Annotated in this window: 46 protein-coding genes and 1 riboswitch; of the genes, 19 read left to right on the plus strand and 27 right to left on the minus strand. The window is 62.6% G+C overall.

What is annotated here, in order from left to right; genetic code table 11:
• From LRA87_RS18030 to LRA87_RS18060, 6 genes are all read right to left on the minus strand, one after another.
• Positions 1-262 (minus strand): hypothetical protein (locus LRA87_RS18030; RefSeq protein ID WP_230782460.1); only part of this gene is annotated, 262 nt, incomplete at its 3' end.
• A gap of 51 nt (positions 263-313) precedes the next feature.
• Positions 314-1,552, minus strand: a complete 1,239-nt coding sequence (locus LRA87_RS18035; protein ID WP_230782462.1) for a type II restriction endonuclease — start codon at positions 1,550-1,552, stop codon at positions 314-316.
• On the minus strand, positions 1,545-2,015 hold the full coding sequence (locus LRA87_RS18040) for a very short patch repair endonuclease (RefSeq protein ID WP_230782464.1): 471 nt from the start codon (positions 2,013-2,015) through the stop codon (positions 1,545-1,547). The genes LRA87_RS18035 and LRA87_RS18040 overlap by 8 nt, the downstream gene beginning before the upstream one ends.
• On the minus strand, positions 2,005-3,267 hold the full coding sequence (gene dcm / locus LRA87_RS18045) for a DNA (cytosine-5-)-methyltransferase (protein ID WP_329958613.1): 1,263 nt from the start codon (positions 3,265-3,267) through the stop codon (positions 2,005-2,007). Before dcm ends, LRA87_RS18040 begins: the two co-directional genes overlap by 11 nt.
• Before the next feature lie 279 nt (positions 3,268-3,546).
• On the minus strand, positions 3,547-4,092 hold the full coding sequence (locus tag LRA87_RS18055) for a hypothetical protein (RefSeq protein WP_230782472.1): 546 nt from the start codon (positions 4,090-4,092) through the stop codon (positions 3,547-3,549).
• Positions 4,093-4,094: 2 nt separating this feature from the next.
• Positions 4,095-4,598: a helix-turn-helix domain-containing protein gene (locus LRA87_RS18060; RefSeq protein WP_230782474.1), complete on the minus strand. Its 504-nt coding sequence runs from the start codon at positions 4,596-4,598 to the stop codon at positions 4,095-4,097.
• Positions 4,599-4,927: 329 nt separating this feature from the next.
• Here LRA87_RS18060 and LRA87_RS18065 point away from each other — a divergent pair, with 329 nt between their 5' ends.
• Positions 4,928-5,527 (plus strand): hypothetical protein, encoded by a 600-nt coding sequence (locus LRA87_RS18065; protein WP_230782476.1) that lies wholly within the window; start codon positions 4,928-4,930, stop codon positions 5,525-5,527.
• An 89-nt stretch (positions 5,528-5,616) separates the two neighbouring features.
• Here LRA87_RS18065 and LRA87_RS18070 read toward each other — a convergent pair whose 3' ends face one another.
• Both LRA87_RS18070 and LRA87_RS18075 read right to left on the minus strand, forming a co-directional pair.
• Positions 5,617-6,399, minus strand: a complete 783-nt coding sequence (locus LRA87_RS18070; protein WP_230782477.1) for a hypothetical protein — start codon at positions 6,397-6,399, stop codon at positions 5,617-5,619.
• 131 nt (positions 6,400-6,530) lie between these two features.
• Positions 6,531-7,937: an amidase gene (locus LRA87_RS18075; RefSeq protein WP_230782479.1), complete on the minus strand. Its 1,407-nt coding sequence runs from the start codon at positions 7,935-7,937 to the stop codon at positions 6,531-6,533.
• A gap of 127 nt (positions 7,938-8,064) precedes the next feature.
• Between LRA87_RS18075 and LRA87_RS18080 the strand changes: the two genes are divergently transcribed.
• The gene (locus tag LRA87_RS18080; RefSeq protein ID WP_230782481.1) at positions 8,065-8,610 is read left to right on the plus strand and encodes a TetR/AcrR family transcriptional regulator; all 546 of its coding nucleotides are present in this window, start codon (positions 8,065-8,067) and stop codon (positions 8,608-8,610) included.
• 111 nt (positions 8,611-8,721) lie between these two features.
• On the opposite strand, the gene LRA87_RS18085 is transcribed toward LRA87_RS18080, so the two are convergent.
• Both LRA87_RS18085 and LRA87_RS18090 read right to left on the minus strand, forming a co-directional pair.
• The gene (locus LRA87_RS18085) at positions 8,722-9,240 is read right to left on the minus strand and encodes a toll/interleukin-1 receptor domain-containing protein (RefSeq protein WP_230782483.1); all 519 of its coding nucleotides are present in this window, start codon (positions 9,238-9,240) and stop codon (positions 8,722-8,724) included.
• 271 nt (positions 9,241-9,511) lie between these two features.
• Positions 9,512-9,736 carry a DUF2188 domain-containing protein gene (locus tag LRA87_RS18090; RefSeq protein WP_163956676.1) on the minus strand — a complete coding sequence of 75 codons (225 nt, stop codon included), beginning with the start codon at positions 9,734-9,736 and terminating at the stop codon, positions 9,512-9,514.
• Positions 9,737-9,833: 97 nt separating this feature from the next.
• Here LRA87_RS18090 and LRA87_RS18095 point away from each other — a divergent pair, with 97 nt between their 5' ends.
• Both LRA87_RS18095 and LRA87_RS18100 read left to right on the plus strand, forming a co-directional pair.
• Complete coding sequence (locus tag LRA87_RS18095) at positions 9,834-10,184, plus strand: helix-turn-helix domain-containing protein (RefSeq protein ID WP_230782485.1); 351 nt, start codon at positions 9,834-9,836, stop codon at positions 10,182-10,184.
• Between the two features lies 1 nt (position 10,185).
• A complete protein-coding gene (locus tag LRA87_RS18100) occupies positions 10,186-10,743 on the plus strand; it encodes an ImmA/IrrE family metallo-endopeptidase (RefSeq protein ID WP_230782487.1) in 558 nt (185 codons plus the stop codon).
• 94 nt (positions 10,744-10,837) lie between these two features.
• Here LRA87_RS18100 and LRA87_RS18105 read toward each other — a convergent pair whose 3' ends face one another.
• The 8 genes from LRA87_RS18105 to LRA87_RS18135 form a co-directional block, all read right to left on the minus strand.
• Entirely contained in the window at positions 10,838-14,308 is a 3,471-nt protein-coding gene (locus LRA87_RS18105; protein WP_230782489.1) for a DEAD/DEAH box helicase, read from the minus strand.
• A 67-nt stretch (positions 14,309-14,375) separates the two neighbouring features.
• Positions 14,376-14,738, minus strand: coding sequence for a hypothetical protein (locus LRA87_RS18110; RefSeq protein ID WP_230782492.1), 363 nt, complete (start codon positions 14,736-14,738; stop codon positions 14,376-14,378).
• A 338-nt stretch (positions 14,739-15,076) separates the two neighbouring features.
• On the minus strand, positions 15,077-15,553 hold the full coding sequence (locus LRA87_RS18115; protein WP_230782494.1) for a hypothetical protein: 477 nt from the start codon (positions 15,551-15,553) through the stop codon (positions 15,077-15,079).
• Positions 15,554-15,655: 102 nt separating this feature from the next.
• Positions 15,656-15,859, minus strand: a complete 204-nt coding sequence (locus tag LRA87_RS18120) for a hypothetical protein (protein WP_230782502.1) — start codon at positions 15,857-15,859, stop codon at positions 15,656-15,658.
• Positions 15,860-16,077: 218 nt separating this feature from the next.
• Positions 16,078-16,887 (minus strand): hypothetical protein, encoded by an 810-nt coding sequence (locus tag LRA87_RS18125; protein ID WP_230782504.1) that lies wholly within the window; start codon positions 16,885-16,887, stop codon positions 16,078-16,080.
• Positions 16,888-17,752: 865 nt separating this feature from the next.
• The gene (locus LRA87_RS18130) at positions 17,753-18,706 is read right to left on the minus strand and encodes a replication initiator protein A (RefSeq protein WP_230782512.1); all 954 of its coding nucleotides are present in this window, start codon (positions 18,704-18,706) and stop codon (positions 17,753-17,755) included.
• Positions 18,707-18,752: 46 nt separating this feature from the next.
• Positions 18,753-19,046 (minus strand): ribbon-helix-helix domain-containing protein, encoded by a 294-nt coding sequence (locus tag LRA87_RS18530; protein WP_443024909.1) that lies wholly within the window; start codon positions 19,044-19,046, stop codon positions 18,753-18,755.
• Positions 19,047-19,048: 2 nt separating this feature from the next.
• A complete protein-coding gene (locus tag LRA87_RS18135) occupies positions 19,049-19,696 on the minus strand; it encodes a ParA family protein (RefSeq protein ID WP_230782514.1) in 648 nt (215 codons plus the stop codon).
• A gap of 268 nt (positions 19,697-19,964) precedes the next feature.
• Between LRA87_RS18135 and LRA87_RS18140 the strand changes: the two genes are divergently transcribed.
• The 5 genes from LRA87_RS18140 (at position 19,965) to LRA87_RS18160 (ending at position 23,432) form a co-directional block, all read left to right on the plus strand.
• Entirely contained in the window at positions 19,965-20,297 is a 333-nt protein-coding gene (locus LRA87_RS18140) for an ArsR/SmtB family transcription factor (protein WP_230782516.1), read from the plus strand.
• A 10-nt stretch (positions 20,298-20,307) separates the two neighbouring features.
• Positions 20,308-20,751 carry an arsenate reductase (glutaredoxin) gene (gene arsC, locus LRA87_RS18145; RefSeq protein ID WP_230782524.1) on the plus strand — a complete coding sequence of 148 codons (444 nt, stop codon included), beginning with the start codon at positions 20,308-20,310 and terminating at the stop codon, positions 20,749-20,751.
• Entirely contained in the window at positions 20,751-22,034 is a 1,284-nt protein-coding gene (locus LRA87_RS18150; RefSeq protein WP_230782526.1) for an arsenic transporter, read from the plus strand. The genes arsC and LRA87_RS18150 overlap by 1 nt, the downstream gene beginning before the upstream one ends.
• Positions 22,034-22,792, plus strand: coding sequence for an arsenical resistance protein ArsH (gene arsH, locus LRA87_RS18155; protein WP_230782528.1), 759 nt, complete (start codon positions 22,034-22,036; stop codon positions 22,790-22,792). The genes LRA87_RS18150 and arsH overlap by 1 nt, the downstream gene beginning before the upstream one ends.
• Before the next feature lie 451 nt (positions 22,793-23,243).
• Positions 23,244-23,432, plus strand: coding sequence for a hypothetical protein (locus LRA87_RS18160; RefSeq protein ID WP_041394287.1), 189 nt, complete (start codon positions 23,244-23,246; stop codon positions 23,430-23,432).
• A gap of 213 nt (positions 23,433-23,645) precedes the next feature.
• On the opposite strand, the gene LRA87_RS18165 is transcribed toward LRA87_RS18160, so the two are convergent.
• The gene (locus LRA87_RS18165; RefSeq protein ID WP_081974598.1) at positions 23,646-24,038 is read right to left on the minus strand and encodes a MerR family transcriptional regulator; all 393 of its coding nucleotides are present in this window, start codon (positions 24,036-24,038) and stop codon (positions 23,646-23,648) included.
• Positions 24,039-24,104: 66 nt separating this feature from the next.
• Between LRA87_RS18165 and LRA87_RS18170 the strand changes: the two genes are divergently transcribed.
• Genes LRA87_RS18170 through LRA87_RS18185 form a run of 4 tightly spaced genes read left to right on the plus strand, consistent with a single transcriptional unit; the run spans position 24,105 to position 30,418 of the window.
• Positions 24,105-24,749, plus strand: a complete 645-nt coding sequence (locus LRA87_RS18170) for a cation diffusion facilitator family transporter (protein ID WP_041394289.1) — start codon at positions 24,105-24,107, stop codon at positions 24,747-24,749.
• Between the two features lie 11 nt (positions 24,750-24,760).
• On the plus strand, positions 24,761-26,041 hold the full coding sequence (locus tag LRA87_RS18175; protein ID WP_041394291.1) for a TolC family protein: 1,281 nt from the start codon (positions 24,761-24,763) through the stop codon (positions 26,039-26,041).
• Positions 26,038-27,219: an efflux RND transporter periplasmic adaptor subunit gene (locus LRA87_RS18180; protein WP_156340141.1), complete on the plus strand. Its 1,182-nt coding sequence runs from the start codon at positions 26,038-26,040 to the stop codon at positions 27,217-27,219. Before LRA87_RS18175 ends, LRA87_RS18180 begins: the two co-directional genes overlap by 4 nt.
• Positions 27,220-27,223: 4 nt before the next feature.
• A complete protein-coding gene (locus LRA87_RS18185) occupies positions 27,224-30,418 on the plus strand; it encodes an efflux RND transporter permease subunit (RefSeq protein ID WP_230782530.1) in 3,195 nt (1,064 codons plus the stop codon).
• A gap of 79 nt (positions 30,419-30,497) precedes the next feature.
• Here LRA87_RS18185 and LRA87_RS18190 read toward each other — a convergent pair whose 3' ends face one another.
• From LRA87_RS18190 to LRA87_RS18205, 4 genes are all read right to left on the minus strand, one after another.
• A complete protein-coding gene (locus LRA87_RS18190) occupies positions 30,498-30,980 on the minus strand; it encodes a c-type cytochrome (RefSeq protein WP_041394294.1) in 483 nt (160 codons plus the stop codon).
• A gap of 12 nt (positions 30,981-30,992) precedes the next feature.
• Complete coding sequence (locus LRA87_RS18195) at positions 30,993-32,228, minus strand: molybdopterin-dependent oxidoreductase (protein WP_041394295.1); 1,236 nt, start codon at positions 32,226-32,228, stop codon at positions 30,993-30,995.
• Positions 32,229-32,317: 89 nt separating this feature from the next.
• Entirely contained in the window at positions 32,318-33,469 is a 1,152-nt protein-coding gene (locus LRA87_RS18200) for a TDT family transporter (protein ID WP_041394297.1), read from the minus strand.
• The gene (locus tag LRA87_RS18205; protein ID WP_041394299.1) at positions 33,466-34,338 is read right to left on the minus strand and encodes a LysR family transcriptional regulator; all 873 of its coding nucleotides are present in this window, start codon (positions 34,336-34,338) and stop codon (positions 33,466-33,468) included. Before LRA87_RS18205 ends, LRA87_RS18200 begins: the two co-directional genes overlap by 4 nt.
• Positions 34,339-34,484: 146 nt before the next feature.
• Here LRA87_RS18205 and LRA87_RS18210 point away from each other — a divergent pair, with 146 nt between their 5' ends.
• Together LRA87_RS18210 and LRA87_RS18215 are read left to right on the plus strand one after the other, a co-directional pair.
• A complete protein-coding gene (locus LRA87_RS18210; RefSeq protein WP_041394301.1) occupies positions 34,485-35,552 on the plus strand; it encodes a sulfite oxidase in 1,068 nt (355 codons plus the stop codon).
• Positions 35,549-36,061 (plus strand): MgtC/SapB family protein, encoded by a 513-nt coding sequence (locus LRA87_RS18215; RefSeq protein WP_052075880.1) that lies wholly within the window; start codon positions 35,549-35,551, stop codon positions 36,059-36,061. Before LRA87_RS18210 ends, LRA87_RS18215 begins: the two co-directional genes overlap by 4 nt.
• 50 nt (positions 36,062-36,111) lie before the next feature.
• On the opposite strand, the gene LRA87_RS18220 is transcribed toward LRA87_RS18215, so the two are convergent.
• The 4 genes from LRA87_RS18220 to LRA87_RS18235 are packed head-to-tail and all read right to left on the minus strand — an operon-like array spanning position 36,112 to position 39,196.
• Positions 36,112-36,882 carry an anti-sigma factor family protein gene (locus LRA87_RS18220; protein WP_052075881.1) on the minus strand — a complete coding sequence of 257 codons (771 nt, stop codon included), beginning with the start codon at positions 36,880-36,882 and terminating at the stop codon, positions 36,112-36,114.
• Positions 36,879-37,388: an RNA polymerase sigma factor gene (locus LRA87_RS18225; protein ID WP_041394245.1), complete on the minus strand. Its 510-nt coding sequence runs from the start codon at positions 37,386-37,388 to the stop codon at positions 36,879-36,881. Before LRA87_RS18225 ends, LRA87_RS18220 begins: the two co-directional genes overlap by 4 nt.
• Position 37,389: 1 nt before the next feature.
• A complete protein-coding gene (locus LRA87_RS18230; RefSeq protein WP_041394247.1) occupies positions 37,390-38,829 on the minus strand; it encodes a YncE family protein in 1,440 nt (479 codons plus the stop codon).
• Position 38,830: 1 nt separating this feature from the next.
• The gene (locus LRA87_RS18235; protein WP_229668351.1) at positions 38,831-39,196 is read right to left on the minus strand and encodes a DUF305 domain-containing protein; all 366 of its coding nucleotides are present in this window, start codon (positions 39,194-39,196) and stop codon (positions 38,831-38,833) included.
• A gap of 167 nt (positions 39,197-39,363) precedes the next feature.
• Positions 39,364-39,440, plus strand: a riboswitch (Fluoride riboswitch).
• Between the two features lie 23 nt (positions 39,441-39,463).
• On the opposite strand from LRA87_RS18235, the gene LRA87_RS18240 reads away from it, so the two are divergent.
• From LRA87_RS18240 to LRA87_RS18255, 4 genes are all read left to right on the plus strand, one after another.
• Positions 39,464-40,822 (plus strand): voltage-gated chloride channel family protein, encoded by a 1,359-nt coding sequence (locus tag LRA87_RS18240; RefSeq protein ID WP_041394249.1) that lies wholly within the window; start codon positions 39,464-39,466, stop codon positions 40,820-40,822.
• A gap of 25 nt (positions 40,823-40,847) precedes the next feature.
• The gene (locus LRA87_RS18245; RefSeq protein WP_055756328.1) at positions 40,848-41,231 is read left to right on the plus strand and encodes a DUF190 domain-containing protein; all 384 of its coding nucleotides are present in this window, start codon (positions 40,848-40,850) and stop codon (positions 41,229-41,231) included.
• A 142-nt stretch (positions 41,232-41,373) separates the two neighbouring features.
• Positions 41,374-41,952, plus strand: a complete 579-nt coding sequence (locus tag LRA87_RS18250) for a recombinase family protein (RefSeq protein WP_230782533.1) — start codon at positions 41,374-41,376, stop codon at positions 41,950-41,952.
• A gap of 275 nt (positions 41,953-42,227) precedes the next feature.
• Positions 42,228-43,133 carry a PIN domain-containing protein gene (locus LRA87_RS18255; protein WP_268934886.1) on the plus strand — a complete coding sequence of 302 codons (906 nt, stop codon included), beginning with the start codon at positions 42,228-42,230 and terminating at the stop codon, positions 43,131-43,133.
• The last annotated feature ends 242 nt before the right edge of the window (positions 43,134-43,375 follow it).

Consider the following 43,375-nt stretch of genomic DNA (forward strand, 5'->3'; position numbering starts at 1 on the left):
CTCGTTTGTGATCGAGGACCTGAAGGATCACGTCTCCACCCGCCGCGCCATCGCGCCCACCAGCTTCCAGAGCTGAGCGCTTGCCGCCCAACACGCCCCCTTTCCCACCAACGGGAAAGGGGGCTTTGAAAAAGGAGTTTTCATGGCGTCCAAGGTACAAGGTCAGCTCGCCCCCATCCCCAGCGGCGGTGCTTGGTCGAAGCATCTTCGTCCAGAATACAAGCGAGGATTCTGGAAGGCAGAGCGGAAGGCCCAGAAACACGCTTCGCAGGTAGAAGCACTGTGGTGAGACGCCACGTGCCTCAACAATAGGTCATCTTGCAATTGGCAACAGCCGCACATCACCGATGAAGCTCTCCAGCGTCTGGAGATGCGGTTGCACCGCCTTTGGAAACTTGTCGGTCAGGCCAGCGGGCACCACCAGCTGTACACCGGCCCGTACCATCTCGGCGAACTGCGGCTCTGATACGCCTTCCTGCAACGTCAGCAGGTGCTTCGCCGGCACGCGATCCGCCTCGTTGAGGATCTGCCGCCAGCGGTCGCGGCACGTGGTCTTCACCGCAAGCATCCGTAGCCGATCGGCCGGGAAGGTTGCATCGCGATACGACGCGATCGATGGGAACAAAAAATCGGGCGTCTTGCCGTCCTCCGAAACCGGCTGGTGCACGAAGTGCGTGCCCTCGACCAGCCGCTCCTCGATGAAGATCTCCCTCGCATGCAGCTCCAGCGAATGCCCGGACCTAGCCTTGCGGCGCTGAAGGATCGTCTGTGCTCGGGCGATGAAGCCGTCGATGTCCGTGAACCCCGCCATGATGTGCGGCAGCTCGATCGCCTGCTCGACGCTGCGGAAGATCTCGTATTCGCATTCGCGACGCCGCATCAGCCGGCGATCGGGATCGAGGCTGCTGTCGTCGCGCAGCTCGACCGCCTTGCGGATGATATCGGCCCCGGTGGGAAACTTCAGCCGCCACGCCGCCGGAATCTCGTCATCACCCAGCCAGCAGCTCGTCCGCACGACGGGCCGGGCATCGGCCGGGAACAGGCCACCCTGCGCCGGGGGCCACAGAAGCCACTTGCCAGGCTCGACCGGCCCGACGCGATCCTCGACAAGATCCTCTTCGGTCTCATGCCTGCATACCCAGACATGGCATTCGGGCACCGCTGCCGGATCGGCCGCGGCAAACGCGAACACCGTCAGGGCACCGGTGCTTTCCGGATCGAGAAGGGCGGAAGCACCGCCCCCGAAGTTCGTGACCCGCGTCTCGTCGCGACCGCGCTTCGCCGTCGTGTCGTGATAATGGTTGTTGTACCAGACCGCCCGGACCTGCCGGTGGTCGGCATGGGAATCCACGTAGAGGTCGAACCACACATCCGGGTTCTTCACGTCCTGCCGGTTGAGGGCAGGCAGCACCCGGAACAGGATTTCACGCGGAATATAGGGACCGGCCTGATGGCTCCCGTTCGCCAGCGTGTCGTTGCCCGACAGCCGTTTCACGTACCATGTGAAACTTGGCCCGCCATGCGCGTCCAGCCATTCGAGAAGATCACCCACCGGCACGCACCGTCCCCCTGATCTCACCGGCACGTTCGCCGGAGCGGAGCCAGTCGGCCGCCAGCGGCACCACGCGATCGATGCCGATCCGTCCGGTGCCCTTCAGCGAGCATTCCCAGATTTTCAGCACGCGCCAGCCCGCGTGGTCAAGCGCGGCCTCCACCTCGGCATCACGTTCCTGGTTGCGGCCGATCTTCTGCCGCCAGAAATCTTGGCGCGTGCCCGGCCAGCGGAACAGCGGGCAATCATGCCCGTGCCAGAAACAGCCGTGGACGAAGACCGCAGCGTGCCAGCGCGGCAGCACCATGTCGGGCTTGCCGGGCAGGCGACGATCGTGAAGCACGAACCGGAAACCGAGCGCATGAAGACCCCGGCGCACGACCAGCTCGGGCTTCGTGTCCTTGTCCCTGATCCCCGCCATCATGCGGCTGCGGGTGGCCGCATCGACTACATCACCCGGCAAGGGCCATGATCCGCTCCGGCTGCTCCGGCTCTGCATCGGCACCGTCGACCAGCCACGGCATCATATGCGCGGCGACCGCCTTCACCACCGGCACGACGACGGCGTTGCCGAACTGGCGATAGGCCTGGGTGTCGGACACGGGGATGATAAAGTCCCGGCCGCCGGGTTCGTCGAACCCCATCAGCCGGGCGCACTCGCGCGGGGTAAGCCGGCGGGGATTTTTTTCCTTCTGCTCGACGAGGATCTCCGATCCGTCCTTGTAGTAGCGCGCCGACAGCGTGCGGGCGACATCGCCCCGGCCGACCAGCCCGAACCCGAACCCGTTGCCGGCCGCCTTGTGCTTGGCCGCATATCCCTGGAGGTAGCGCCACAGGTGATCGGTCAGCGTGTACTTCTCCGACACCGACGCGATGTTGCCGCGGGTATAGGGCGCATCCAGCTCCTCGGTGCCGTCCTCCGGATGCAAGATGGTGCCGAGCCGCGGCCCGGCGAACGGATCGGGCAGCTCCAGATCGGCGAAGGTGAAATCGTTCGGATCGCGGAAGCCGACGATGAAGATACGCTCGCGCTGCTGGGGCACGAACGACTTCGAATTGATGACCTTCCAGTGGACCTGATAGCCCAGCTCCTCCCTCAGCGTACGGTGGATCACCTCGAACGTCCGGCCCTTGTCGTGGTTGACCAGATTCTTGACGTTCTCCAGCAGGAACGCCCGCGGCCGGTGATGCTGGATGATCTTCGCGACGTTGAAGAACAGCGTACCCTGCGTCTCGTCGAGAAAGCCGTGTGGCCGGTTCAGCGCGTTCTTCTTCGACACGCCCGCGATCGAGAAGGGCTGGCACGGAAAGCCCGCTAGCAACAGGTCGTGAGCCGGGATGCTCTCGACCGGCACCTTCGTGATGTCGCCGGCGACCTCATGGTCGCACTCGTAGTTGGCAAGATAGGTCTTCTGCGAATATTTGTCCCACTCGCTGGTGAAGACGCATTCGCCCATTTCATCGAACCCGCGGCGCAGGCCGCCGATGCCGGCGAACAAGTCGATGAACCGGAATTTCCCTGCACCCGCCGCGGCCTGCCGATGATCGGCGATCAGCGTGTCCAGCATCCGCACCGCCGCTTTGCGGGGAGGGGCCTCGCCGCGTTCCCAGCGATAGACGGTGCGCCGCGAGAAGCCCGAGCTGGCCGCAAAGGCATCGATGCTGACACCAGCGCTGGTGCGGAGGCGGGAAAATTCGGAAACGGATGGTCGCACGGGCACCTCTGGGACGATTTGTGCCACCTTGTCGCGAAGACTCCCCTTCCGCAAGAACAAAGCACGAATGAATGCGGCATCCAAGACCACGCCGACACATCCCCAGTTCTTGATTTCTTAAGCCCCTGGACCTATGTGACCTCCCGGAACGACAGATCGGTTGAGGCGCATTCAAACGCGCCGACAGCGTTCCCCCGCCCGCAAGGGCCTTCGCGTGACGCGGAGACAGGCTTCGGCCAAGCGGTTATCGAGTGACTTATGGGGTGCCTTCGGGCACCCCTACCTTCTGTACTGAAACCGCAGCTTTTCACCCCGAACCGTCTTGTCCACGAGCAGGGCGAACTTGACCTTGGTCATCTGTGTCGGTTTCAGAACCTGCTTGCGCTGATCGGGACGATAGGCGCTTTCCACGAATAGCGACACGTCTGCACTGACCGGACCGCCCCCCTGCCGCACATTGAAGTAGATGCGGTATTCCAGCGCCTCGTTGCCGGGTGCGACGATACGCACGAAATTGGCCTCAGGCGTGTGGTATACGTTCGACGCCGGCAATGCCTCGATCGCCGCCCGCAGCCCCAGCGACAGGTCGTAACGGCCCTGATCGAACGCGCGGCGCTGCCCGCGATCCCACACGTCGACGGGATCGGGATGACGTTCGGGATCATAGGCGTCGGAATAGCAGTGGTTGGAAAAACGCACATCGACCACCGCACCCTTCGGGCGTGCGGTGGTCGGCATCACGAACTGGAACGGCTCCAGATGCGTGAGGTCAGTCGGTTGCCCCGCCACGACCAGCGGAGGAAAGAAGGATTTCACCGGTGGCATGGTCAGGACGCCTTTTCGTCCTTCCGGCGCTGCTTCAGGCCAGGCCGCGAGGCGGCACGACGGGTTGCCGCAGCCTCTTCGCGTGCCTTGGTCATGTCGGCCGCGATCGGCTTCAGCTTTTCCACCAGCGGCGACAGGTCGTAGCGGTTGCTGGCCTGCCCCCCGCTCGAATGCGAACGGGCCTCGCGCCGGATTAGGCCTTCTTCCTCCAGCCGCTTCATGGCGCGCTGGATCGTCTTGTCGGACACCCCCAGCCGCTCGGCCAGACGCTTCTTCGACGGGAACGGCATGGTGTCGTCGTCCCACCAGTGATCGATCAGGTGCAGCAGCACCGTCAATTCCACGGCATCGATGTGCAACCGTGCCTGCGCGCGCAGGATCACGGACGGAACGAACGTGAAGCCCGGCTCCAGAACTTCCTTGCTCCAGCGCTTTTCCAGGCTGCGCTTGTCAGCCTCGGGCGGGGCGGGGTGCAGTGGCACCACATTATCGGCAGGTTTGACCATGATTGCGAACTCCTTCATAGGCGCTCAGATGCGCCGGGAATCCGCGGATTTCCAGACATGGGAGGCTCTTACCCCCCGGACATAGGTGTCCATACGGGTGGTCACAAGGGTCCGCCCGCCCGGGCCATCCACGTCCTCCGATGAAGTATGGTATAGCTATGTCAGTAAGCCGTTGCGCATCACGCTATCATAGTACCAGTGGAGCCCCGGTCGATTTTGTCCGGGGGGTTCGATGATTTTCAGATGGCATGGCGCGTCGAAGCTGGTGAAAATGGCGCGACAGACGATCCCGCCTACCATCCCGACCGGCCATCTTCTACGATCGGACGATGCTGTCGGACTTCTCCATCTGGTACACCGCGCAGGCCGAGCCAGTAAGGATCGCGGTGATCGGCGGGATCATTGCGCTCTGGGGTAGCTTCCTCGCCGGTGCGGTGTCGGTCATGGTCGCGTGGGTTCAAGGCCGCATCGCCCACCGGGCAGTCGAGGCACAGGAACGGACCATCTACCTTTCACTGATCGAACGAAGAGCCGCGTGGCTGGATTACGCGATCACGACATGGAGTGCGTGGATCGACCAGCAGGAACGCCGGATCGAAGCGATCGTGACCAATCAGCCGCTACCCACGGACGAACCGCTCCGGGCGATCGGCAACTGCCGTCGCGAAGCCCGTTGGCTGTTCGGACCCGAGGTCGATGCTTTCCTTGAACAGCTCGAAGTCGCCGTGCGTCATTATTCAGCCAACAGGATGCCGGTGCGGGAGCTGGGCCTGATGGACCCTGCCGAACGTCGGGCAGTCGATGGTCACGAACAGGAGCAGGCGTTCCAGCAGTCGCTCACGCGAATGACGACACTCCGTGCGGACATTACCGACAAGACCCGCCCATACCTGTACGTAGGCGACATTCGTGCAACCGGGCTGCCCTGACGCCTGGCTCCATCAATGGAAGAAAGGCAGACCTTTTTACCTCAGCTTGCACGTCCGTGCCGGGTGTCAGAACCGTCCGGTTATGACACCTATTGTACCAAAGCACTCCACGTCTGGATGATGTTCAAGTTACGTCCACGCTCGGCTAGGAAATTTACAGCAGCCTTGCGCATCGGTTCTTCCGCTTCTGCAAGAGGCATCGGCCGCTTGGGCGGCTTTGACGTTCCACCGTGGCGGCAGAATGGTCCAAGATACGCAGGATTGTTTGCGGTCGTAGTGAAGTCGGTGAACTTCGCATTTGACCACCCCGCCTCTTTCGCGATGCGTTTGTCATCCCATGCTGCGCCCCTCATCCAGTCAACGAATGCGTAGAGAGTGACGTAGGTTAGTTTCTGGACACCGACGAATTTCAGCAGGTCCTTAGTTATCTGATCGTAGCGTGCAAGAAATAGAAGTTGTGAAACCGTTTTGCCAAACGGGTCTTCAATCCTGTCTATTTTACTCGCTATCGCGACAGGTGAGAATGGCTCCGCCCTAACATCGGGCTCATAATTCCCACTGGGAGAAAAGTCCGCATGCCTATCGTCGCTATCGCTTAGACCGGTAAGCGCAGGTGCAAAATATGATGACCCGTAAGTCAGATACATAGCCCCGTCGAAAACCGCCTTCAGAGCGGCACTACGATCAGCCAACTCTTCTGGGGTTGTTGCGTCATTCAGATGCCGGGATGACCACGCATAATACTGTGGCTCACCTTCGGTGTCCTCCGGCCAGATAGCGATGTCCGGGCTAAGAAAGTTACGGGCAAAGGAGCCGAACCATGAGGTGTTCGGATGAATCCAGTAGTGCCACTTGAGATGCTGTGTCGCCATGCAAGCCAGATAGCGCCCCGCTCCGTCGCGACGCCATATTTTTTAGTCAGTAAGACGATCATTTTCGCCTTCCGAAGGGCCGTACAAAACTGGCTGCAACACGCCCCCGGTTTCCCGGGGGCATGTCACGGTCATAGACTCGGGTGAAGGTTCCGCACGGAGCTGACGCTTTCGAGCAGCGACGCAACATGCAGGATAGTCGACTCCGCCAGCCAGCTACCGACGATTTGCACGTTGATCGGCAGACCCTCGTTGCTGGTGCCGAAGCGCATCGAGATGCCCGGCAGACTCGTCACATTCAGCGGCACGGTCGCGCCCTGGAGGTAGGTCGCATCGACGGTGTGCCCGTCGATGACGAACTCTTCGACGCCATGCTTGTGCGCCGGGATCGGCAGGACGTGCGTGATGAGCGCATCGAAACCGCGGAAGTATTCGGCATAGCCGTCGCGGATGCGCTCGGCCGCCTGTTCGGCATCGATGAAGTCGGCCATCGACGTGTCAGGCAGTGACAACATGGTCTTGGCCATCTTGTACATCTGGTCCTCGTGACCTGCGGTCGCGTCGCGGAAGGCAGGCTTCATCTCCATGACGTGAAGACGGTTGAACACGTCGAGGGCGAAATCGCGTTCCAGCGCCGGGATGCCGACCTGCTCGACATGGATCCCGAGACCCTTGAGGGCCTCGGCGGCTGCCTTGACCGTAGCAGCCACTTCGGGATCGACCGGACCGAACCCCGGACCAACCATCCAACCAACGCGGAGCGGGCGATAGGGCTGACGGCCGATGCCCGCATGGAATTCCACGGTGCTGGTCGCGAACGCGTCATGGCCATCCGGGCCGATGAGCTGGGAGAATGCGAGCGCGATGTCGCGCACCGAGCGCGACATCGGCCCGACATGCCAGAAACGGCGCGGCGCGCGCGGCCAGATGCCGGTCATCGGCACGCGACCATGCGTTGCCTTCATGGAGGTGATGCCAGTCTGTGCGGCCGGACCGCGCACAGAGATCGCGAGGTCCGTTCCAAGCCCGATCGGGGACATGCCGGCTGCGATAGCTGCGGACTCGCCACCGCTCGACCCGCCTGGCGTGCGGGTGACATCCCATGGGTTGTTCGATCGGCCGGAGAGAAGATTGTCGCTCTCGATCCAGTAGGAGAACTCGGGAAGGTTGGTCTTGCCGAGCAGGATGCCGCCGGCCTTCTTCATGCGCGCCACGCTGGTCGCATCGGCCTCGGGCAACCGGCCCTTGAAGATCGGCGAGCCGCGCTGGGTCAACACGCCCGCGGTATCGATTGAGTCCTTTACGGTGAATGGGACGCCGTGCAGCGGCCCGACGTCATCACCCGCCAAAATTGCGGCTTCGGCGGCCTTCGCTGCCGCAATCGCGCCATCAGCGACGGTGACGATCGCGTTGATCGACGGGTTCACGGATTCGATCCGGTTAAGGTGCTGCTGCACCACCTCGACCGGCGATACCGCCTTGGTACGGATCAGTTCGGCGAGTTCGGTTGCGTCGGAAAAGATGATATCGGCACTCATAAGAATCTCCTACCTAACGTTCGTTAGGGCGGATACTTAGGTCTTCCATTTGGTTCCGTCAAAGACTAACTAACGATCGTTAGTCTAGTTGTGGGGGGCGGTGACGGTGGCAGTAAGCGCAAAGGAAATGATCCTCACGGAAGCCCGGCGGATCGCCCAGTCCCGTGGCTACAACGGCATGAACTTTCGCGAGCTGGCTGATCGCGTCGGCATCAAACCGGCCAGTATCTACCACCACTTTGCTAGCAAGGCGGACTTGGGAGCGGCCGTCGCCAAGCGCTATTGGGAGGACGCGGCAGCCAACCTGGAAGCGATCGGCGCTGAAGAAGATGACCCGAAGGCGGCATTGCGGCGGTACCCGGAGATGTTCCGCCGGTCGCTTGAGAACGAGAACCGGCTGTGTCTGGGCAGCTTCATGTCGGCAGAGCACGACGATCTGCCGGGATCGGTCATGGAAGAGGTGCAGGCGTTCACCGACGTCAACGTTGCCTGGCTCAATCAGATGATCGTGGATGCCGGAATGGCTGCATCGGGCCCTGCCGCCGAGGCTAGGGCACGCGCGATCTTCGCCTCGATCGCAGGCGCGCAGTTGATGGCCAGGAGCCGTTCTGACATCACATTATTCGATACGCTCGTCGAGGCTTACCAATTGACCGGACTGCTCCCAGCATAACAAAGGCGATCTGTGGTAGCCCGGCATACGACTGCATCAAAACCGAACGGTTCCGACACCAATGTTCTATTATCACGGCGATTGGCATAGAGCAGTATATCTGATTATAAATTAAGTGGTTTTGACAAGTTCGGCGAGTTTATCAGCAACTATCTCTAAGGAATCTTCTTCCGTACTGAGGCCGTTCCGCGACGCTAACAGCGGACTGACCATTCGAAGCGCGTCATAGGTCGTATTGTGGATGACCGGCACAAGCTGATCTGTCGCCAGAAGCGCTGAAAGCTCTCTATCAGCGATGCCTCCTGTCGGAAGCCGCGTTAATAGCGCGGGTGTGACCAACACGATCCCGACACGCGACTTGGCGAGTCCCTTATCAATTTCACGAAGAAACGACGATCCAAGAGGAATATCTTTCTCACTGAACCAGACGGATACATTACGAGCTTTGAGAAGGTTGTAGAGCTTTGTGGCATCATCCAATCGGTCAGCCCACGCATGACAAAGAAACAGCTCGCGTAGGTCAGGAAGCTCTGCTCTCTTCTCGACTGTCTCCCGGATTGGTTCGAGCGCCTTCGCTTCGACAGGCGTGTAATAGACGGTGGAACTTGCCTTCGACCACTTGGCTTTCACACGACTAGAGCCTCCACCACCCGATGACGATCGGTAGGACGGCGATGGGGAAGGAGTTGGTGTCGAGTAGGAGCCATAGCCTCCGCCGTAGCTGCCATAACCGCCGCCGTAACCGCGACCGCCGCCACCGCACCGAGGACACTCTGCTCTACCGCTCGCTGTGCGGTGGCCCCGTGCTGGAGCCGTACATCTAGCCATTTGAACACCGCCCTTTTCTTCGGTCAGAATCTAAAAAGCAGACCGCGCCGTCACCGAACGCGGCCTGCTCCACTTATCCCTTCGGCGGGAAGGGATCATTGCCGTAGCTATCACGCTCGCGGATTTGCCCGTTGCGACCGTGGATCAGCAGCTCGCTCTGCTGCCGCTGCGCGGTGCCGCGTGCCGCCTGCGCCGCTTCGGCCTGCGTGGAATGGATCGATGACACCCGGCTATTGCCAGCGCCGCGAACGGCCCAGCCTCCCGAGTGCGGTACGACATGCTGATTCTTACCTGCCATTGCCAAGCCTTTTTGTTCTGATAGTGACGTGACGTTGCGAGTCTGCAACGCACGAACGGAGATCGCGCATGTCGAATGGAATTGCAAGAGTCGAACGGTGACGATCGTTCAATTTGATGGGGAAAAGTTTGTGGCGGCTTTGGACAGCACACGGCGCGCGCGGAACATGACATGGCGTAAGGTCGCCGACGAAGCGCATGTGAGCGCATCGACGTTGACCCGTCTGTCGCAAGGCAAGCGTCCAGACGTCGATAGCCTCGGCGCTCTCACACATTGGGCGGGCCTCGATACCAACGCCTTCTATAAGAGCGACGTTCCTACCACGACGACTGAACCCCTCGCCAAGGTGACAGCCTACCTACGGGCCGATCCTAACCTCAGCGACGACGGAGCAAAGGCATTGGAAGCAATTCTTCACGCCACCTACGAACAGTTCCGGAAGAAGTAAGATGGCATTCCGGCGAGGTTTTAAGACCGAAGCGAACACCACTTCTCGCGAAATTCGCGCGGAACTCGGCCTCGCCGCCGATGCGCCTCTATGCCCGTTTCTGACCGCCAAGCATCTGGAGGTCCTAGTTATAAAACTGTCGGCGTTTGAGATCCAACATCCCAACGCCGTGCAATATCTGATCAGTGCAAAGGGTCAGAACGAATTTTCAGCGATTACAGTCTGTATCGGGACGCGACGCGTGATCGTTTATAACGACGGGCATTCACCCGCACGGTGCGCCGCAAATATCATGCACGAACTGAGTCATCTGCTGCTGATGCACCCGCCGCACCCCCTGTGCGGGGAGAACGGCAAGCGGCACTTCGATGCCACTCTTGAAGACGAAGCCAACTGGTTCGGCCCGGCATTGCTGGTTTCAGACGAGGCAGCAGTGGCGGTCGCGAAGCGTGGATTAGAGCTGCGTAGTGCAGCCAATGAATACGGGGTCAGCACGCAGCTCATGCAGATGCGGCTTAACGTCACTGGTGCGCAGAGGCGTGTTTCGAGGGCGGCATAAACCCACCGCCACTACGCCTGTGCGGTGCCATATGTGATCATCCACATCGGTGTCAGAACCGAGCGGTTTTGACACCGTGACAGCTCACGTTTGCCTACCTCAGACGTGGCAACTGCCGCAATTCAGCAGCATGGCCGACACCCGCCCACGCGCCGTATGACCCGACCACGTACAGGTTCTGCTTCGTCCGCGAGACAGCTACGTTGAGGATATTGGGTGTGCCTGCGGCCCACGACCGTGCCCCGCCCTGCTCGGCCGCCGGCGCGCCCAGCACCACGATCACCGTCTCTGCTTCACGCCCCTGCACCGTATGAACGGTGCCGACCCGGTCGTTCAGCCACCCACGTTCCAGACCCAGCGCGGATAGCAGATCACCCTCCCGCTCGATCCGCCGGCGCATCTCGTGCGCAACGATCCGGAACGGCGTGACGATGAACAGGTCGGGTCGGCGAACACCGGCACGGGTCAGCGCACGCAGCAGTTCGATGACGCATTCGCCCTCCGCAGGGCACCATTTGGTGGTGGCATCGCCGTCGACGTCAAACCAGGCCGATGGACCCAGGACGTCACCCACCTGCCCGGCTGCACGCGGCCCGGCGGCAAAGACCATCTGCCTGTCATAGGCGATCGCGTTGGAGATGCCGAACATCGGTTCCTGACAACGACGATGCACCAGCAACGGCACACCGACCTCACGCCGCCCACGATCGCCGTCGAACCCGCCGCGAAACTGCGACGCCCGGTCGGCAACGGTCTGGGCGCTGGCTTCAGGCGCCCCCCAAGCGTCAGTGCTGACGTTGAACCAGCTGCAGATCTCCTGGGTCAGCCGGTCCGGCAGGGAGACGACGGGCGGCACCTGCAGCGGGTCGCCCACGACGACCGTGCGGGTCGCGCGCATGACGGCACCCACCGCCGCCTGCGGCAGCGCCTGTCCCGCCTCGTCGATCAGCAGCCAGCCGAAGGCGTCCGAACCCAACTCGCCGAACATCGCATCAACCGAGGCGAAGGTCGTCGACAGCACCGGCACGACGAGAAACAGTGTCGACCACAGCTCACCCAGCAGCGCCAGCTTTGCCGGATCCTTCGGCGGACCTTTGGCCATCACGTCCATCAGGATGCTGAGATTGTGCAGCACCTTGCCGGCCGCGCCATCAATGAAGGCACGGTGCAGGTCGAGTGCTGCAAGGAACAGATCCTCGCGCTTTGCATGCAGGGCGTCAGGTACCCAGGGTGCCGCAAGGTTGGATGCCTCGTGCCCGCGCGCAAAGAACGCATCGTCGACGATCCGGTCACCCAATATCATCCGGTGGCCGTCCACCACGCTCGCAAGGCGCGCGACCTCCCCTGCCACGGCTTCACGTGCCTTGCGTGCCGATACCAGTGCGGCTGCGGCAGTATCGCGCGCTGCGACCGCAGCCGCATGCGTGCGTTCGGCTGCGGCAAAGACGGTCGACGCGCGTGCCGCATCGGCATCAAGCATGGCCGAGGCCGTGGACCATGCCTGCCACCGGGCGGTGCGAAAGAGACGCGCGAACAGGCCGGGTCGACTGTGCCGGTGCTCATTCACCGCGACGGTACTGCGATCCTGTTCCATAGCCGCATCGGCCAGCGGTATGCGCTCGTACTGCTCCTGCCCGTCCGCCAGATCGTGGGTCCGGATCAGCGGTGGCAACACTGCTTCCGCGTCGTGCAGCGCGCGGCGCCGGGTCACGAGCGTCAGGCAGGTCTGTCGTACCGTTTCCAGCGCGGCTAGTTCGGCAGTTACCTCCCGATGCAGGTCGTTGAAACGGGTCCGTGCGCGCTGCCAAGCCCGCAGCGCCGTGCCGGGGGCCGGCGGCCGTTCGGAGAGCACCACGGACGGCGTCTCGCGGCGAATGACGCGGTCCTCCTCGTCCTTCACCTCACGGACGACATCGTCACCCTTTGCTGCCTTCAGGTATACCCGAAAACCCCGATCCTGATCCCACCAGAAGCGCTGACCGAACCGGAAGCGATTACCGGCATTGCCGAGCACCGCCGCGATCAGGCCCCATGTTTCTGCTGCCCCCTCGCCTTCCCCTTTGCCCTCCTCCGCGACGGCATGAACATGATCGCTGACCGACCGGAAATAGCCACAGGCATCCGCCGGACGCCCGATCGCCTTGGCGGCCGGAAGTTCGCGGCTGACGTTCTCGACCGCCTTGTTGTTGCTGGACGCGACCAACACCTCATGACCGCGCAACCCGGGTGCCAGCTGGTAGATGTGGAAGAAGGCATTGGGGCCGAACTTCACCTTCTGCCCTGACGGCGTCATCGCATCGGCAGGATCGGCAAATCCGGCCATGGCCACCGCCCGATCGAGCACCGCACCGGCGACAATATCGCGCAGCAATGTCGTCTTGCCGGTGCCCGGCGGACCGTTGACCGCCAGCAGCCCACCGGTCGCCGGTTCGCGCCGCGCCAGATTGACTGCCGCCTGCTGGAGCAGCACCAGCGGATGGCCGCCCGGGCTGGGCCAGCGCGCAGCCGGGATGAGCTTCGGCGCGACCGCGGCTTCAAGCGCCGACCTTCGCAATTGCAGGTCGAAAACTGGTTCGGACGGCGTGCTGCCCAGATAGCGTTTCAGTCCGACCGGAACCGCGGCAGGATCCAGTGCCTGCGCCCGGCTCAGATCGGTCAGGAAGAACGAATTGAGCAGCGCGACCTCAGGCGGATCGGACGCTCGGTAATAGTGATAGATGCGCACCGCAAAGGCAGGCGGCTCGACCAGATCCTGAGGCAGCCTGAAGGTCTCGACCAGCCAGCGAAACGCCGTCTCGATCCGCCCGGCATCGAGCGGCATCGGCTGCCCCTGGTCGTTCTTCCGGCGCAGCATGTCGTGGAGTGTCTGGACCGTTCGCCGCTCGACTGCCGACCAGTCACCAAGCTCGCCCAGGCGCAGATCGAGCGCCAGCGGCAACGCCCATCCGAAGCTGGAAACAGCGATCGATCTATCGGTCAACAGACAGCCGTGCCGGTCGACCAGCACCGCTGCCAGGATCGCCTTTTCGCGTGCCCGATCGCGGCGTTCCTCATCGGCCCCGAACGCCCGGACGAGGCGCTGCGTGGCAGCGTCCATTCGCACCGAACCGAGCGCCAGCTGATAGTAAAGCTGCTTGTCCGGCCGCGACCGCTCACCGCGTGTCCAGGGTAGTCCGTCATCCAGAAACGCGACCCGGCTGCGATCGTCACCGGCACAGTTTTCAGGCGTCCGATAGGTCTGCGGCGACAGTGCCTCCAGCGCTGTCCAAGCGGACAGGATCGCGTCAGGTTCATCGGGCCTGGGTGGCCGCTTGCGGCACGGTCGAGGCGGCTCCGGCGGGGATGGTGTGACCGGAGCTGCGGGCCGCGTTACGGGTGCCCGCACAGGCGCTGGAGGGGCCGATGTACCGACCCGCGCGCGAAGCTTGCGCGCCCGCTCCGTCGAGCGGTGCGCCAGCTCTTCGCGCAGCATCCGCAGCACCTTTGGATCATTGCCGGAAGCAGCATGGAGAGCTTCCAGATCGGCGATACTTTTTGCCGCCAGGGAGCGCTGCCTAGCTGTCATGAACCATCTTGCAACAATCTCTGCCGGAGGAAGAAATATGAGGACCGCCAAACCTTTTCAGGCGTCGCTACAGCAGGTCAATCCGGTTGGCGTCCGAAACCTGTAGACGACGAAAACCAGCCAAAAACCGATCCCAACCGATCCCACCAAAAACCGCAGAAATCCGCCATTTTTCCCCCGATAGTCGGTTGGGATCAAAAACAACTCTGTTGGGATCACATCGGGAAGGCCTAAGAAACGGCGGAAAACCGCCGAAAACGGCAAGCGCAGCTTGCGTAAGGTGTGCGTCTTGAACGTCCGAAATCATAGGCGTGGTTTGGTCACCGGTTGCGAGGCCGGAAGGAGATGATCCAGACTTGTTTTCAGCAGGGTGGAAAGCCGCCGTGAGGCGGAATATTCTGGATCGTTGATTGCCGGTATGGGCGATCACATTCGTGCGGTGATCGCAGGGCAGTACAACACAGTGCTCCTTCAATCTGCGGCACGGATCGCGCACCCCATGGCGTCACATATTCTAAGCCGTAGGACACTCCGAAATCCTGCAAACAAAGCCCACGATCATCGTTGCGGTTTCAGCGTCTCAGGCTGCGGAAATTGTTCATTCGAACCTCGCTGGCCGTGGCCGAGTGGCAGGCCGCTCGAACACGATTTCGATGTCCCCGACATTCTCCATATCGAGCGCATCAAGGATGCTGTCGCCGCGTTCGCCAGACTGATCCGCGTCGTCGTTCGAGGATGCCCCCCCACACCCGTTTTCCGGATCGGACATCACGCGATCGGCGACGCGGATGAAGACCCGTTTAGGCGCCCGCCCGCGTCGCTCAACGGTACGCCCGCTGCCGCCTTCCGGGCATCTTCCCGAGCCCCATGCTCGGCACGGACTGCTTCGATCATTTCGATCCGGCCCACCACCCGGTCCTGACCGCGTGGTGCGGCATCGCGCAGACGGATCAGGGCACCATCGATCAGCTCGTTACCCAACACGTTCCTCGCCCCGTCCAGCCATCGCTGCGACAGATACGGATGGCGATCGCACCAGAGCCGGCGGACGACCATCAGCCCTTGGTACACGACCGCCAGCAGGATCGGAACCAGCAGCCATCCGCCGAGATCGGACCGGTCGGTAACCGTCGCGACGGGGACCGCCATGACGGCGCTGCCGATGCCTATTGCAGTCGGCCAGAGTGAGGGTAACGGCCAGTTGGCGACGCCACTGCGAACGACGATCCGATCGATCAATTTCATGGGTTCCACGCTCCCTGAAATGCATGGCCTGTCAGCCGTATCATCAACCATACCTGGCCGTCTGCAAATGGCGTAGGACCGGCTCCAGCGACAGTTACGAGGTCATAGGCGTGTCGTGCCGGCGATTTCACGCCGCTCGTCGAGCGTTGCAAATCGATCCGATCGGACGCCTGCGACATGGTCCGGCGTACCGTGACCAACCGCGACAAGCGCGGCCCGAACGATGTCGCCGATTTCCCCCGACTGTGCTGCCGCTTCGAGGCTGGCGAGCATCGCGTAGGGCAGATCGATGATGACCGGGATCATCCATTCTCCCGCGGCAGTGCGCACCGGAAAACCAGGGGATCCGGGCGCATTCCAACTGCTCCCGGCAAAGAGCTGGCGGAGGTCGGTGGCGGGGTTGGCCGACAGACAGGGTGATGAGGCACTCGGACTGTCGGAAACAGTTGGACGAGGGCGTGGATGCACGATCAAAGGGCTTCTCCTTTGGTGGTTGGAAGCGTCACGTTATCGGGATTGAGAGGTCAGAGACCGTAGGTGCAGGGGGCGATGCCAGGGCGAGCCAGGACGGTGCGTTTCGACCAGAAGGTCGACTGCCCATTGGGGGTCAGTCGGACCGGCGGCACCGCGATCTCGACCATGGGTCCACGGATCTGGATCACGGTGCCGCAGTTCGTCTCCGTGCCAACGGCAAGGGTTCGCCGGAACGCCTCATTCGCCTTCTGCTCGGCAGCATCGTCGGCGCGTAGTTCCGCTTCCCGTCTCTCGAACGAAGCCGCCGTCGGGATGCGATCGGGGCGGTAGGCGTAGACGGCGGTGCGAGTGGCCATGAGCGAGATCTTGCTGAACAGCCTGGCGCCGAAATCACCCTTGGTCGCCAGTTCGGTGTTATCGAAGGTGATCGCGACGAAGCCGCCCATGACCTCGGACGGGCTGCGAGCACACACCGCCGAGAGCCCCGACCAGAAATGCTTGAAGTTGCCACGCGGTGGCAGCCTGCGGCCCAACACGCGCTCCCTGAAGCTTTGCGCAACCTTGCCATCTTCGGGTTCGAGATGGCCGCCCTCGGCGGTGCATTCCTGTGCGAACGCTGCCTGTGCCCGTTCTGCCGTCGCGGAGCCGTTTGCAGCCAGCTTTTCGGCGAAGAAACGATAGCCGATGATCTCGCTGCCATTGCGCGCCAGTGGATAAAGCTGCGGTGACGGATCGGAGAGCATCGACCCACTGGTCTTCACCTCGGTGTCACCCCCGATGGTCGTCAGAAAGTCGGCGATACCGGATGCTGGAACCCCACTTCCGGGGACCACTGCCAGCAAGGCTGTGGCGATCACCAAGAGCGTTGCCGAAGAACCTGGAACCATACCGACCTCCCCTGTCGTCAGGAGGCGGTTCCCGGCCCGTGGAGCCGGGTGTTAGGAACCCTGCATTGCACAAGGCGCCGCCACCTTTAGGCGAGCCCTGGACATGCGTGACGGCCACCCGGCCGACACCTGTTGTCGACCGGCTGCAATGACCTGAGGTTCCTACGCCTCACCGCCCGGGACGGACCGGGTGGCGTAACCCGGCTAACACGCTTGCCGCCGCGTGAGAATGGCAGACGGGCATCCGCTCGTTGTCAGCAAACAAAGTCCGTTACTATGCGGAGCACAAGGTCACCGGCCTCTACGATCCGGCGTGATCGCACGCACTTGTGAACTCCGGCGATAGCTCCAGGGAATGCCCCCACCCCGCCCTCTCAACGAGCGTAACACCGACAGGTACACACCGCCGGATCGGCTTGGCTTTTCCCGGAAGCCTGCGGCCGTCAGGCCGCTTCTGTGACGGCGATAGCCGGCACGAAACAAAGGCGTATTGCCCAGAAGGGCAATTCCGCAACCCCTTCGCTATCGTTCGAGCCGTGCCGTGAGGTTAAGTGATTCTGTTAAATAAGAATCGTTAAGAAGGTTAAGTGCGAGAAACTCGTCAAAAAACCGCCTTTATACAACACGTTGAGAAGGTGCCCGGTGTGTGATCCCACGTGATTCGGTGTGTGATCCCACGATAGTGCGGTGTGTGATCCCACGACGCTCGGGTGTGTGATCCCACGATGATTGCTTGCCTCTTTGCGGGTCGCTTATTGCTCGATCCACACTCTCAACGCCCGCTGGCCGCCTCCGCCTCTGATACGGATGGGCCTTGCGGTGTGTGATACCACGATAGTCAGCGTTCTCCGGCGAGCTTGTCCATCAGGTCATCCACCTCGGCGGAGCGGCGGCGATCGGCATCAAACCTGTTTCGCCGCTCTTGCTCGGCCTCCAACCTAGCTGTCAGCGCCAGCGCCTCCGCTTCTCCCCGAAGCCGGAACAGCACGGCAGGACTGCCATCGGCTGTTGCGGTCATCTGCATCGCATAATCAGGGAGCTGGTCAGCCTCCACCACCTTGCGGAGCATCCGGTTGAACTCTTTGGGTTTGCTGTCGCTACCAGTCTTGTCGCGCAGCACCTCGACGCGACACGTCCACCCGCCCTTCTGGTTGCCGGCATGCTTGCGCGCGATACGATACAGGGCGCGTTCCAGCCCCCCGGTCAGCAGGAAATAATCCTGGTGCATGGTGAGCAGCGACCGCTCCCCCATAATGCCCTCATATACCCAATCCGATAGCGTAATGGTCATCCCGCGCGGTTGATCGGTGTCCGGGTCCACCTCCAGCGTCCATTTGTCGAGCCAGTTGAAACCGGCCTTGGTCCTCCGCTTGGACGCGCGGATCGAGGTCGATATGGAAGTCGTCTGAAGCCGCTGGAGTGCGGCCTGCAACTCCTGATAGGCCCGGCCGCTGGTGTCGCGCTTGATCGCCCGCAACAGGTCGTAGGACGTCGTTTTAAGCGTCCGGGGAAGGTCGTTGACCCCCTGCTCCCGCATCCGATTGAGCGTGGACGCGGCCCATATCAGGATATCGGCGTCCCAGATCGTCGCCATGCCGTAGGCAGGAATCGCCTCGATCTTCACCCACGTCTCGCCGTCCGGGCTGCTATATTCAATCGGCTTTACCCGCTTGCGCTTCTGGAGTGAGAAAAACGGCCTCTCCATCGTCTCCCGCTGATCCTTCAGCGGGAGGTCGCCCATCAACGGGATAAATAGATCAAACTCGGGATTAGGATTCTGACGCTTGGTCATGCCGCTTCAATCCTGCCATCCTGCATAGTTGCAGATGTGCACATTATCATGCACGGCCGAATTGCTTGTCGGCATCATACTTGGCGACCAGTTCGCTGATCGCCTCGGCAAGTAGGTCTTGATGACTCCGCCGGGTCCGCGCTGCCAATACGCGAAACGCCTCCGCCGTAGGATCGGCCGGATCGAAATATGCGCCGAGGTGATACTTTCCCGGTCGCTTGCCACTCGACCGTGCTGCACTCGATGGCGAGGTCGGAGGAGCCGGCTGATGGTCCGGCTCTGGGTCGCGAGGGGAGGGAGACGCCACTGCCGGTCCCAACAGGGAAGTCCGTTTCGCCATAATCAAGCCTTCACATTTGCAGGTGTGCAATTCATCACATCATCAAACAAGTGTTTCTGCAAGGCTGCAATCTCTAAGGCAGCTTTGCCTTTCGGCTCATGCTCGATGACGCCCAAGCCGTAAGGCCATGCCGCTCGGTAGGCGCTGCGCTCCCGCAATACGGCACGCGCAACCCGTAAGCCGGTCGCCTCGGCAAGCGTTCTGGCATCGTCCAGCAATGTGGTTGCGGTAGGGGGTGCTGCATTCAGCACGACTACGCCTGTTCGCCCGGTACTGGTAATAAGCTGCGCCGTTCGCTTGATCGCATCAAGGTCGATCAAAGACGGACGACAAGGGATAACTACCAGATCAGCACGCTGCGCCGCTGCGGCGGCTTCCGCGCCCGCTGCCGGCGGTGTGTCGATGATCGTAAGCCCAAAGCCATTGGCCTCTGCGGCGTCGATCGCCTGATCGAGGCGGCGCGCACTGATCGGTTCGACGTGGGGTAATTCAGCTGTCCGTCGCTCGCTCCAAGCAGTCGCGCTCTCCTGCGGATCGAGGTCGAAAAGAGCGGTCTTTATCCCGGCCGCTTCGGCGGCAACCGCCAGATTCACCGCCAGCGTCGTTTTACCGACACCCCCTTTTTGCGCTGCAAGCGTGATAATATGCAAGTGTGCACACCTTCAATAAATATGGTTTGATGATATGCAGAATGGCAGGATCGCACAACTGCTATTGAGGTGTCTGATGTGCAGGGCAGGGGATTACGCCAACGACTGACCAGCCACGGGGTGTCGCATACGGTCGTCCCGTTGGGATCGGGAAACGGGAAAGCGCAAGCTTTCCCAAAACCCGTGCTCGAGAGTGCTCGGAGAAGCCTTTGGCCGCGGAACACGCCAAAGGGGTAGCACAACACCATATATCCGCTATGCTGGATATATGGAAAGCGAATCTGCTATCGTGGCGCTGGGAGCACTTGCGCAAAGCACGCGCCTTGATGTGTTCCGGCTGCTGGTACGGCACGAACCGGACGGCTTGGCGGCCGGCGAGATCGCCCGCCAGCTCGACGTGCCGCAGAACACCATGTCCGCGCATCTCGGCATTCTCGCGCGCGCCGGCATCGTGCGATCGGAACGGCATAGCCGATCGATCATCTACCGGGCCGATCTGGACGGACTGCGCGCGCTGACGCTGTTCCTCGTCAAGGACTGCTGCGCTGGCTCGCCTGAACTGTGTGCGCCGCTCTTGGCCGAACTCACCCCCTGCTGCTGAAAGGACGCCCATGACCCGGACTGGCCCGGCCGTCGATATCGTGATCTATCACAACCCCGATTGCGGCACGTCGCGCAACACGCTGGCGATGATCCGCAATGCCGGCATCCAGCCGCATGTGGTCGAATATCTGAAGACGACGCCATCGCGCGCGCTGCTGGTCGAGCTGATCGATCGCGCCGGGATCACGCCCCGCGATCTGCTGCGTGAGAAAGGCACCCCCTATGCTGAGCTGGGCCTCCGCGACACGTCGCTGTCCGACGACGCGCTGGTGGACGCAATGATGGCGCATCCGGTTCTCATCAACCGGCCGCTGGTCGTCTCGCCGCTCGGCGTGAAGCTATGCCGACCTTCGGAAGTGGTCCTCGATCTGCTGCCCGAGCCGCAACAGGGTGCGTTTGCCAAGGAAGACGGCGAAAAGGTCGTGGATGCCTCGGGTCAGCGCATCGCCTGATGCTGCTCGCGCTCGCTATCTTCGTCGCCACGATCGCGCTCGTCATATGGCAACCCAAGGGCCTCGGCATCGGATGGAGCGCACTAGGCGGAGCGGCAATCGCGCTGCTTGTCGGTGTCGTCTCGCTCGCCGACGTACCGGTGGTGTGGGGTATCGTCTGGAATGCGACCGCGACGTTCGTCGCGATCATCATCGTCAGCCTGTTGCTCGATGAAGCCGGGTTCTTCGAATGGGCGGCGCTCCATGTGGCGCGCTGGGGCCGGGGGCATGGCCGCCGGCTGTTCGTGCTGATCGTGCTGCTCGGCGCGGCGGTGTCGGCGCTGTTCGCCAATGATGGCGCTGCCCTGATCCTGACGCCGATCGTCATCGCGATGCTGCGCGCGCTGGGATACAAGGACAAGGCGACGCTGGCGTTCGTGATGGCGGCCGGGTTCATCGCCGATACCGCCAGTCTGCCGCTCATCGTCTCCAACCTCGTCAACATCGTGTCGGCCGACTTCTTCCGGATCGGCTTTGCCGATTATGCCTCGGTGATGGTGCCGGTCGATCTGGCGTCGATCGCCGCGACACTGGTCGCGCTGCTGCTGTTCTTCAGGCGTGACATACCTGTGAGCTACGATGTGGCGCAGCTCCGTGCGCCCGGTGATGCGATCCGCGACCGTGCCACGTTCAAGGCAGGCTGGGTCGTTCTCGTCCTGCTGCTCGCCGGCTTCTTCCTGCTCGAACCCCTCGGCGTACCGGTCAGCGCCGTGGCCGCTGCCGGCGCAGTCCTTCTGCTCATCATCGCCGCGCGCGGCCACGTCATCCAGACGCGCAAGGTGCTGGCCGGCGCGCCGTGGCAGGTCGTGATCTTCTCGCTCGGCATGTACCTGGTCGTCTACGGCCTGCGAAACGCGGGGCTGACCGGTCATCTTGCCGGCCTGCTCGATCGCACCGCGCAAGGCGGCGTGTGGGGCGCAGCGTTCGGGACAGGGATCATCGCCGCGCTGTTGTCGTCGGTGATGAACAACATGCCGACCGTTCTGGTGGGCGCGCTGTCGATCGACGCGACGCACGCCACGGGCGCGATCAAGGAAGCGATGATCTACGCCAACGTGATCGGGTGCGACCTCGGCCCGAAGATTACGCCGATCGGCTCGCTCGCAACGCTGCTCTGGCTGCATGTCCTCGGGCAAAAGGGCATCCGGATCGGCTGGGGCTATTACTTCAAGGTTGGCGCGACGCTAACGATTCCGGTGCTGTTGGTGACACTCGCCGCCCTCGCCATAAGGCTCAGCCTGTAATGCCGCTTCGCACGCTCTCCAATCCTGACCATCTGCCCGCCCTCGATCGCCGCTATGCGCTCGAGCGTCCCGCCCTCGGGTTAGGGGTCGATGATCCTCCCCCGCGCATCCTGCTGCTCTACGGATCGCTTCGGGAGCAATCCTTTTCCCGGCTTTGCGTCGAGGAAGCGGCGCGCCTGCTGCAATTCTTCGGCTGCGAGACACGCATTTTTGACCCCGCCACGCTGCCGCTGCCAGATCAGGTGACGGGAGACGATCACCCCGCCGTCCACGAGCTGCGGGAACTGTCGATATGGTCGGAAGGGCATGTGTGGTGCAGCCCCGAGCGGCACGGCCAGATTACTGGCATCATGAAGCTGCAAGTCGATCATCTGCCCCTGTCGATGGGCGGTATGCGGCCGACCCAGGGGCGAACGCTCGCCGTCATGCAGGTGTCGGCCGGATCGCAGTCGTTCAACAGCGTCAACACGCTGCGCGTGCTGGGCCGCTGGATGCGGATGGTCACGATCCCGAACCAGTCGTCGGTCGCCAAGGCGTTCAACGAGTTCGACGACGCCGGCCGGATGAAGCCGTCCAGCTATTACGATCGGATCGTCGACGTGATGGAAGAGCTGGTGCGCCTCACGATCTTGCTACGCCCGCACACCACGCAGCTTGTCGATCGCTATTCCGAGCGAAAGGAGGCAGGCATGCCGATCGATAGCGCCACAGACCTTTCGAGCATCGCAATCTCGCCAACGTACCGGAAAGGCGAGTAAAGTTCGCTTGGTGTGGCAAACCGCTCCTGAGACATTGTGCGTCACCGAGCGTGCTTCTAGACGCATCCAATGAAACGCCGGGCTCGCCCACTCTCCAAGATATTGCATTCCATGGCGTTTTTCGTCCTGGCGGTGATGTTGCTGGTCCGGCTTGGCCCGCTCTGCGAGACGATGGCGATGGCCGCGCCTCCGGCTGCGTCCGCTATGATGGACTGCGCCAGCAAATCAGCAGGCGCTCCCATCAAAAAGGCCCCTGCGTCGGCCTGCGCCATACCGTGCGTTGCGGTTGCCGGCGAAACCGTAGAGCATGTCGGGCTGGTTCCGTCCTCCCGTCTATCGCCTTGGCCGGCTCCACAGACCGGCCTTTTGGGCATGGCATACGCTCCGGCCACACCCCCTCCGCAAACCGTGTGACGTCGAACACCATCACACGTAAATTTCGGAGAATATCATGACCAAGTTCAAGCTCATCAGCGCTGCCTTCGCCCTCACCCTGTCGACTGGCGCATTCGCCGCTGTCGCCAATTGCTGCGCCGACATGGCGTGCTGCAAGGACGGTGCGGACTGCTGCAAGGATGGCGCAAAAGCCAAGGCTGCTGACTGCTGCGATCATGCCAAGGGCGGCATGAAGCACGGCTAAAAGCTGGATAGGGGCGGGCAACCGCCCCTATCTATTAGCCGGCTGCGATACGCCGCCACGCCACGGCTACTGATCGACTACATAGCTATCCAAGAATGGAACGGGCCGCTTACCAGCGCGTCCGTAAACGATTAAAAAATGGGAACACCCAAGCATCCCAAGCCGCGTCGCACGCGTCATGAGAGAAATATTTATCCTCGTTCAACCGTGGCATTAGTTGGGCACGGCAGTAATCGCTTCCATTACCCGGCAGTCGGCGATGCGTCCGCCATCGCAGGATCGTGTTGCAGCACTCAATGCGTCGCGAAGCGCGACAAGGCGTGTGATACGATCCTCCACGCTGGCGAGATGCCGACGGGCGATGGCGCCGGCCTGGTTGCAGTCCTGATCGGGATCGGCAGACAGGGCAATAAGCGATCGGATTTCATCTACTGAAAATCCTAGTTCCCGGGCATGGCGGATGAAGCCAAGCTGGCGAACCTGCCCCTCTCCATAGGTGCGACGGCCTCCAGACGTGCGGAGCGCTTCGGGCATGAGGCCGATTTCCTCATAGAATCGGATGGTGTTGATTTTGGTCCCTGTCCGCTTTGCCAAATCGCCGATCATCAACACGTTGCCACTCCACTAGAAACCGCTTGCTCCTACAGTGACTGTAGATCGTAGAGGCACGATATGAGTGCAAGTGAATCCTCTTCATGCGGTTGTTCCGGTGATACCAAACGAGCGGAGCGCGATCCCGCATATCGGCGCGCATTGTGGATCGTCGTTCTGCTTAATCTGGGCTTTGGTCTGGCTGAAATCGTCGGGGGGTTCCTTGCCGACAGCCAGGCATTGAAGGCCGATGCCCTCGATTTCATCGGGGACGGCAGCATCTCGCTCCTCGGATTGATTGCGCTGGGATGGACCGCTCGTGCCCGTTCTCAGGTTGCGCTTACACAGGGCATATTCCTTGGCGCGCTCGGGATAGGTGTCATCGCCTTCGCCCTTTGGCGTGCGATGAATGCAATTGCGCCAGAAGCCGAATTGATGGGCGCTATCGGGATCGTTGCGCTCATAGTGAACGTGACGGCTGCACTAGTTCTATCGCGATTTCGCGAAGGGGATGCGAACGTCACCGCTATTTGGTTGTTCAGCCGTAACGACGCGATTGCCAATGTTGCGGTGATCATCGCAGCCGCCCTTGTTGGCTGGACCGGTGCGGCTTGGCCCGATCTGGTCGTTGCCGGCGTCATCGCGCTCCTGTTCCTGCATTCGGCCTACGAAATTATCCGCAATGCGCGGCGCGAACTCCAATCAACGGCAAGGCCGTCGTCATAATGACTTACCCTATGAAGCTCCGGCACCGGTTGCCCTTCGTCCTGATCGCGGTCGTCGCCGTCGTTCCGTGCGTAGCGCACGCCCAATCGCAAACCGGTTCCGAAGCGACGGTCACCCCGGTACTGACGCTAGAAAAAATACTGGCGTTGGCGGAAGCGTCAGCACCGTCGCTAGAAGCAGCGCAGGCCGGCGTTCGGGCAACAGGTGCGGCGCGCGATGTAGCGGGGCTGCGCCCTAACCCTACGCTGAATGGCGGTCTGGAATATTTTGGGGGTTCGGGGGCATATCGCGGTCTTCGTAGCGCGGAAGCTACAGTCGGTGTTGCTCTACCTATCGAGCTTGGCGGCAAGCGTTCCGCGCGGGTCGGTGTTGCCAACGCACAAGGGGAGCAAGCTCGGCTCGCCCTGGTTATTGCTACGGCCGATATTCGGCTCGCTGTAACACAGGCGTATATCGAAGCCGTAGCAGCCGAGCGTCGCATCACGACTGCGCGCGAGCAAGCCGGCATTGCCGGGGAGGCGGCCCGCGCGGCGGGCATTCGGGTACGCGCGGGCAGGGCATCGCCGCTAGAGCAACAGCGTGCCGACGTGTTGCGCATCAATGCCGAAGCTGCGGTTGAACGTGCGCAGCGCCTGACGGAAGTCGCGCGGGGCAATCTCGCCCGGCGTATTGGTCAGCCCGTAACCGGCCCGCTCGACGTTGCCTGGTTCGATCGCGTGCAAGGTTACGGCCCCTCGATCGCGGCCAGTCCGGGCGGCACGCTGGCATTGTCTGCGGCGCGAGCCGCAGTGACGACGGCAGATGCGCAAGTGCGGCTTGCTCGCTCCCAACGCATCCCCGACGTGACCGTCAATGCCGGCGCACGCCGGCTCGATGCGTCGAACGATATGGCTGCGGTCGTCGGCCTCTCGATACCGCTTCCACTGTTCAACAACGGCCGGGCGTCGGTCGTTCAGGCGCGGGCGCAACGCGATCAGGCGGACGCGATGCGACGCGCGGCTGAGCTGGATGCGGGGCAGTCGATAGCCAGCGCGGAAGCGGAAGTGGCAAATGCCGCGACGACCGCTAGAACCACGGGTGGGCCGGTCCTGGCAGCAGCGACGGAAGCCGCGCGCATTGCCCGCATCGGCTACCGTGAAGGCAAGTTCGGCCAACTCGATCTTCTCGACGCCGAACGCACCCTGTCTGAAACCCGCACGGCCGCGATCGATGCGCTGGCGACCTACCATGATGCAAAGGCCCGGCTTGAGCGGCTGACCGCTGCCGCTCCCGAACTGGCGAAGGACCAATGATGACGAAGACCGGCGCGCGGGTCGTACTATCCGCTCTGCTTCCCCTGACGCTGCTTGCCTGTGGCGGGGGCGGGGAAAAGAAGGCCGACAACATGGCCGGCATGGAAGGGATGGAAAAGGGCGAAGGCGAGAAAGGCGAAGCCGGCAAACCTGCCGATAAAGACGCCGTAAGCCTTTCGGCCCAGCAAATCGCGGATGCCGGGATCGAAGTTGGTCGGCCTGCGATTGGCGGCGTTGCCGGCGCAATCGAGCTGCCGGCCTTGGTTCAGGGTGATCCGCAAGGGGTGCAGGTCGTATCCGCGACGATCGGCGGTCGTGTCGTCTCCCTTACCCGTAACCTCGGGCAATCGGTGCGCCGTGGCGATGCGCTTGCGATCATTGAAAGTCGCGAGGCCGCCTCATTAAACGCCGAGATTGAAGCCGCGCGCGCGCGCTCTGCGCTCGCACAATCGAACCTGCGCCGTGAGCAACGTCTGTTTGCTGAACGCGTCTCGCCGGAACAGGATCTCATCGCCGCTCGAACTGCTGCCACCGAAGCCAACATTGCGGTCCGCCTCGCCCAACAGCAGCTCTCGGCCACAGGCGGGAGCGGGGGTGCGCTGAACCGTGTGGCGATCCGCTCGCCCCTTTCCGGTCAGATCATCGCTCGATCGGCGACGCTCGGTCAGACGGTTGCGGCAGACGGCGAGCTGTACCGGGTCGCCAACCTCTCGCGCGTGACCATCGCTGCGTCACTCTCACCGGCTGACGCCGGCAAGGTAAAGCCTGGAACACGCGTTGAAGTCACCTCGGCCGGCCGCAGGCAGGAAGGTCGCGTGACCTTCGTGTCGCCCGCTCTCGATGAAACCACGCGGCTTGTTCAGGTTATCGCTTCCCTCGATAATGCGGGCGGCACTTGGCGGGTAGGGGAGCCCGTCACGGCCTCGATCCTGCTGCCCTCGATCGGGGATCACAGTATCACTGTGCCGTCCACGGCGGTCCAATCGGTAGAGAATAAGATGGTCGTGTTCGTGCGCACGCCTAGCGGCTTCAAGGCCGTTCCGGTGCAGGCAGGGCGTCGCAACGGCGATCAGGTCGTCATCACCTCTGGCCTGACCGGCAGCGAGCGTATCGCAACCACCAATAGCTTCACGCTCAAAGCCGAACTCGGCAAGGGCGGCGAAATGGACATGGATTGATCCAATGATCGGCCGTCTTGTAACTTTCGCGGTCGAGCGCCGCTGGCTCGTCCTGCTTTTCACCGGGATCGCGGCCCTGGTGGGTGCTCTGGCGCTGCAACGCCTTCCGATCGATGCCGTCCCTGACATCACGAACAATCAGGTTCAGGTCAACGTGATGGCCCCCTCTCTGTCGCCCGATCAGATCGAGCGGCAAGTATCATTTACGATCGAAACCTCGCTCGCTGGCATACCGGGTCTGGAATATACGCGCTCGCTCAACCGGAACGGCTTTGCGCAAATTACCGCCGTATTTTCCGATGCCACTGATATCTATTTTGCCCGCCAACAGGTGGCCGAACGGCTGCGTTCAGCGGAGGAACGCCTACCCCAAGGCATCATGCCGGAAATGGGGCCTATCGCTACCGGCCTTGGCGATATTTTCATGTGGACGGTCGAGCTTCGCGAGTTGGACAAGGTCCGGCATCGCGACGGGGAACCGGGGCTGCAACGTGATGGCAGCTATATCACGCCGGAAGGCGAGCACTTGGTCAGCGAAGATGACAAGGCCACTTACCTGCATACGGTTCAGGAATGGATCGTTGCTCCCCAACTTCGGGGTACGGCCGGCGTCGCCGGCATCGACTCCCTTGGGGGGTTCGATCGCCAGTATCTCGTCATGCCCGACCTTCAACGCCTAGCCGCGCTGCGCCTCACGATACAGGACCTCGCGACCGCATTGGAGCGCAGCAATAGCAGCATCGGCGCGGGCATCGTGGACAGTAACGGCGCGGGCCTTTTCGTCCGCTCCGACGCGCGCGTGCGAACCGCGAACGAACTGGCGCGGACGGTCGTGGCGACCCGCGAAAACGTCCCCATCACGCTCGATCAGGTCGCGACCGTCAAAGCAGGCCACGGCATTCGCACCGGCTCCGCTTCCGAAAACGGTCACGAGGTCGTGGTCGGCACAGCTGTCATGCGCATCGGCGAGAATAGCCGCACCGTCGCCACGGCTGTGTCCGATCGCCTGAAAACAATCAGCCGCTCGCTTCCGGCCGATATCATCGTGAAGCCGGTGCTGGATCGCACCAACCTCGTGAACTCCACGATCGCGACTGTCGGCCGCAACCTTGCGGAGGGCGCGGTGCTGGTCATCGTCGTGCTGTTCCTGCTGCTCGGCAATATCCGGGCGGCATTGATCGCGGCCCTGGTTATTCCTGTCACGGTGCTGCTGACCAGCGCCGGCATGCTACGTGCCGGGGTGTCGGCCAATCTAATGAGCCTCGGCGCGCTCGATTTCGGCCTGATTGTCGATGGCGCAGTCATCATTGTAGAAAATGCCCTGCGCCGCTTAGCGGAACGCCAACACGAGCTGGGCGAACGCCTTTCGCTAGAGGAGCGGCTTGCGATCGTCGCCGCGTCCGCGCGCGAAATGATCCGCCCATCGGTGTACGGGCAGGCGATCATCATCCTTGTCTATGCCCCGCTGCTCACCTTCTCGGGCGTCGAAGGCAAGATGTTCGAGCCGATGGCGCTTACCGTCATCATCGCGCTCGTGTTCGCCTTCATCCTGTCCCTGACATTCGTCTCTGCCGCCATCGCGGCATGGATTGGCGGACGCGTGGATGAGAAGGAAAGCCGGGTCATCGCAGTGCTGAAACAGCGCTACGAACCCGGCCTGGATGCCGCCATGCGACGCCCGAGCATAACGATCGGCGCTGCGGTTGTGGCTGTGGTAGCAGCTGTCCTGGCCTTCTCGACGCTGGGCCAAGAGTTTTTGCCTCAGCTTGATGAAGGCAACATCCTTGTTCAGGCGTGGCGGCCTGCGGGCACCTCTGTCAATCAGAGCCAGAAGATGCAGTTTGCAGTCGAGAAGATGATCGCTCGCGAGCCGGAAATTCGCTTCGCGTTCTCGCGTACCGGCACGTCCGAAATCGCCTCCGATCCGATGCCGCCCAATGCGACGGACACGTTCGTGATCCTCAAGCCACGCGACGAATGGCCTGATCCCAGCCTGCCTAAGACTGAGCTGGTCGAGCGCCTTGAAAAGAAGCTCAAGACCATTCCCGGCAATGGCTACGAGATCACGCAGCCTATCCAGATGCGCTTCAACGAGCTGATCGCGGGCGTCCGTGGAGACTTGGCGGTCAAGGTGTTTGGGGATGACTTCGGGCAGATGAACGCGACCGCCAATCAAATTGCGGCAGTCCTCCGCAAGATCCGTGGTGCGGCTGATGTGCAAGTTGAGCAAACCGAGGGCCTGCCGCTGCTCGATATTCGGCCGAACCGCGATGCGATGGCGCGTGTTGGTGTCACTGCCGGCGACGTGCAAGATACCGTTGCCGCGACGATTGGCGGTCGTGAGGCGGGCATGATCTTCGAGGGCGATCGGCGCTTCCCGGTCGTGATCCGCCTGGCGGAAACCGCACGGGCTGACCTACAGGCGATCGGGCAGATACCTATTCCTACGCCCAACGGCTCCTACGTCCCTCTGGGGAGCGTCGCGGACGTTGCTGTCGGGGATGGTCCAAACCAAATCAGCCGCGAGAACGGCAAGCGCCGCGTCGTGGTGCAGGCCAATGTCCGCGGTCGCGACGTTGCTGGCGTGGTGGCTGACGCGCAGGCCGCGATCGACGCGCAAGTCACGCTCCCTCCCGGCACCTACCTCCAGTGGGGTGGTCAGTTTCAGAATCTGGCTGCGGCGCGCGAGCGGCTGACGATCGTCGTCCCGATCTGCTTCGCGGTCATCATGTTGCTGCTCTATGGTGCTCTCGGCAGCGTCCGCGACGCGGCCCTGGTGTTTACCGGCGTTCCTCTGGCGCTGGTGGGCGGCATTCTCGCGCTCGTGTTACGCGGCATGCCGTTCTCAATCTCGGCCGCTGTCGGGTTCATTGCGCTGTCGGGTGTGGCTGTGCTGAACGGGCTGGTGATGGTTAGCTCGATTCAGGAGTTGATGCGGCAGGGTATGGCGCGGGCGCAGGCGGCGAGGGAGGGTGCTCTGACCCGTTTCCGCCCCGTCGCCATGACAGCGCTCGTTGCATCCTTGGGGTTCGTCCCAATGGCGCTCGGGCACGGCGCGGGGGCGGAAGTGCAAAAGCCGCTTGCTACGGTCGTGATAGGCGGCTTGATCTCCGCAACGTTGCTGACTCTATTCGTGCTGCCAACACTCTATGCGCGCTTTGGACAGGCACGGGCTGATCCGGTCCCACAAACCACCTGACGGACGTATTGCTTTTACGGATCGTCTCCCAACGGCTTTTCTAAGACGATGGTATTTCGGGATTATGGAAGTAGATCGGTTAGCCTGTTCCACCTGAGACACCGGGAGCCGCCTTGGGGTCGGGATCCTGCGCCTTGCCTGTCGCGGGTGCCGCCTTCTGGCTCGGCATAGCGATGAGATAGGCGACGATCGCGTCGACGTCCTTCTCGGCCACCGGGGCCTTGTACACCTTGCGCATCTTGGTGACGGTCGCCTTCCACTGATCCGCCGATAGCGATGGCTGGGTCAGCGCCATGCTGGCCGAGTGGCACGAAGTGCAGTTGGCGTTGATGACGTTGGCGTGCGGACCATCGGGATAGGTCGCTTCGTCGACCGGCAGGTCGACGCTGGTCGAGGCGAGCGAAAAGCCGCGGGCTGAGACGCTGGTGGGCGGTGCCGGCTCGGATGTCTCGGAGATCGGGGCAGGCGCCTTGCGGCTGCTCGGCGCCCCGATCGAGACGAGGATAATGCCGGTCAGGCCGATCAGGCCAGCGGCCATGATACCGGGAGACGGGGTCTTCATGCTACTCGCTCCTCAGGCCGCGATGATGGTGGTGGTCTCGATATTGCCGCGCATGAACCCGCCTGGGTTCCAGATCGGCTTCATCGGCTGAGCGACACCGTTGGCGTTCCAGCAGCGCACCATGATGGGGTTGGGACCGCGCCTAAGCGGCACGCGACCATCCCAGCGCCGGAAGCTATACTTGCCCTCGTCCGCTCCGAGCGTCGTCCTGTACCAGGTGCGGCCACCATCGGATGAGACATCGACCTTGGCGACGCCGCAGTCGCCGCCCATCGCGATCCCGCCAACCGGGATGGACGCTTCATAGGCGATCGCCTGGCCATCCGGCAGGCTGGTCATCCAGCTGCGCGGGATCATGCGATTGATCGGCACGGTCGGGAAGTCCTTGGCACCGGGCGCGACATTCGCGCCGGGTGTCGCCGGTATCTTGTAGGCCTTGGCCATCCAATACTGGTCGTCAGGGCCGGGCAGCACCTCGATCGCGTTCAGCATCTTGACCCAGTAGGTCGAATACCAGCCCGGGACGATCAGCCGGCAGGGAAAGCCGTTGAGGAGCGGCAGCTGCTCGCCGTTCATGCCGAAGGCGATCATCACTTCGCCGTCGCGGGCATGGTCGATGTCGAGCGCCTTCTCGAAGTCAGGGGCGCCCGCCACAACCGGCTGATCGAGCGCGCCGAAGCGCACCTGTACCGCGCCTGCCTTGACCCCCGCGAGGTTCAGCACGTCGCGCAGGCGCACGCCGAGCCATTTGGCATTGCCCATCGCGCCGTTGCCCCATTGCGCGCCGGCGACCCGGGGCTGGAACAGCCCACGGCTGTTGCCCGAACACTGGTTGATCGCCGCCATCTCGACCCGCGGCAGGCGCAGCAGTTGGGCAAGGCTGATCGACAGCGGTCGGTTGACGTGGCCGAAGACGTTGAGGCGGAAGCTCTCGACGTCGATCGAGGTTGGAATGTCGGCCCAGTGCCAGCGAACGAAGAACTGGTCGTTGGGCGTGAACACCGACTTGTCGAACACGTCCATCGGCGTCTCCAACAGCGGAGGATGGATGCGTTGAAGGATCATGCTGCCCTTGCCAGGAAAGGCGCTGGTCATCGGCCGCTCGGCATTGCCGCCAGGCAGCTTCAGGTCGACGAGCTGCTGCGCCAGCGCAGGTGCTGCGGCAAGGCCGGCGGTGCCGAGCGCCGTACGCCTGAGAAAGCGGCGACGGCTGGTTTTACTCGCCAGCGCGGCGTCAAAATTGTCCATGACAAGGCTCTCCTGTGGCCAGCCACGCTGGCGGATCGAAGCGGCGTTCTGCAAGTGATCGGACCGACTGATCCGATCATCAGGGTGGATCAGTTCGGGGTAGCGATGCAGGGCGAGACGAACAGGTTGCCGCGCCATGCTCCGGCGAGCGTCTTGGCACCGACCAGCAGCCACATCGCCGCGAGCGCGATCGTCAGCACCGTGCCGACGATACCGAAGAAGCCGAGGTTCAGCGTCGTACCGAGGCGGAAGGTGGCGACGGTGTAGACGCCGAGCGGGAAGGTATAGCCCCACCAGCCAAGGTTGAATGGGACGCCGGCGCGCCAGTAGCGGATGGTGATGAGCGTCGCGAGCGCCAGCCACCACAGGCCGAAACCCCACAGGCAGAGCCCGACGACGACGCCGATCCCTTGCGCGACGGTACCGACATCGACCAGCCCGTGCGCCGCGAGGATCGCCGGCGCATCCGCCCCAAGCACCAGCATACCCAGCGCCCCGGTGCCGATCGGCCCCAGCGCGAGCCAGGATGATGCCGCCATGCTCTCGTGCGGGAGCTTGTGGAGCGCCATGCGCAGGATCAGGATAGCGAGGATGCCAAACGCGACCGGCACCGAATAGGCCCACAGCACATACGAGGTCGCGAGCGTCACGATCTGCGCGTGGGGATCGACCAGATGCGGCGCGAGCAGCCCGCCGCTGGCACCCGCCACTTCCGCTGCGACGACCGGCAGCAGCCATACCGCGGTCATGCCGTCCAGGCTGTGCTCGTGGCGGGTAAACATCAGGTAGGGGATCAACACGCCGCAGGCGAGCGACATGGCGACGTCGATCCACCACAGGACGTGTGCGACCGGCACGATGCCGTTACCGAACCGCACGATCCCGAAGGCGAGGCATCCGTTGATGATCGTCGCCAAGCCCATCGGAATGGTCCCGATGAACATCGACACGGTGTTGTGGCCGAAGATGCGCCGTGCCTCATGCCCGAACATCGCCCAGCGCGCGCCATAGAGACCGGCGAACAGGATGAAGAGCGCGATGTTGAAGAACCACAACACCTCGCCAATCGGTTTGAGCGCGGGGCCGATGCCGGGCACCTGCGGCAGCGCGAGAGCGAGGATGCCGGTGCCCATGGTCGCGGCGAACCAGTTGGGCGTGAACTGGCGGATCATCTCGCGCGGATGGTCGAGCCGGCTGAGCGGCTTGAGGCCGGTCAGGACCGGAGGTGTTTTGGCAGTCATGCGACCTGCTCCTTGATAAGGTCCGTCAGCGCGTCCGCCGCGCGGGTACGATAGCGTTCCTTGTGGCGCAGCGCGTGGAAGGCGCGATCGGGCAGCCCCAGCGGCAGCTCGACCAGATCGCCCGCCTTCAACGCACGAGCGACGACCAATCGCGACAATACGGCGACGCCGGCACCGGCCTCGACCGCGGTACGCACCGCCTCGTTGGACGGCAGCGTCATCGCTACCGTCAGCTGGGCCGGATCAAACCCGCGCGTTCGCAGCACGTCCTCGAAGGTCGAGCGCGTGCCCGAACCCTGCTCGCGGACGATCCAGCGTTCAGCGCGAAGCCAGTCCTCGTCGACGCGCCCGGCGTCCTCACGGCCGACCAGCACCATCGGGTCACGCCCGACATTCCAGAGGGCGAGCGCCGGTTCGTCCACCTCGCCCTCGACGAAACCGAGCTCCGCCGCGCCGCTCAGGATCTGCGCTGCCGCACCTTCGGTGTTGTCGATCGCCAGTTCGACCGCGATCTGCGGGTGGCGTTCGTGGAAGGCGGCGAGCTTTGCCGGCAACCAGTAGCTCGCGATCGTCTGGCTTGCGACGATCCGCAACGAACCACGGGCAAGCCCGGCATAGTCCGCCAGCATCGTCTCGGCATGCGCTGCCCGCCCCAGCACCGCGCGCGCTTCCTCCAGAAAGCCGCGGCCTGCTTCGGTCAGCTGGATGCCACGCCCGACACGGTGAAACAGAGGAACCCCGTAGCGCGCCTCCAGAGCCGCGACCGCGCCGGACGCAGCAGACTGCGTGACGTTCAGCGCCTCCGCTGCCTTGGTGACGTGTTCGCGCTCGGCGACACCGACAAAGATTCTGAGCTGCTCCAAGGTCATGCAGCTTATATCGCGCACTCTGATCGATACGACCAACCGTTTGATCTGTTTATTTCAATCTGGATACCGGAACGATCGGTAATCCTTCGTCTGCGATAGTCTTGAAGACTTGAAGCGATCCGCGCGCTTGCGGCGTTGGTTCGTCCATGACTGATATGATCGAGCGCAAATCCGAGCCCTACAACGCCGAGCCGACGCCCGGCGCGCTGATCGAGCGGTTCCTGACGCCGCAGGCGCTGTTCTACGTGCGCAGCCATGGTGCGGTGCCTGATCTGCCTGCCGATCACCGGATCGAGGTCAGCGGGATGAGCATGGAAAGACGCTCCTTCTCGGTGGAGGAATTGAAGAGCGCGTTGGCCACGCGGACGGTGACGGCAGTTCTCCAGTGCGCCGGCAACCGGCGCACGGATCTCCAGCCGGTCGCAAAAACGTCCGGCGACCCCTGGGACGTGGGAGCGATCGGCAATGCGGAATGGACCGGCGTACGACTGTCCGACCTACTGGATGCCGTCGGTGCGCCGGATGCGTCCGACCTGTTTGTGGCGTTCACCGGCGCGGACGAGGTGGACGTCGAAGGCGAGGAAGCATTGTTCGGGGTCTCGATCGCCATGGACAAGGCGCGGCAACCCGACGTCCTCATTGCCTGGGCGATGAACGGCGAGCCGCTGACGCCCGAACACGGCGCACCGCTCCGCATGGTGGTGCCGGGCTATGCCGGGGTGCGGAGCGCCAAATGGCTGACACGGATCGAGGTGCGCGACACGCCATCCGACGCACCGATCCAGGCGCACGACTACAAGCTCTTTCCTGCCGATGTGACGAGCGACACCGTCGACTGGAGCCAGGGTCTGACCATCAATGCCATGCCGCTCAACGCCGCGATCTGCGTGCCCGGCTCTGGCGAAAGCCTGCCGGCCGGGGAGGTGCGGATCGAGGGCTATGCCATCGCCTATGATCGCCGCGTCTCTCGGGTCGAAGTGTCGATAAACGGTGGTCGCGACTGGCAACAGGCGACGTTCACCGATGATCCGGAGGCGCACTGGGGTTGGCGGCGCTGGACCCTCGACGCCACGCTCGTCAAGGGGCGCCAGCACCTTGTCGTGCGCGCCTTCGACGAGACTGGACAGGGTCAGCCCGAGCGGCCGGATACGATGTGGAACTTCGCCGGCTATCTGTGCACCGCCTGGCATCATGTGCACGTGCTGGTCGAATGATCGAAGCATCAGCGGCATCGGACCTCGGCTTTTGGATCGACGCGATCGGGCGGCTGGTGGTGGCGACCGCGGCTGGGATGGTGCTCGGCTGGGAACGCTCGCGCGAGAACCGGCAGATCATGGGCTTGCGGACGCTGGGCCTCGTCGGTCTGGCGAGCTGCATCGCCGTGCAGGCGATCGTGCACAGTGGCTTGCCGAATGTGAACGCCGATGCCGCAGGGCGGGCGATGCAGGGCATTTTGTCTGGCGTCGGTTTCATCGGTGCCGGTGCGGTGCTGCGGGTCGGCCAAGGTCAGGAAGTGCATGGACTGGCGACCGCCGCGTGCATCTGGGTGACAGCCACGATCGGCGCGGCAGCAGGGTTGGCGGTGTGGCCGCTCATCATCGGCGGGTTGAGCCTTGCGATGCTCGTACTGTTCGTCGGCGCTCCGCTCGAACGTCGCATTCGCGAGCGGGCCAGGCTGACTCCGGCAGAGGCCGACCGGAAGGATGCCGAGCGCAAGCCGTGATCCCGCTGGTCCGCCCAGTGCCTGTCGCGCTGAGAACCGGCCACGCGCTATCAGGACACAAGCGCCGCATCGGCCTGGCGCCGGACCTCGTTGGCGATCGGATGCAGCTCGGCAGCGGGGCGCTCCCCCACCACACTATAGCCGATCCCGTCGACCGCCCATGTGACCCGGCCCATGGTCCCGCTGGACGTGCTGGTCATGCTTGCGCTCTTGTCGATTTGCATGGGCCTCGTCAGCACCGCGAGCTTCGACGCTTGCGGTCCATCATAGAGGAGCAGCGCCGCAGGGCCGTGGGGCGTCGCGACCAATCGCCCCCCGCCATAGCGGTAACCCGCTGTGCTAAGGTCCGGGATGGTCACGCGCTCACCCAATCGGCTGGAGGTCCACCGGATCAGCATGGCGCGCTGGTCGGGGCCGATTTCCGCCGGTCGGATCCGGTCGGCGGCATAGACACGGAAATTGTCGCTCGCCTCATTGGCCAGCGCCGCGATGCCCGCGTGGGGTTCGCCGCTCCACCGCGCGCTCGACCAACCACCGCCAAATCCGACCGCCAGCAGAAGCGACGCGGCGATGGCGAGTTGCCAAGGCGGTTGGCGTTGCCGTCCCCTGATGGCTGCGACGCGCATCGTCGCCGGGATCGGTTCCTCCGCGATGGGAGCGAACAGGGACGCAAGGGCTCGCGCCTGCTCCGCCTGCTCCCGCAAACGGGCATGCACGTCCGGCTGGCCTTCAAGGTAAGCGTCGACCAGACGCTGCCGCTCGGGCGACAGCCTGCCATCGATCCACGCGGCCAGATCGTCTTCTCCGATCGGGCTGGTCATCGAATACTCCTTAATCGTGGCCGTTCATCCTCCTGGAGGAGCGTCGCCAGACGGTCGCGCCCCCGCGATATGCGCGACATCACCGTTCCCAGCGGCACGCCGACGACGGCAGCGACTTCCCCATATGACAGACCTTCGACGGAAATGAGGAGCAGCACCGTCCGCTGCTCCTCGGGCAACGCATCAAGTGCGCGCAACAGGTCTCGGTGGTGCAGGCCTGCGTCCTGATCGGCCGGGTGGCCGAGCGCAGCGTCGTCCACGAGGTGGAGCGGAACCGCCGTACCTCGCCGGCTATGCTGCCGCTGATGGTCGACCAACAGATTGTGCAGGATCGCATAGATCCAGGGGCGAACCTCCGTCCCGCGTCGTTGCCGCCAGCGCCCGACCGCGCGCTCAAGGCAATCCTGCACCACGTCATCCGCCATCGCCCGATCGCGCAACCACGACCGGGCATAACGGCGCAGACCGGGGACCAGGGGCTCGATCGCGGCGGCAAGCGGGTCCATCTCAGTCGCGCTGCACCTGCACGATGCGGCCCGGTGCGCCATTCACTACCTCGGCGACCGCCAGAAAGCGCCGGGGGGCCGCTGCACTGCCCTGAACGATCTGCCGGATCGGACCCGATGCGTTGACGATCGCCGCACCTGCCGGATTGCTCATGAAGTTCGCAAGCGGCTCTACCGCACCGCTGCCGTCCGCGTTGGCGGTGAGCACGAGCATATAAGGCTTCTTGGGCTGCAAACCGGTAACGGCACTCTGCACGACCTGAATGATGCCCTGGTCGAAGAGGGTAATGCTGCTTGCCGCACCATTGCCTCCAACTGGCCCCATGTTCAGATGCACCGCCTTGCCTGCCGTACCGAGCGGTTGGAGATTGTCGGTGCCGGGGCCTGTCGGAATAGCGTTCGGCACATAGGCGATCGCCTGCGGTGCCTGTCCGACCGGCACGGTGGCAACGACCTTGTTGCCGGCGGTGTCGATCGCGGCAAGTTCATCGGCATTCTCCAGCCCGACATAGATGCGCCGGCCGTCGCCCGATGGCCAGACGCCGTGCGGCATCTTGCCGACCGGGATGGTAGCGACAAGCGCGAAGTCGGACGTGCGGAACACCTTCACCGCGTTTTCCCCGCCCACCGTGACATAGGCGAACTGTCCCCTGACCGTGCGGGCGAAGTTGACGTGATTGGTGATCGGTCCGGTATCCAGCACCTTGAGGATCGCGAAAGGCGGCCTGGCATCGAATGCGACCGTCTTGCCGATGTCCTTCAGCGTGAACCACACCTGCTTGCCGTCCGGCGTCGCGGCGATGTTGGGACAGAACGGACTCGGCTGCGCCACCTGTCCGACCTGCGCGTGGGTCGAGACATCGAACACGGCCAGCACCGGATTGAACGAGGAACAGACATAGCCGTATCGGCCATCGGGAGAGAAGATCGTCATGCCCGGACCACCGGGCGTCTTGATGCGACCGGTCTCCTTGTACGTCGTGGGGTCGAGCACGGCGATGTAATCCTCGCCGCGTACCGTAACCCACACCTCCTTGCCGTCCGGCGTGAAGAACGCCTCATGCGGGCTGCGCCCGACATAGGTCGTGTGCTTGACGGTGTTGGTGGCGGTGTCGATCCACGACACGGCGTTGGATCCGATCGACACGACCGCCAGTGTTTTCCCGTCCGGCGAGAAGCCGAGGCCGTGAACCAGCACCTGCCCCTTGTAGAGCGGGGAAAAATTCATCGGCTGCGGATCGCCGAGCTTGATGACGCCGAGCAACCTGTTGTCGGCCGGGTCCGTCACCGACACCGTGTTGGAGAATTGTTCGGATGCATAGACGCGGTCGCGGTGGCTGACAGGCACGTCCTTGGCGTTCCACGGCGCCTGCTGGGCCATGGCAATGCCCGGTGCGGCGCTCATCAGCAAGGCGGCCGAGCGCAGGAAGGTCGGGATCATGTCAGTGCTCCATATGGCTGTGGTGGTCGCCGCCCTGCGTCGGGGCTGGCGTCGAAGGGGGTAGCGGCTGACCGATCGCCAACTTCATGGCGGCGATCTCCTGCTGCTGATCGATGATGATCTCCTGCGCAATGCGCTTGAGCTGCTCGTTATGGCCGTAGCGCAGCTCTGCCACCGCCATATCAATGGCGCCCTGGTGATGCGGAAGCATCATTGCGACGAAGTCGCGGTCGACGTCGCCGGACGGCTTGACCATCATGCCCGCCATCATCCGGTCCATCGCGGCAGATACCATGCTGGCGTAGCCATCGGCGGGGGCGGCCGCGACTGCGCCGGTGAGCATGGCCGAAGCAGTCAGACCCAGCATCCAATTTCGTCTACGCATAAGCCTCCGGCGCATCAGTCTCGAAAGCGTAGACGACGCCCGTCGGGGTTTATTCCATGGGTGCAGTCATTTTATCGATCTTCACCAAGACATATGGTCCCTTCGCAACCCTGCGGTTGGTTGACCAGGTCGCCGTCGGACATCATATGCTCGGGCACGGCGATGGATTTCCGCCGGGCCATTCGGCCGAACCGCCCTCGCAAGGGCCGATGATTCCTACCAAGCGCCGCAAGGCAGCAAGGAGGAATCGTGCGCGCGACATTTCGCAATCTCTACGACCAGTTCAACATGGCAGCGTTCATTCGCGATCGCCGCACCCATGCCATGTCGGTGCTGCGGTGGGCTTTGATCCTGGTCCCGATGGCCGCAACGGTGGGAACGCTCTGCGCGGCCTTCTTGTGGAGCCTCGATGCCGTGACCCGGCTTCGCTTTGCCTTTCCCTGGCTGCTCTACCTGCTGCCGATCGGCGGGTTCATGGTCGGACTGCTCTACCATCTGACAGGGCGCTCGGTCGAAGGCGGTAACAACCTCATCGTCGAGCAAATCCATGAACCGGGGGGCGGTGTGCCGCTGCGCATGGCCCCGCTCATCTTCTTCGGCACGGTCGTGACGCACCTGTTCGGGGGATCGGCGGGGCGTGAAGGCACCGCCGTGCAATTGGGCGGCAGCCTTTCCAGCGGCTTCGGCCGCGCACTCAAGCTGGATGCGGAAGCGACACGCATCCTGCTGATGACCGGAATCGCGGCGGGCTTTGGCGCGGTCTTCGGGACGCCGATCGCGGGCGCGGTCTTCGCGCTGGAGGTCCTGGCGATCGGCCGGGTCGAGTATCGTGCGCTAGTACCATGCTTGGTCGCGGCACTGGTGGGTGACTGGACCTGTCTTTCCTGGGGCATTCATCACGGCGCCTACCATGTCGATGCGATGGTGCCGGTCGACGCGTCGCTCGTCTCAAAAGCCAGCCTCGCGGGCGTCGTATTCGGATTGGTCGGGCTGGCCTTTGCAGAGGCCAACCATGCGCTCGGCGGATGGCTGAAGCGCGTGATACCCTATGGCCCACTACGACCCGTTATCGGTGGTTTGGCCGTGATCGCGCTGGTCTGGCTATTTGGCACGCAAGATTATCTCGGCCTAGGCACGCTGGCGGCAACGCCGGGTGGCCTGACCATTGCCAGCTTCTTCGGCTCCAATACGTACCCGTGGAGCTGGGCGCTGAAGCTGCTTTTCACCGTCGTCACCCTAAGTGCCGGCTTCAAAGGCGGGGAGGTGACCCCGCTGTTCTTCATCGGCGCGGCGCTCGGCAATGCGCTCGCGCCCGTATTTGGAGTGCCGACGGGGGTGTTCGCGGCGATCGGCTTCGTCGCGCTGTTCGCGGGTGCAGCCAACACGCCGCTTGCCTGCACCTTCATGGGGATCGAATTGTTTGGCGCGACCTATGCCGTGCCGATCGCAGTCGCGTGCTTCGTCGCCTACCTCTGCTCAGGCCACAACGGCATCTACCTGTCGCAGCGCGTCGCTGTACCAAAGGTACCTGCCGCACACCTCACACCCGACGCGACCCTGCGCGATGCCCGCACGCACCGCGCTTCTCGCCGGCGCACGCGCGCCTGATCCTGTTTCCTGTCGAAAGCCCGTCATGCCCAACCGTTTCACTGTCCATCACCGCGAAGTCGGGATGCTGCGCATCTATCTAAAACCGTCCGACAAGATCGGCCCGCGTCGCTTCTGGGGGGCAAAGCCGCTCTATCGTGAGCTGATTCGCACCGCGAAGGCGGACTGCATCATCAACGCCGTCGCGCAAAATACCCATTACGGCTTCAGCAATCACGAATCGATCCGGGAGAACGGCTCGGAAATTGCCGATCCGCATCTGACGATCTGTGTCGAACTGGTCGGCGATCACGATCAGCTCGACCTTTTCTGTCGCCGGCATGGAGATCTGCTCGGCGACAAGGTGATCGTCTACAAACGACTGGAGCATTGGACTATCACGCGCAAAACTGAGCTAACCAGAGCCTGATTGGCGTTCCCGTAAAGGAACGTCTGGCGGGAACCTCGCCGCCTCGATCGCGCTGACGGACGCCTGTGGGTTTCGCTTTCCCAAAATCTGTTCCCGATTTAAGATTCCCGAAATCGCCAATTTCGATGGGAAAACGGGAAAGATGCTGATTGGCTATGCGCGAGTTTCGACGGCCGATCAGGACTTGGCACTGCAAACCGACGCCCTGAACAAAGCCGGGTGCGAAAAGCTGTTCACCGATAAGGCAAGCGGCGCGAAGGCCGATCGACCGGGGCTGGCCGAAGCCCTGCGCTTTGCGCGTGCCGGCGATTGCATAGTCGTCTGGAAGCTCGACCGGCTCGGCCGCTCGATCCAGGGCCTTATCACGCTGGCTGCGGACCTCTCGGCACGGAAGATCGACTTCCGATCGCTCACGGACGGTTTCGACACGTCCACGGCCTCGGGGCGGCTCCTGTTCCATATCCTCGCCTCCGTGGCTGAGATGGAGCGCGAGTTGATAAAGGAGCGGACAATCGCCGGGTTGGCAGCGGCACGGAAGAAGGGCGGTATCGGAAGCGGTCGAAAATCGGCGCTGACGCCTGACAAGCTGGATACCGCACGCAAGCTGCTCGCGGCGGGAGATAAGCCCGCCAAGGTCGCGAGACTGCTCCAAATCGGCCTCTCGACCTTCTACCGTCACTTTCCTGCGAGCGAGAGGGCCGACGAAGCGGACGCAGGGTGACATTTACCGCTGACAGCCGCGTGCCAATTAGCGCTGATATCTACATTTTCAGCCGGTGCTAGCGGTGTGCATCAAACGGCCATTTTTCGCACGCTCCGTCAATCGCGAAAGCGGTTTGACTCGGGTATCCGCATATGGTCGCCGCCACTCGTGACACAGCCAGTCGGATGCCCGGTCGAAAGCGTTCACGACGACGATCCGTTAAATGTTCTTCTCGACGGGAAAGCGGGGCAAGCTAAACCAGCCGTCTAGCCAATCGACTGCGGATCGCTGACTTGCCTACGAAACAGAAGTCCCTCGTCCTCGACACGAACGTCTTACTTGCTCACCCAGAGCTTTTGGAAAGCAAGCTGGAGGGTGTCGAATTCATTGTTCCGCAAACGGTCGTAGATGAGCTGCGCTACGCATCGGTTAAACAGCCACGTTTTGAGATACTCGCATCTGCAATCGAGACCAGCGGCAACGTTGTATTGGTACATGGAACGACCAAAAACCTTCCTAAAAGCTTCGGTCAAGGAAAAATGGACTTTAATGACGTTCTTACCATAGGCGCTGTCTTTGATGCTATGACCTCTGGGAAGGATGTTACTTTTGTCTCTAATGATCGCAAATTAACGGAAATTGTGAATCGGGCTGGGGCTTCAGCCGCTGACTCCAGTATCCTCATTGAATATCCAAAGTCTTCCGGTGAACTTCGATCCCCTGCAGCATCCGAATACATTAGCGAGAAGACCAACGCACGAAACCAATTTATTAGTCTTGCCTTTGTCGCCGGTATAGCTGTCACACTCTTTGTCCAGAATGTGTCCTTGATCGTCGGATGGATACAGTCTGCATGGCGGCAATATCCATATATCGTGGCCATAGTTCCTATTTTGTTTGCCGTACTCGCTCACGCTGGCAAAAGGCTAAATCAGTTCCTGTATGGAATATTAGAGGTTCTCATTGGATGCCTAGCCTGCTACACTACTTCTGTATTCGTGTCTACCGCAAGTATACGTCCCGAAGGGCTAACAGTATTTCTTACGTTTGCAAGCGCAGCATTCATTGTTATCCGGGGATTAGGGAACATGAATGACGGACTTGGTCTTCTTCTTGAATATCCTAAAGCTACGGCACGACTTCGTTGGTTACTCGATCCAGCCCGGGCATATTTGAATGCAAGCAAACGTACGCCTTAAGCATCAATACAAGCTAGCCTTCATCTGTTATCTTAGAGGTATACGGACATAGCACTATATTTTTGTAATTAGGTGCTAGCCTCGGGCTCTGCGCTTCTAATAGGACGTTTTGTATCGTGAAGGTACGACGCCTCTGGCGTGAGTTTTCCTTCACATGTGAGCTGGAGGCGTTGCTTGGTGAAGGCAATCAGCATGACGATGAGAATAGACTGGTGGTGGCCCTCGTAGTCTCCTCACGCCTG

It is taken from the genome of Sphingomonas sp. Leaf37, assembly GCF_920939475.1.
GTDB lineage: Bacteria > Pseudomonadota > Alphaproteobacteria > Sphingomonadales > Sphingomonadaceae > Sphingomonas.

Excerpts from the sequence above, each read along its gene's own strand:
- LRA87_RS18210 (WP_041394301.1), top strand. The coding sequence starts at position 34,485 with ATGACTGATATGATCGAGCGCAAATCCGAGCCCTACAACGCCGAGCCG.
- LRA87_RS18200 (WP_041394297.1), bottom strand. The coding sequence starts at position 33,469 with ATGACTGCCAAAACACCTCCGGTCCTGACCGGCCTCAAGCCGCTCAGC.
- LRA87_RS18250 (WP_230782533.1), top strand. The coding sequence starts at position 41,374 with ATGCTGATTGGCTATGCGCGAGTTTCGACGGCCGATCAGGACTTGGCA.
- LRA87_RS18185 (WP_230782530.1), top strand. The coding sequence starts at position 27,224 with ATGATCGGCCGTCTTGTAACTTTCGCGGTCGAGCGCCGCTGGCTCGTC.
- LRA87_RS18160 (WP_041394287.1), top strand. The coding sequence starts at position 23,244 with ATGACCAAGTTCAAGCTCATCAGCGCTGCCTTCGCCCTCACCCTGTCG.
- LRA87_RS18220 (WP_052075881.1), bottom strand. The coding sequence starts at position 36,882 with ATGACCAGCCCGATCGGAGAAGACGATCTGGCCGCGTGGATCGATGGC.
- arsH (WP_230782528.1), top strand. The coding sequence starts at position 22,034 with ATGCCGCTTCGCACGCTCTCCAATCCTGACCATCTGCCCGCCCTCGAT.
- LRA87_RS18215 (WP_052075880.1), top strand. The coding sequence starts at position 35,549 with ATGATCGAAGCATCAGCGGCATCGGACCTCGGCTTTTGGATCGACGCG.
- LRA87_RS18130 (WP_230782512.1), bottom strand. The coding sequence starts at position 18,706 with ATGACCAAGCGTCAGAATCCTAATCCCGAGTTTGATCTATTTATCCCG.
- LRA87_RS18195 (WP_041394295.1), bottom strand. The coding sequence starts at position 32,228 with ATGGACAATTTTGACGCCGCGCTGGCGAGTAAAACCAGCCGTCGCCGC.
- LRA87_RS18070 (WP_230782477.1), bottom strand. The coding sequence starts at position 6,399 with ATGGCGACACAGCATCTCAAGTGGCACTACTGGATTCATCCGAACACC.
- LRA87_RS18230 (WP_041394247.1), bottom strand. The coding sequence starts at position 38,829 with ATGATCCCGACCTTCCTGCGCTCGGCCGCCTTGCTGATGAGCGCCGCA.
- LRA87_RS18205 (WP_041394299.1), bottom strand. The coding sequence starts at position 34,338 with ATGACCTTGGAGCAGCTCAGAATCTTTGTCGGTGTCGCCGAGCGCGAA.
- LRA87_RS18235 (WP_229668351.1), bottom strand. The coding sequence starts at position 39,196 with ATGCTGGGTCTGACTGCTTCGGCCATGCTCACCGGCGCAGTCGCGGCC.
- LRA87_RS18170 (WP_041394289.1), top strand. The coding sequence starts at position 24,105 with ATGAGTGCAAGTGAATCCTCTTCATGCGGTTGTTCCGGTGATACCAAA.
- LRA87_RS18060 (WP_230782474.1), bottom strand. The coding sequence starts at position 4,598 with ATGGTCAAACCTGCCGATAATGTGGTGCCACTGCACCCCGCCCCGCCC.
- LRA87_RS18065 (WP_230782476.1), top strand. The coding sequence starts at position 4,928 with ATGCTGTCGGACTTCTCCATCTGGTACACCGCGCAGGCCGAGCCAGTA.
- LRA87_RS18180 (WP_156340141.1), top strand. The coding sequence starts at position 26,038 with ATGATGACGAAGACCGGCGCGCGGGTCGTACTATCCGCTCTGCTTCCC.
- LRA87_RS18190 (WP_041394294.1), bottom strand. The coding sequence starts at position 30,980 with ATGAAGACCCCGTCTCCCGGTATCATGGCCGCTGGCCTGATCGGCCTG.
- LRA87_RS18530 (WP_443024909.1), bottom strand. The coding sequence starts at position 19,046 with ATGGCGAAACGGACTTCCCTGTTGGGACCGGCAGTGGCGTCTCCCTCC.
- LRA87_RS18225 (WP_041394245.1), bottom strand. The coding sequence starts at position 37,388 with ATGGACCCGCTTGCCGCCGCGATCGAGCCCCTGGTCCCCGGTCTGCGC.
- LRA87_RS18075 (WP_230782479.1), bottom strand. The coding sequence starts at position 7,937 with ATGAGTGCCGATATCATCTTTTCCGACGCAACCGAACTCGCCGAACTG.
- LRA87_RS18165 (WP_081974598.1), bottom strand. The coding sequence starts at position 24,038 with ATGATCGGCGATTTGGCAAAGCGGACAGGGACCAAAATCAACACCATC.
- arsC (WP_230782524.1), top strand. The coding sequence starts at position 20,308 with ATGACCCGGACTGGCCCGGCCGTCGATATCGTGATCTATCACAACCCC.
- LRA87_RS18100 (WP_230782487.1), top strand. The coding sequence starts at position 10,186 with ATGGCATTCCGGCGAGGTTTTAAGACCGAAGCGAACACCACTTCTCGC.
- LRA87_RS18120 (WP_230782502.1), bottom strand. The coding sequence starts at position 15,859 with ATGATCCCGGTCATCATCGATCTGCCCTACGCGATGCTCGCCAGCCTC.
- LRA87_RS18080 (WP_230782481.1), top strand. The coding sequence starts at position 8,065 with ATGATCCTCACGGAAGCCCGGCGGATCGCCCAGTCCCGTGGCTACAAC.
- LRA87_RS18055 (WP_230782472.1), bottom strand. The coding sequence starts at position 4,092 with ATGCCACCGGTGAAATCCTTCTTTCCTCCGCTGGTCGTGGCGGGGCAA.
- LRA87_RS18090 (WP_163956676.1), bottom strand. The coding sequence starts at position 9,736 with ATGGCAGGTAAGAATCAGCATGTCGTACCGCACTCGGGAGGCTGGGCC.
- LRA87_RS18140 (WP_230782516.1), top strand. The coding sequence starts at position 19,965 with ATGGAAAGCGAATCTGCTATCGTGGCGCTGGGAGCACTTGCGCAAAGC.
- LRA87_RS18175 (WP_041394291.1), top strand. The coding sequence starts at position 24,761 with ATGAAGCTCCGGCACCGGTTGCCCTTCGTCCTGATCGCGGTCGTCGCC.
- LRA87_RS18245 (WP_055756328.1), top strand. The coding sequence starts at position 40,848 with ATGCCCAACCGTTTCACTGTCCATCACCGCGAAGTCGGGATGCTGCGC.
- LRA87_RS18105 (WP_230782489.1), bottom strand. The coding sequence starts at position 14,308 with ATGACAGCTAGGCAGCGCTCCCTGGCGGCAAAAAGTATCGCCGATCTG.
- LRA87_RS18150 (WP_230782526.1), top strand. The coding sequence starts at position 20,751 with ATGCTGCTCGCGCTCGCTATCTTCGTCGCCACGATCGCGCTCGTCATA.
- LRA87_RS18115 (WP_230782494.1), bottom strand. The coding sequence starts at position 15,553 with ATGAAATTGATCGATCGGATCGTCGTTCGCAGTGGCGTCGCCAACTGG.